Origin of the sequence: Methanosarcina sp. UBA289, from assembly GCA_002496565.1 — an archaeon.
GTDB lineage: Archaea > Halobacteriota > Methanosarcinia > Methanosarcinales > Methanosarcinaceae > Methanosarcina.
Genome location: DAKJ01000017.1, coordinates 251,881 through 309,551 on the forward strand (window position 1 = coordinate 251,881; position 57,671 = coordinate 309,551).

The window sequence follows — 57,671 nt, forward strand, 5'->3', positions numbered from 1 at the left end:
CATTTCAAAGCTGACATTAAGCATAAAAGCTTTCTTAGCCCCGCTTTTTTTACTACTTCCAGCTTCATGATAGCATTTTCTAATGTTAACCTTGATACTCAAGCTTATACCTCTAAACAGTCAAGCTTATACCTTTGATTTTCCTCTACTTGCAATTTTTCCAGTAAGAGCAATGGATATCAGGGACATAAGGGTAAGGACTAAAACCAGTACATTAGCAAGTTCGTTATTCCCTGCTTGAAAAGCACTGTAGATTGAAATCGACATCGTATTCGTTTTTCCCGGGATATTTCCTGAAAGCATGAGAGTGGCTCCAAATTCTCCGACAGCCCTTGCAAAACTTAGTACCAGGCCTGCCAGTATGCCCCTTTTTGCAAGGGGCAGAGTTATTAGGAAAGCAGTTTCAATCTCGCTTTTCCCAAGAATATAGGCTGCATATTCAAGTTCTTTATCCACGGCTTCAATGGCTGCTTGTGCAGTTCTCACCATAAGAGGTAAAGAAACCGTATAAGCCGCAATAACTCCAGCTTGCCAGGTAAACATGATTCCAGTGCCTGTAATGCTGTAAATCAATTGTCCAATAAATCCGTTTTTCCCTAATAGGATCACCAGAAAATAACCGATTACTGTAGGTGGAAGTATCAGAGGAAGTGTTATCAACAGCTCTGCAAGCTCTTTTCCCCGGAAATCACGCCTTGCAAATATATAAGCCAAGAATACTCCGCTACATAATACGAGAAAGGAAGAGATGGCGGCTATCCGGAATGTAATAGAGATAGGAAACCATATCTGGTCAAGCATTGGAGTCATATTTTATTCCGTTATTCGGATAATACCGTGAATCCGTATTTTTCCAGCGTTTCCTGTCCTTCTTTTCCTGCCACGAAATCGATGAATTCCTGTGCGTCTTCTTTATGTTCGGAAGAAGAAACAATGGCTATCGGGTAGTTTACAGGAGTATTAACAGACACATTTGTAACGATTTTGATGGTTTCTGGTGCAGTCATTGCGTCAGTCATGTATACAAAACCCGCATCTACTTCTCCTCTTTCCACGTATACGAGTACCTGTTTGACGTCTTCAGCAAGTACCACCTTATTTTCGAGCTGACTCCACAAACCTGCTTCAGTCATTGCGGTACGCGTATAATTTCCGACAGGGACTGTATCAGGATTTCCGATGCCGATTTTCTTAACTTTAGGATCAGTCAGATCTTTCACACCAGTGATATTAAGGTTACTGTTTGCAGGGATAATAAGTACAAGTGAATTCTTGACAAAATCCTTTCTTGAACTGTTGTCGATAAGGGTTTCATTAGCAAGGATGTCCATCTGACTCTCATCAGCTGAAGCAAAAACATCCGCAGGAGCTCCTCCTTCAATCTGCTTACGCAGGTTACCTGAACCTCCAAAATTGAAATTCACATCTACGCCAGGGTTTTCGGCTTCAAATTTGGGTTCCATATCTGTAAAAGCTTCGGTAAGGCTGGCAGCTGCAGATACTGTAATCGTTTCAGGGTCCTGTTCAGAAACTGGAGTTTCTTCTGTAACTGGGATACCTGTTTCTTTTGTAGCTTCATTTCCATTATCAGTACATCCTATTGCAAGGAATACACCTAGTAAAATTAACAGAACTATCAGTCCTTTTTTCATAACTTCACCTACACAAAACATTTTTATAATTACTTACGTAGTTGAACTTAGAATTGAGAATAATAAACCTTAGGCAATACAAGCCACTTCTTTATTTTTCCCATATTTACATTCTCTGGCAACAGCAATATTGTGTGATAACTCGTGTTATAAACGAGGCGTTATGTTTGATTATACATAACGCTTTTCTTCCTCTACTCTAATAGTATAAGAAGATTCCCGGTGTCAATATCAAGGAAAGTTTTACAGTCGGGGATATCACTCTTCAAAAAAATAATATTAACCATGATTTCAAGGAAATTAAATAGCAAAAATAAAACAGAACACAGTATTAAAGAAAATTTAGACCTTGTTTATATGGAAAAAGTCCTAAGATTCTGAATATATTTTTGTGAACTCAGCCCCGAGCGTAATCATAATTGAGGAATAGTAAAACAAAAGAAATAACCCTATAATGGACCCTATTGCTCCATATATGCTTGTAGGGTTACTGTATGCAATAAAAAATATAATCGCGTATTTTCCTATTGTTACAAGAACTGCTGTTACGATAGCCCCTACAAAAATCGATTTCATGTCAAAACTCTTATCGGGAAGGACTCTATACACAAATATGAAAAAAAGCACAAGAATAAGGAAGCTGGCTATTGAACCTGTATAATCAACAATCAAAGGTGAAAATAGTAGAAATTGTTGGAACAAGTTTGAAGCCGCATAAAGAAGGCCTTCAACAAGTATGCTCAGTACGAGCAGCCCTCCAAAAAATATAACTATAACAAAGGAGATGGCTGCATTCCTTGTAAAATTTTTAATTCTGTTGGATTCGGTGGGTTTGATATCCCATGCTTTCTCAAGGAAATTCTTCAATTGTCTGAAAACGTTACTCGCACTCCAGAGCAGCAGAATAAGACTTATTAATGCACTTATTGACAGGGAACTGAGATCCGGAATTTGCTCAAAAAGTAATATTATCATATTTTTCATTGCCTCATCTATGATCCCATCCAGGTGATTGAGTATGGTCTCCTGAAGACTTTTAGACACTATAAAAATACTACCTATTGATACCGAAAGTAACAGGAGAGCAGGAAGACTTAATACGAAATAATATGCCAGTGCAGCGCTGTAAGTCATTGCATCATCTTCCAGCCATTCCTTTATTGTTTCGGTAATAAGATCTCTTACGTACCCCCGGCTCATATTTCCCAATATATAATATATTGCACTTTTATTAAAGAGTTCTTATTAAATTTTTGTGTAACTTTATTTTCTGTCTCAGAATGCGAGGAAGAATAATTAAAATGGATATAAAGGACTTAGATATACTTGAAGACACATAAACCGGTTAAGAAGAATAAAGTGGTAAGAGGAGTAAACTAATTAAGAGGAGTAAAATAGCTAGAGGGGTAGGCAGTTGATTCGAGTAAAAAGAGTTTACGAACCGCCATCCGATCAGGATGGATTTAGGGTACTTGTGGATAAACTCTGGCCCAGAGGACTCAGGAAAAGTGAAGCAAGGCTTGATCTCTGGATAAAAGAAATAGCTCCTGAAGACAAACTTAGAAAATGGTTTTCCCATGATCCTGAAAAATGGGAAGAATTCAGGGAATGCTACCTTAAAGAACTGGAGCAAAAAGAAGAATATGTAAGAAAACTTCTCGAAAAAGCGAAAGAAAATGATCTTACTCTGCTTTATGCTGCAAAAAGTGAGACTTTTAATAACGCTATAGTTCTAAAGGAATACCTTGAATCCAGATTAAAAAGACAGTAGCTTTGAAAGCCTGAATTTAATCAGTCAGTAAGATGGGTAGCAAACTTTTTACAGGTGGATTCTGTACCGTTAGCTTTGTTTTTCAAGTAAATCCCGTAGTCCAGCTTCAATTCTTTTGAAAATATTATTTATTATTTCAAAAATATTTATTAATTCTTTCAAAAATATTGGTAATATTTGGACATGGAACTTTCTACTGAAAACTATAATAAGAAAGCTGCCGGCACCTTCAAAAAGAGGTTGCCGGCCTTTTTCCTTCACCTAGACCAAATTTCCTCTGCCAAGACCAAATTATGATGCAAGGGCCTTGAGTGCTTTGGGGATGTGGAGGCGAATGTTGTATCTGAGATTCTTCCGAATTTCACCTATCATCTTCATTTCAGTATTATCCAATATTTTTGCCCGATGGACAATCAGGAAATACCCGACTATGAAGATTACGTACTCCCAGGTTGCTCCAGTAAGCAGATGAGCATTCTTGGCTGCGAGCATGGATCCGACTATCAAGATAACTATCAGAGTCAATTTCTTGTACATCGAAGTGAACGGATGCATATTCTGCTTCCTCCATGCCCTCAAAGTCATAGAGACTTCGATTGTTGAATAGGATATCGCAGTCCCTATAGCTGCACCTATCATGCCATACTCAGGTATAAGCAGGAAGTTGATGACAGCATTAATGCCTGCACTTGCTACTGAGCATTTCATAAGGAAATCCGAGTCTCCGGAGGCTAACAGAGTGTGATAGTTAAATCCAAAGTACGAGTTTGCTATGAATCCCATGGCAAGGATACGCAAGGCCGTGGCACCACTTACGTATTGAGCCCCGTAAAGTTTCGTAATAAAGTATTCAGGGTAAACGAATATCAGTGCAAAGAGAGGGAATGTAAGTAGGAAGCACCATTTAGTCATTACCGAATAAATTGAGCCAAGTGGTGCAGTATTGTTTTGACCCCATAACCTGGAAGTTACAGGGACATATACATAGCCCATGGAAGCTATTACTAGGGATAGGAACCCTACAAGAGGGTATACTGCATTGTAAATCCCAACGACTTCAGCTGACTTGAAGTAACCTAGCATTATTGTGTCTATCCAGCTCATGAGGTTGAGCAGAGTTGCAGTTATCAAAAGCGGGAACGAGTATCTTATTAACTGTCTAGTTGTATCACTGAATTGAATTTTCCGTTTCTGCTTGGTCTCCCGCTTGATTGGCGGCCTTTTTATAAAGTACACAGTCATTATACCGAAGGTAAAGATCATTGAAAGCAGATCCGCAAACACAACACCGTTCAGAGAAGACCCAATTAATACGGCAACTATAGCAAAAACAAGCAGAGAAGCCGGCCTTATTATGTTGTAGAAGTACATATTAACACTTGTACGACCGAATCCTCTGTAGACTGCTACTGTCAGGTTCAGGAGTATTGTGAACGGAACTGCAAGGATCAGGATCTTTACTACGGGCAGGATTTTACCCTCTGCATCGAATCCATTCCCGGCCAGACTATAGAACAGAGAAGGAGAGACCAGAATTGAAAGCAAACCTGCAATCAAGCCCATAAGCATGGCTGAGATTATTAACTCAGGTAACTTCTGTTCCTCGTGCCTGCCCCTGAAGAAGGCAATATATCTTGGTACGCCTTCATTGAGTCCAAGGGTTGCAAATGCACCTGTAATTGAGATCACAGTAAGTGCAAGGGAGTATGTACCAAAGTCTGCTGGCGCAAGTTGTGATGTGAGTACTTTTTTAGTGAGGATGTCGAGAAGCATTCCTATGAAGGTTCCTGCAAGTATTACACCGGAACCTGCCACTATCCGGTTGACCGAGTCGTTAACTGACATGTTAATACCGTTTTATTGCAGTTAGTTCCCGACTTCCTGGGTCAATGGGCAGGAGCAATATTCGGTTGCCTTGCCAGTGACTGCTTGTGATAAATTCTCAGTCAACTGCAGACTAGAGCTTGATAGGCTTTTTTTTGCAGTTTGCAGGAAAGCTAAACCTGACTCTTGAGTCTTGCAGATATTACCAGATAGGGTACTGGTGTTGTATTTGATAGAAAATCTCATTTTAGGGTTTCGGGTTTCAAAGTTTGCTGTTTCAAATTCCTTAAAACAGCTGAGAATTTTAAATTTGTTTGTATTGCTGTCTTTTTGCTGAACTTCTTGTCTGGCTGCCCCTTTGTGAGCTTTCAAGACAAGGTCTATCTTGGGTTTCTTGATAAGCTGCATGATTTCTTACGACCTTTAGGATGGATCGGAGCTAAATCTTCGATTGGATTTTGGGGCCAATTTCCGGGTTGGATCAGGGTTGAGTCCTGGCTTGGTTCTGACTGGCTCGAGTGAGGATTTTGGGTTAATCCTCGATTGGGTTCCGAGTATTAGAGGCTTGGACTATGGGTTGAATTCGGAAAGACCCCTATTGGATCACAGGTTGGGTTTTGGGTTGAACCCGATAGAACTCCTGTTGGATCACAGGTTGGATTTTGGTTTTGATCCCGGGTAGGATCTCTTTGAATTTTAGGGTGAATCTGGGTTAGATTCAGATTGGGTTATGGAAGGCAGGTCTGGGTTTTACCTACCTTGCGTAGAATATTGATGCGTTTCGGATTCAACAGGGATTTTGGCTGCATTTTGAAGCTGGAAATATGTTTTTGCACTCTTAGATCTGCTTACGAAACTCGTAGAACCTTTTTCCATTTTAACTCCACAAGCTCGTAGTCGATTTAACTGTTTCAGTAGTGGCAAAGCAAATTCCTGGTTATGCAGTTTTTCTGAAACCTGAAGATGAATAAACTCTATAAACATCTTTTAAAGTTCCCCCCAGATTTCTATGGAGTACCACCTCGACTTGATATAAAAGCTTTTTGGAATCATTCCAGACTTATCATAATGAGGTAAGATAGCTTCCTGAAAAACTGATTTGAGATTTCCTCTGTCAGGGATTTGGTTTGATATCGGTATTCAGCTTTTAATTAACCTGATGTAGTTTTAGGGCAATCAAAAGCCCAGAATCCTGAAAATAACCTTAAAAAGGGTTTGAATAACCTGAAATTCCGATTTACCCATTCAGGATAATCCCAATTTCCTTCATTCGTTGAGGAATGTTCTGATGCAGAGGAGTTTTTGCTTACACAATCATGTGCATGCAGGGCAGAGAAGCCATTTCCGGAGGTAAGGATAAGTTGAAAAGAAACTTTCAAAATATCATTATCAAACATAATAATGATTTTTATACCTATCTCGAAATTTTTTCATATAGCCCATGGAGGGTATTGTAATATAATTCTCATATAAATATTTTGCTTATCAATAATAGAAGGATAAAAATTTCATCAATAAAAAGTAAATAAGAGTTTATAATATTCTTTAATTTACCCTTAAATGGAGTATAAAAAAGGAAAATGAGGGCTTAAAACCTTCATTTTGCTATTTGATTTAATTTAATTTAATTTAAATTAATTATTTACTTCTATTAATTCAGTTTCTGTTTTTTGATTCAATTAGACTTAAATAACTCTATAAAAGCTCATTCAAAAGCTCACTGAGAAACTCCCAATCATAATTTGAATGAAACTTTTAAATGGGGCTGAAGTAATTTTTAGAATAAGTATTTTAATAAATTAAAAATTAGCTTAAAAATTCAAAACATTCACTTAAAAATATAAAAGTAATTATAATAAGGATCGGTTAATAAGAAATCCCTGAACTGGGATGAAAAATAAACAAATTAATTTCAAATAAACAAATTAATTTCTATGTGCCTGAATATCAGAAAAAAGTATAAGGAAAAGAAAACCGGTTTTGATCTCTTGATTATGGTTTATTACTTGTCCATCCTCCCTATTAATACAAGAACCTATTATGAATCAGCGTTCGCTTTGTAAAGGCTGCCGTCATAAAAAGAACGAGATGATTGCAAGTATAATAAAGATTATAACGAGCCACTTTGCAATCTCCATTGAAAAACCGGCAACTCCCCGCGCGCCCAGTATATATGCGATCAATGCCAATATTAGAAAGGCTACAGCAAGTCCTATCAAATCCGGTATATTTCACTCCCCCAGTGAGTATTTAGCTAATAAATTAATTATTAGATTAAAGGTATTTATAATTTGACTGTCAAATTAAGTCGCTTTGTTATAAATAGAGATCTTTTTTTAATTGAAATCACTCCTTTTAAGATTACATATACGTATTCTAAATCCTTCCTGTTTATTACAATTAAACGGCATCGAGTTCTGTAATCAGACACAGAAATGAAATTAAGCAAAGGTAATTGAATAAATATCAGGATCTAATACTTCATGAAAACACACTATATACCTTACTGTTAAAATAAAACAATTGAGTATTATACAAATATATAAAATGAAGATAAAGAAATGTATAGAAAGATAAAACAAGAAAATAAATGCAGAAGTAGACAAGGTAAGATAAAGGAAAAGAAAGGAAGATTCAGGAAGTATAAAAAGAAAATTGAAAGAATTTACAGGACAGATAAGATTATGAAACAATCCTTCTGGCTTCGATATAATATCTCTTCTCATTTTCCTTTCCAAGGGAAAAGGATTTCCTTGGGAGAACTCCCTTCTTTTTAATAAGAGGAAAGAAGTTGCTCTTTTTTAATGGGGGGAGGAAGAAACCAATATTACCCTGTTTTTTTCCAAGTTTTTCCACGACTTTAGGATCATGTTCATATTCAATTGAATAACTGTCAATTATCTCATCAAGAGTCTCAACCTCAAGATCGTACATAGGATTATCAAAAACCAGCACACCAGATCTGTCTTTTGTAGTAAACCCTATTGAATGTCCTGTGAACGGAAAATCGGCATTTAAAGGACAGTCCTTAGTTTCTTCAATCCTTGCATTGAATTTTTTAAGTAGCTCTTCAGGCTCAATTCCACTGACAACTCTGTGAATCGGCTCAAAGGAAAGACCAGGATCGTGAACATTTACAAGCTCAACCATTGCGTACCTTGCAGGATGATCGGCCTGTACGGTCCCTTTTATCTGTTCCCAGAAACTCTTTGCAGCAGCAAGGCTGTGGTTTCCATCTCCAACAAGAAGGGGTCCAAGACTAAGGATTTTCTCCGAAATCTCTTTAATTACCTTTTCATTATTGATCCTGTAACCCGTAATATGGCCACCCTTTTCCATAAGATCAAAATCATAAACTTGATCTTCTTCACAAATGAAATCATCTAGATTTCTTGTAACTGAGAAACAGGGATCGTCGTATAATACTAAGATGTGAGAAAGTTCCAGTTCCGCGTTTTCCCTTATCCTCACTCTTGCTGGAAGCCTTTCTTTAATAGTGCCTTCTGTTGGCTTAATAATCGAGTCGGACCCGTTGAACTGATATTCTTCCAGATCAACTGCCACCACAAGCCCTATTCTTTCCTTACCTGAGACCAAACGTCTTACAAGAATAAAGCAGGGGCCATGGTCAATAAGAACTTTTTTGTAATCACTTAGAGATTTATGAATCTTACTTATTCTATTCTCATCTAAAGGAAGATATATTTCCGGACAAATTAGATTTAACGTAGAAGGAGCGTTTCCAACAAATTCTTCAACTCTTTTCCAGTATTCCAGATCCTGAGTGTGCTGATCACAGGCAATCACTGCCCACTTATCCCAATTATCTTTTGGAAGAAGAATGCGAGGAACATGTAAAACCATGGTAAGTTAAAATAAGAGAGAGAATATAAAGATTTCTAAACCCCTTTTCTGAATGTGCAGCTTAAAGAAAGTTGGAGAAAAAATAAGCTTATTTTACTATGTCATATCCGGCACTTTTCCATGCAGTCATGCTACCAAGCACATTATATACGCTATTATAGCCATGCTTTTTCAAAATTGAGGCTGCTATACTGGAGCGCTTGGAACTATCGCAATAAATGATTACCGGAGATTTTTTGGGGATGGTGCCCAGATTTTTCTCAAGCTCGCCAATATATATATGTTTAGCTCCTTGAATGTGCCCTTCATCCCATTCTTTCTTTTTCCTCACATCCAGAAGTGTTATTTCCTCTTTCTTTTCCAGTTTATTCTTCAGATCATGGACAGACATAAAATTAAATCCATCTACGGGTAAGGCTTTCATGTACCAGGCTGCAATTCCACCGTTTAAATAACCCGTGATATTGTCATAACCCAAGCGAACCAGATACCTTAAAACGGGTTCAAGCGACTCTTTTTCCTCCAACACGAGGAGTATTGGTTTATCATAGGGAAGCACCCAGCCGGCAAAGGAAGGTATTCCTCCGAGCCAGATACTGTAGGAGTTTCTTATATATGCTCCTCCAAAAGAGTGGGGCATGCGCGTATCCACGATTATTGCCCCTTTTTCCATTTCTGCTCTGAATTGCAAGGGTGAAAGCAACTTCGGAACTGGTAGACCATGCAGCAGAGTAGGGCCCTCCCGATTGTATTGCTCCATCTTCTCGAAGTAAGGAGGAAATTCGAGCTGCTCTTCAAGTTTGAACTTGATAAATTCTTCCTTGTCGGTTTTCTGCAGAACAGGATTCTGGATACGCTCAAGTCCAAGAGTACTGTAGTCCCGTTTGGCAATCGCTCCGCCGCAAACCGAGCCTGCGCCATGCGCAGGACATAATATAACTCCATCTCCCAGGGGAAGGATTTTGTTAAAAATGCTGTCATAGAGGTTTGATGCCATTCTTTGGGCTTCCTCCGAGCCATAAAGATCAGTTCTTCCCGTATCTCCTACGAATAGGGCATCTCCTGTAAAAACCATTACAGGCTCTTTTCCTGTATAAAGGTCTGTCAAGATATAGGACATACTCTCGTCTGTATGGCCCGGAGTATGCAAAGCAGCCAATCTCATTGAGCCAAAATCAAACTTCTGGCCTTCAATTAAATAGTTTCCATATTTGAACTCCACTCCATGACCGTGATAAATCTCTGCATCTGTAAGCTCCTTCAATTCCAGGGAACCTATTACATAATCCTCATTTCTGTGAGTTTCAAAAATATATTTTATGTTCATACCCTCTCTTCTGGCAAGATCGACATAGATCTGACAGTCTCTTCGAGGGTCAATAACTATGGCTTCATTTTCCGAGCCAATAAAATAAGAAAGATGAGCCAGACCTTCCGATTTAATGCGTTCGAATTTCAATCTAAACCCCTTCCTCAGTTATATTTATGAGAATTCTGTACTATTGCAGGTTTCTCTCTATCTAATTAGAGCCGCATACTTCATATTTCTTATGAAAAATTACATTTTCCAGAAAGCTATTTAGAGTAAAATTCTAATATTAAAATAAAACAGAAAAATAATAATAATAATATTAATAATAATAATAATAATAATAATAAAGGTGTAATTATATTAGTAATATGTATTAGATAATATTTCTAGAAAAATAATATTAAAAAATATAATGGATGATGGAAAAAATTAATGAGTATAACCAGAAACTTGGTGTAATTGAAAATGAATCCTGTCAGCTTCTCGTAATTTTTCCCATATCTACATGAGATTCAGTTTTTATTTCAACTTTTATTCGAACTCTCCTACAGTTATTGAGTATTCGAAACTGTTTGTGTTTTTCGGGAGAATCGTAAGTTCCCAGGTTCCGATTGTTCCGGGCACTCTATATTTTTCTATATATTTACTGCTGTCACTCTGATAATTTGAATCATCTTTTATTGCCCAGATAGGTAAAGCGTATCCCTGAGAATATACGGTACCACTCTCAGTGGCCTTCACAAGGGTCAGATTAACAGGGTTGGAATTGCATGTTAGGTTCATTTCAAAATATGGTTCTTCTTTTTGAGGAGAGATGCGAACCAATGCATTTTGGTCATAAGTTTCAGCCGAAACTTCAATCGTTATCGGATCGTCAGTTGTGGAATTAAAGGTTTTTACGTAAGGAACTGTAGGCTGTTTATCAACCATAAAGCTCAGGCCTATTTGAGGGACGGATCCGTCATTCTCATTACCATCAGCGTTCATTTCGATGAAAGCACCATAACTTCCGCTTGCATTCTCCGGAACTGGTACCCTTATGGTCATATTTGCGATTTCATCGGCTTTTATGATTGAAGGTGCAGAGATTTCTATAATGTCATTACTAAAAGCAGGTTCTTCAAATGAATAGTCATATATCTCATAGTTCATTATTTTCGGATCAATAGTGACATCTTTCCCTGCTACATTTTTAATTTGTATCGAGTATACATATTCTTTCCCAGGCTCAATGGTATCAGAAATATAACTTGTCTGAAGCTCAAGTTTTGGACGGACAGGCACTGAGACCCGAAGGTACATCGCATTGACATATAGAGAATCACTATATTCTTCAGTATATTCTTGGATGTATATAGGATCATCATATTCTTCAGGATAAGTATCATTTGTGAAGGCTATCTGTGCCTCATATTCCCCACTTTCCGTACCCTCGGGAATATTTACGTCGATGGCAAAATTCTGCTTTACACCAGGGCTTACCGTTACGTTTTCAGGGAAAATTGTAACCCAACTTTCGTTTACTTCATAATAATAGTCAGGTGTAGCTATAACTTTCGGGGCTATGTCTAGGGTTTCATTACCTTCGTTTATGAAACTGACATTGAAGGTTTTATTTTCTCCCGGCATGAGATATACCGAATAATAGGTTGGTTTTATATCGTGTACGGTGTAATTTCCGTAAATTTCTTCTAGCCCAGGAACAATATCACTTTCGTAAGTTCCATTCTCATAGGTTACTGTTCCATTAAGATCTTCTGGCTGAGCAAATGCAGCCGGTAACAATATAAGGCAAAGCAATAAACTTAGAAACTGGGATGCTACCTTCAACGCTGTACTTTTACTCATATTTCTGGCTCCTTTCTTCTGTAAGGAATATACACATCTAACTGACGCACTCAGGGACTCCAATCGCCTGCAAATTTGCAGTATAAGATTTTTGCTTAATAAACTATAATTTTTAAACAAATTACAGGGAATGGATATTTTTCATAATGTGCATATTTTGATTATGTGTCCCGCTATAAAATACTTATGGAAATTGTAAATATTTGGAGATTATAATCAAGCTCGTAAATCACCACTGAAAACTAGTCATTGAAAGAGAGGTGAACTATTAAGACAAAGATAACTTAAACATTATTAATTCAATCAAAAAATCATTATTGTTCTTATCTAAGAAGGAATTACTGCAAAAATCAAGCACTTCTGGACAATATAATAGCCGACAGGAAACATAATATGTAGATTTTAGGTGGCTTTTTGCTGCATAAATCCATATTATTTGACAAACTCTTGACGTACCTCTCAAACTTCTCAGAATCTAAAAGAAAAAATAGATTTAGTAGCTGTCCCAAGGAATAACTTTAAGTATTTTCAATAAGCACGTCAATATAAAAAGGAATTCCTCAATAGCAGATTAATTTATTGAATTGATATATCCATGTAAATTTCTTCAGATAAGTATCCTCTTGTACAATGTTATTTATTATTTAAATATAATTATAATATCGTACTTATATGTGATACTTATTCGTTGCACAAATTATAATTCTTTTTTCAGAAGGGCATATATTTTTTATAAGGGTTATATTTTTGGCCACTGTTAACTGCCTGTCCATACCCATGAATAGGCATGTGCCTGCTTTTTCAGGTAACCTTTCGGGAGGTTTCCTTTTTCTTTTCCAAAAGCACCCATAATTTTTTACATTCACTAGGTGTCAGCCCGATTTGATTAACAAGATATTCTTCCGTTTTCTGGTTCTTTACCGTGTCTTTTATCAAATGGCTTATTGTATCCCTATGGTGCCCTGTTATTCGTTCAATACTTCGTATCCCATTTTTTTCAAGAAAAAGCCGATATATCAATCTAATCTCATCTGCGGACAGATGCTTGCGATAAACAGCGGTACCTTTAGTATCCATAAAAAACTTTCCACAATGTTTACAATAGTATCGCTGGTGTCCAGTCTTATACTTTCCTCGCTTTATAATAGCTTTTCCTTCCACCCTGAGATAATATTTACATTCAGGATTTGGGCAAACAGTCTCATTTTGGCTTTCAACTGACATAATATAATCAATAAGTTGTAACTTCAATAATATATTTATTTTGCTCGGTTCCGTTTCAAACATTCTCTTTTAGACAGATTCTTAGTATAAAGAAAATCGTTATTCAAAACACATTATCAGATTAACTCATGCAATTATATAAATAAAATTCCCTCATATTCATTATATTTTATTATATATATTATATTCTCTCATATTTTATTATTTATGAAAGGAGAAAAGTGTTGAGTCCTTTCTTTTGACAATCAGATTTATCTAAGCTTTGATACCTCAAGATTATTCCAAACCATAAAGACATCCTTTGCTTTCATTAGCCCGGAAAAAGGAAAAACATGCTTTTAAAAACTCAGTGTCCACACATAGCACTGTTAAAATTTAATCACTACTTTTGTATAGCCGTCTGCACGTTGAGAAAACTCTCTGTAAGCGGCAGGTGCATCTTCAATAGAGATCCTGTGACTTACTATAAAGCTTGGCCTTGCTATGCCTGCAATTATCATATCCCTGAGCATTAAAATTGTCTTCTTCACTGGGGTCTGCCCTGTTCCAATGGTTAAGCCCTTTTCCCACAGCTGTCCAAGTATTTTTCTTTTTCATTGCATCTTTTGACAGGTTCTGTTCCAATGGTTAAGCCCTTTTCCCACAGCTGTCCAAGAGGCAGGATATATTCCCATTTTGGCATATCCAAAAGCTCCTCCAGCTATCTCAGGATTGACGGTCAGACAAGCACTTGTAAAGCCCCAAACACAGTTCATACAATGCCCACAGGCAACATTGAAGGTAACGACCACTCGATCTCCTTTTTTAAAAGAAGTCACGGCACTTCCAACTTCTTCTATAACTCCAACAGGCTCGTGCCCGAGTACTTTACCGGGTTTTGCAACAGTCCTTCCTTGATACATATGAATCGCTTCCGCAAATACCACTCGAAGTAAGCCTGATTATAGCGTCTCCTGGATGCTCTATCTTTGGATCAGCTACCTCTTCTACAGTCACTTTATTTGGTTCTTTACAAACTATAGCTTTCATGAAACACCCCACAACTTCATGAAGGTTCTCTGCCAAGTCTTGTGCCTACTGTGTCTGTAATCTACTTTAAAAGGCAGAGAAGTCTCTATAAGGATAAGTTTATAAGGATAAGTTCATAATCATTATTTTATATTAACAGTTTTTATAAAATTGCTTAAATCTATTTATTTGTTGCAGAACCTGATCTAAGGGTTTCAAATTATATTCAGTGTTTTTGGAGTAGAATGGAATTTTCAAGTTACCTTACAACTTAAAGCCGGATTCAAAATTAGAGAATCACTTAGAAACCGAGCAAGAGGCAAATGGAGAGAAATATACTACCGTCAAAGAAGTGAAGATAACTTCTGCTAAATAAACTAAAAAATACAGAAAAGTTTCTAAAATTTTCTACTTTTGGTTATATTCTATTTTTGATTTAATATCCTATCTTTTGATTCAGTTTTAGGATTTTTATGTTCTTTTTAACACTCAATAAAGGATTTTGAGCGTAAAAGGAAAAGCTTTTACTCATTAAAAAGTTCTGATAAGTTCTTTACTATCTTTACATACGGATATTGCAAAAATTCAGTTTCTTTTGTCGTTCCTGTAGTCACTGCCGCAAAATCAACATTTGCCGCTAAGGCTGTTTTAGCATCTATCAGGCTATCTCCAATATAGAGCACATTATCCCGTTTTTCGTTAAGGATGTCAATTGCAAGTAATAGCCCTTCTGGAGACGGCTTGGGTACTTCAACATCCTCTCCTCCTACAATAATATCTATTAAGTCCAGACCCCCATGCAGGTTTAAAGTCTCAACTATTCTAAAACGATTTTTTGTAGTTACAATACCTGTGTTGAGCCCACTCTTTCTTAATAACTGTAACGTGTTTAGTGTGTCGGCATACAGTATGGTATCTTTAGACATTACTTCGTTGGCCTTTTCCCGAAACAAGCTTAAAAAACGGTTTATAAAAATCTCGTTTTCATTATTTGTTAGCTGGACAAATGCTTTATTGAGTGGTAATCCGACGGTCCTCTTTATACTTTCATGGTCAAAGGAGGGAATATCCAGCTTGCTGAAGGCATAGTTAAAACTTGATATAATACCTTTTGTTGTGTCGGCCAATGTGTAGTCAAAGTCAAAAATAATAGTAGTATATTTCATCTTTCCCTCTTGAATTCTGCTGCTGTAGAATCCTGCAACAGTGACATAAAGCCCTGCTGTATTGACATAATATCTTTTCGTCCAAAAAGAAAGGTTTTTTATTTATTCGTTATATTGATAGGATTAATATTATTGGAACTGAGAATACAAAGTAAGAGTAAAATTCAAAAGAAATATACACATTATTAAGTAACCAAGACAAGCATAGTCTTATTAGCACTTAAACGACTGTAGGTATTCTGTATATTATATAAAGGAATTTACAGCATTTACAATAAAACATATTATTTAACAGGTAAATGTGAACGTTCTATTAATAACAATCTGCTGAGGGAAAGTTGATTGATAAACCAACCGTATAAAAACTGGATTAAATTAGGTGGAATTTTGCTGGCAGTCTTTATTATAGTAGCTTTGACATTAACAACAGCAAGCTTAGTGGGTATGAAAACCCCAGACTACCAGAAGGGCTATGAAGACGGCTACCGAGCCAGCTACCAGGCCGCCTTCGATAGCAAGTATTATGATGTCAAAGCAGGTTTAGGTGAGAACCGAAGTTACAACGAAGGTTACGTACATGGCTATGATGAGGGCTATCCTGATGGCCAATTAGATTTAGGAAGCCGCCAGCAACACAAAGCCATTCAGGAAAGCGAAACAAATGTCATCACCAGCCAGGTTATCGATGCCAGTCAGAATCATAAAACTAATCAGAATAATGAAACCAGTAAAGATAATGGGACTAACAAAAGTGAAACCAGCAATAGTGAAACCAGCCAGAATAGTAAAACCAAACAGGGTCGCCAAATAATCTTCAACGGTGAAGATTAAGGTGACTGGGTTATAAAATCCAAAAACAGATATCTTCAACTCTTTCCTGACTTTTGCGTCGATTGTGTCTTTAAAAGCAATGCGGCAGTAGCAAGACCGTTGGGATATTTTTCAGAGATTTACAAGAATTTATTAATAGGACATATTAATTATCTTTTTATGCCTATCGAAACAAGAGAAATCTCTGTCACTGGAAAAAAAGACTGCGGAATTGTTGATATCACCGAGATTACCTCCGAAGAAGTAAGAAAATCAAAAATAAGAACTGGAACGGTTACGATCTTTTGCATTGGTTCAACCGGAGCAATAACTACGATGGAGTTTGAGCCAAATCTTTTAAAAAATGTTTCTGAAACGCTTAATAAGTTAATCCCCCTGGACAAGGATTATCATCACCATAAGACCTGGGGAGATTATAACGGAGGCTCTCATTTAAGAGCTATGCTTATCGGCCCGAGCCTTACAGTACCTTTCGTTGAAAGAAACCTTACTCTTGGAACCTGGCAACAGATTGTGTACATTAATTTTGATAGGATTGAGAAAGTAAGAAAAATAAAACTGCAGATTATAGGTGAGTCTTGAACTGCTTTATTTCCCTAAAAGAGCGATTGCTTTAAGTATTGATTTTTTAAGGTCATTTACAAAAAGTTATTTCGTTAAAAGAACCATAACTATAAGACTGATTTTGATCTTAAATTTAATCTTAATTATCATCCCAGGCTGCGTAGAACATTGGAAGATATTGCAATTCCCATGCAATTGTCCAGCATCACAGAAGAAATAATCCCTATTACCTTCCCTGCCTGCAGGATAGGAGAACCGCTATCTCCCGGTTCTGGCATATCAAGGCATCGAAAACCTAGATAAAGCAATGAAACTCCGGAATTAATTACTCTGCACCGGATAATATGGATATTATTGACAAGAAATGCTTCCTCCAGTTCAGCTGCACTGCCAAGCTCGGTAATTTTAACTATACATTCAGGAGGAATCTCTATTAGGGCTAAATCATAGTCTTTCAAAATTTTCGTAACAGCGAGTTTCATTCCATCAACTGTTAAATGATCTCCTTCCCCTTTGAATAAATGAGAAACCGTAACCATGTAAGGCAATCCTTTGAGCGAAATGACAGCACCGATGGTACAGCGCTTTCCATCGTAGAAAAAAGAGCCGCCTGATTTTATCATAAGCTTCATTGACCTGCCGATTTCACCTGGGCCTGGTTTATGGTTATTTTCGGTTTTTACAGTAATTTATGCTTCGACTATATTTAGCGTTATATATTTTATATAGAATTAGCTCGTGTCTGACATAGAGAATCAGAATGTTTTTGAATTTGAAAATGTAAGCAGTACATTGGTAGGTTTCCGGATCTCCAATTATGTGAGTAGTATCAATGTTCTTCGATGTCATCTTCATTTCATTACCGCAAACAGGAGTGCAGGTGGGCATGTCCTTGATTTCGAGTTTGAGAATGAAACTGCTGCTCTCGATATAAAAACAGCCTTTTTTATGGAACTTCCCACGAGCGACAGCTTTTCAAAAGTAGAATTGAGAGAAGACTTAAATTCAGAAATGGAAACTGTAGAAAAAAGAGTTTGAGCTTTAACCTAAGCCGGATTCAAGCTCATGATAATTTAATAAACTGAGCTTGAGTTCGCGCATTATATATAAATCTCGATATAACTCAGATAAAATCAAGTATTATTCATCGAAAAAATAGAATACAATTATTTTTCTAAGAATTATTTTCAATGTAACTGTTTTAATGCGGCCAACAGTCCTGCCAACAAATTTGCCAATAATTAGATTTTTGATCAGTTAAAGATGAGCGTAATTCTTGATATAACTCGTTAATTCAGAACCAAATTCCAGATTAAATTAACTGAAGTTTCAAATACATTTCCCATATTATAATGTTCTCCACAATATGGAGAAACCGTCCCATCCCATATACTACCATACTATTCCACGGCCAAAAACATGACTTCTTCTTAGCCAATTTTTTAGCTTTAATTTGGCTCTGAATTTTAGTTAAATCAGGAGACGAGTCATCCAGTACAAAAGCATATCCCAAAACCAATTTTAGTCTCAAATCATTAAATTTTTAACATTATTTTCTTGAGTCATTTCTAAAACTTAACTGATTATTCGTAATATATGATTCAAAGAATTAATTTGGGGTTTTGGGATTAGCTTAATGCAAAAATACTGTTTCCAATAATTAGAAATGAAAAGTAAATTTATAACTTTTTCAAATCTATTTAATAACAACATTCTTATGAACCCACAACTTCCCAACACAACCATTACACTTGATAGTCAAACAACTAATATAATAACCAGTCTTTGAATACTTATGTACCGGATTTTTTAGTGCTGGAGTAATTTTTGTTCCTTCGAGATGGGTTCCATCTCCAAAGTCCCATCTGATATATGTCTCTTTACCCTTTGATAGATCCTTAAATTGTACAATTCGTGGGTCACTTGAAGAAGCGGCTACTGCCGTATAATCAATATGATTATTCCCGCAGGATAGCCGGGCCGTTGCTGGAGGAGTTCCTGCACCGAGAGGAGTTGGGGTTACAGTACATTTTGCAGAGGCTCCTGCAGACAACAAAGTCAATATCATTAATACGGTGAAAACAGATACTGTTATTTTCCATATAAACTTTCTATTATTTTTCATTCTTTCCTCCTGCTTTTTTTTAGTTTTATTCGGGAACACCCGTAATAAAAAATCACAGGGGAAATTAACATATAAGCATACTTATTTCCAGGAAATTTAATAAAAAATGAAGGCAAATTTAAAGCTTTATAAACCTTTACTTTCCAATCTAAAAGATTATAACACTATAAATCCATTTAATACTCTTCTCAATTCTTACAAGCTTAGAAATAAGGATTATTGGAAGGTTATGTCATACTAGGTCTTAAGACAGTTCTTTATTTTCAACAAGAATCGCCGAAACCTTCACAATTTAATAGAACTCCATCTATTTTGAGTTCAGGCGCATTTCCTTTTAAGGTATACCAGAGACAAAGCCATGATCCAGAGTCTTCTCTATCATTATCAGGGGCTAAGCTTTACGGGTCTGGAAATGGATCAGATTAAAAAAGTCTAATTGACTGGGGGATTTAAGAAAGATAGAAATTAAAAAATGGGAAACGTATTAAGAAGTTCTGATTTGCAAAGAAAGATTATGATGCTTCAACGTGTTTTGTAGAGGGTTCAAAGCCAGTCTAATCAAAAGCATTGGCTGAACTGCAGGTTGACTTTGGTAACACTCTGGTTCGGAATCCTCAAGGTAACCAAGGTATATATTTAGTAGGTAGGATACTTCAACCAAGCGTACTGACCGTAGTTACCTGGAAATTTACTTCCGAGGTTGTCCAGATTAAGAAACCAATGTTACTTTGCTATAACTTGGCCGGCTTTTTACTGCTTTTTTGAAAGAAAGCCTACTGTCTTCCAACTGCCTTCTTATCGCCAGGTCCACAATTTTAATGAGCTCATCCTGGGGCACCGAGGTTACGGCAGAAAGCACTTTTATTCTGGACAGTACGTTTTTTTCTTTTTTGAAAATTTCTATCTCCGGAATTCTGTGGGCTGAAGTCACACTTCCCTTTACAAAGTTTTCTTTATGAGCAAATGAGAGCTTGATATGCCCTGTAAATTCGGAATTCAGTTCTTTTACTCTATTCTTTATATTATTCAAGATCTGCTCCGAAACCGAAACTGCAGTCTCAAGAGAAATTTCCTGCGAAGTGATTTCAAACTCAGATGAATAAGCCGAAACTCCGGACATTTGAATTGAATTTTTCCTGCTCTCTGTTATTTCTTTCTTGCTGGTTTCGTTCAGCAGCTCGAGCAATTTATCAAAATTTTTTCCTCCCTGCCTCGCCGAAAAATGGAGCATTTTTGCTTTCGGGTTTAATTTGCGCAGGAGCAGGCAGATTTCCAGGAGTTCCTCACAATTTATAAGTTCTACTTTATTGATACCCAGAAGCTCAGCCTCTTCTATCTGGTTTTTCATGAAATTTTGCAGCTCGCCTTTCTCCTTACTCAGAATGCCGGCATCCACAAGATTCACTATTGGAGCAAAAGTTATTTTCGAGATTCCCATACTCTCGATATTCCTTTTTATCTGCCCCGGGAAAGCTATTCCTGTAGGCTCTATTATAACAGTGTCAGGATTGTAAGAGGCAATGAGATTTCTCAGAGTGTATTCCATGCTGATTCTCAGAGTACAGCAAACGCAGCCACTTGTAATTTCTCTGGTTTCAATCTTACCTTCCGAGATCGTATCCCCATCAATCCCTATTTCTCCGATCTCGTTAACGATAACTGCCGTTTTCTGCCCCTGTTTTCCCAGGTGTTCAACAAGTTTTCTTATCAGTGTGGTTTTCCCGCTTCCTAGGAATCCCCCTATTATTATACATTTCATGCATTCACACCGTCCATAAGTTAAGTAAGAATCTGAAACTCTCTCCGCGTAAAACAATACCTCCAGAGAGCTTGGAGCTTAGATGTACTGTCATTGGCCAGATTGTTTTTTGCATAACTTCATTCAGTACCGCTCTTTGGAACTTGTCAGGATTTGCGGCTTTTTTGGCTTTAAAATGGCAAAATACGCCTGAAAGCCGCTACTCTGACATTTGGCTCATTATTCTCTTCGCCTGGAGGTTTGGCCCTTTGACTATTGAACTTTCTTTGGGTTCGATCTGTTTTTTTCTTTTGGGTTTGAGCCGTTTTTCTTTTGGGTTTGAGCTGTTTTTCTTTTGGATTTGAACTGTTTTTTCTTTTCAGGAGACACATTAAAAATGGCAAATTTGTGTCTCTCTGAAATGTTTTTTCTTTTTTATTTTTAGGAGGTAGATATCAATGCATTTGAGAGGGAATTTGCATTGCTATCATTGTGATTGTCAGGATTTGCGGCTTTTTCGGCTTTAAAATGGCAAAATATGCCTGAAAGCCGCTACTCTGACGTTTGGCTCATTATTCTCTTCGCCTGGAGGTTTGGCTCTTTGACTACTCAACTTTCTTTGGGTTCGATCTGTTTTTTCTTTTTTATTTTTAGGAGGTAGATACCAATGCATTTGAGAGGGATTTGCATTGTTATCATCGTGATATCATTTTTTAGGGATAATTTCGTCTATTCTGAGTACGTTTCTTGCTGTTTCTGTGGCCGCTATTATTGCAAGTTTTTTTACTGCTGCCGAATCGTATACCTCTGGTCCTTTTTCGGTAACTTTTCCTGAAATGTCTATTCTTGCTTCAATTCCTTTTGAATATGCATTTCTCATCTGTACCAAAGCATCGATTGCATTCATTCCCATATTACGTGCCAGAATGGTTGGGATTTTTTCAAGGGCATCTGCATAAGCCTGCACTGCAAGCTGTTTTTTACCTGTCTGTGTTGCTGCAAACAGCCTGAGCATATGTGCGAGCTCAAACTCGATTGCGCCTCCCCCGTTTACAATTTCCTTATTTTTCAGGAAGAAAGCCGCATTATTCAGGGCGTCGTCGACTGCTTCTTCAACCTTGTCAAGTCCATATTTCACAGGTTCCCGGATCAGAATAGAAGCAATTGCCTTTTCTCTGACAGCAATAAACACAAAATTCTCCCCATTCTTCTTTTCAACCCTTATAATGTCTGCTTTACCAAGATCGTATGGGTGGATCTCATCATGCTGGGTCATCAGAGTCGTGCCTGTAGCTTCTGCAAGCTTTTCGAGGTCTTTCATCTTTAGTTTCTTGAAAGCCAGGATATTATTGTCTCGAAGCAGGGTTTCTATATACGGATCAATGTCCCCCTCAGAAAATAGCACATTTGCACCCGAATTTATGATTTTCCGGGCAATTTCCCCACACATTTCCTTTTTCCTCTCCTCAAACAGGATTGAAGTCTTCACTGAATCCATTTTGAGATTATGCTGGGGATTTAAGTATCCGCTCTTTATCTTGAGGTCATAATTTGTAATAAGGACTGCCGGATTTTCGAACGTTTTTGGCATATCCTCTCTTGCAGGGTTTTCATCCAGAATCAGGCCTTCAAGGGCAAAAACTTCGGTTCCGCCGGTTTTTTTGAGCACTTTTACGTTTCTGTTAAGATCAATCCTTCCTGACTGCATCTCGTTCAAATGCTCAACAACTTTCAGGACGATATCAGTTACTGCTTCTGCCTGTTTTTTTTCAATACCTTTTCCTGTTGCTGAGCACAGGATTGTTGTCCGCACATCTTCTTCCGTTGCCTGCTTAACACTATACTGGATCATCTCGTACGTTTTTTTCAGGGCAAGCTCATATCCTTCTATAATGGTTGTTGGGTGTACACCTTGTCTTATCAGTTCGATTGCGTTTTTTATAAGGTTGCTTGCTAAAATAACAGCAGTTTTTGTTCCGTCCCCGCAGGCTTTATCCATCGACTCGGCAAGCTTTTTAAGTGTGGTCACAATCGGGTGGAGCACATCCATTTCCTTCAAAATTACCTTGCCATCACTTGTGACAAAAATATCCCCTACAGGGTTTATTATTATTTTGTTCATGCCTCTTGGACCAAAAGACGAGCCCAGCAAATCATCGATTTCAGTCGCTGCTCGTTCAAGCTGGTCAATAAGCCCGTCTTCTTTTACAGGCTCGTCAATCAAGATTTTCTCTCGAACTGTTCGAGCAAGTTTTGCAATACCATCTTGGCTTTCAGGAGGAGTTGTTTCTAATTCGCTTGCCATCTTTTTTCCCTGCTGTAAATTCAACCTGTTTTCTCAAAGCAACTCAGATTCTATCTAAACACAATTAATCCGGGTTTCAAAATCACTATGATTGGGAACACTTTTCAGCATATTCTAAGTAATTCTCAGGGCTTTTCATTGTCAGATTCGTTTTTATAGGCGGCCCGGAAAATGAAAAGACTGTAAAGGCTGACCTTACAGGGCTTGATCCATATTCGTAATTTATAGGATGGGTCTCAATAATCGAATAGTGAAAAAGAGAATTCTCTGACGAGCAGCCATGCTCTGGCTTGCAGGCTTTAGGAGAATATGCCAGAATCGAAATCCTTTTCCTTTCTGCAGGTTTTTTCGGGCATTTCATCCAGTTTCACCTCTTCCAGAATTAATTAAGAAACTCTTTTTCCTTTCTTCGGGAGTCTGCATGCACTCTATAACTAAAAATACAGGATAGGCTGAAAGCCTATCCTTTTATGCACAAGTAGAAGCCCACTTTTCTGTAAAACCGATTTTATCCCATAATTTTCTTGTAGATCTCCGGGCCCTTCTGTGCCACGGTATAGGTTTGGGCAGTAATGGAATCGCAGGGAGCTCCTGGGGGTACTTCACAACCTGTTGCAATCGCATATTTGGACTGCATTCCGTTTTCTTTAAGGGTTTGAAGTACGCTCTCCTGAAGCGCAATTGTGTCGGCCTTCATTTTTTCCAGGCCCTCTGGGCTGTTATCAAGGAAGATAATTGGGCTGACTTCACCGGCAAACATAGTTTCCTTGCCGTAATTGTTGATCAGATATTTGTGGTCTTTGGAACCTTTATTGACCTCATCCGGATAGAAAGTGTAACTGTAGTACTTTGTATCCCATTTGTTGATAAGATCCCAGTGTGGGGCATCGGAACAATTGTGGATAACGGTCGGCTTGTTATACTTCTTATAGAGAGGTGCAATCCTGTTCTGCATGACCTGACCTTCGGACTTCATATATTCATCAGCGCTGAGGATGACATTATTTGTCCACAGGGTAACCATACAGAGATTATCAGGCTGAGCTTCCTCGAACATACCTTTCATGATCTCTTCAACATAGGTGGTAGTCTTGTCAAGAGCCTTAAGGACAACATCCGGGTTGGTTCTGAGATCGGATAGTACACGAGTTGCTCCCATGATCTGGGTAAGAGCCACCATTGGGCCTTCAATCAGGGCTGTCATGGGTGCTCCAAGAGCGTGTGCCTTCTCGGTTGCGAGTTTATTGCCCTGGATAAGGTTATATGCACGGGTGCCTTCCTTGATTTCCGGAACTTCCAGTTTTTCATAGTCTTCAAGGTGTCCTATAGCTGCAGGGGTATCCTCCTCAGGGTACCTGATAGTTGCTCCGAAATCTGCTGCGTCAACACAGAGATCGGTCAGTCCCACGAAGGTGTCCATATTGAAGTATTTGATACCTGCTTCCACACAAGCTGCATATTTTTCGGCCTTTGTAGAGTAGTCAACATAACTGCAGGGCACGAATTTTCTAGATACACCGCAAGCAAGGGTTGCAATCGGAAGCCTATCGACTTTCTTATCTTCAAGTGAGGCGGTGAACCTCTCTGCCTTTGTCATGGTTTCATTTAACTTGGGGATAACGGAGTCAAATTCTGCCATAACTTTCTCGGCGGTTACAAGGCCGATATCGATATTTTCTTTTACTCCTTTCTGAGCAAGGGACTCTTTATACTTCATTTTACTTTCTACAAGTGCGGATTCGCTCCAGGCATTCTCCGAAATCTCGCTGACAAGAGCGGTAAGGGTTTCGACTGCTGCACTTGCATCAAGAGCTGTGCCGTCTGCTCCGATGGATTCTGCATATTCTTTTGAAACAGGTGCACCGCCTACCATAACCACAAGAGAATCCCTTATACCTTCTTCCTGAAGCTGTTCGATAACAGTTTCCATTCCTCCCATTGTGGTGGTCATCAGGGTGCTCATGGAAATTGCTGTTGCTTTGTTTTCCTTTGCAGCCTCTGCAAATTTTCCAAGCGGCACATCACAGCCAAGGTCAATCATATTGAAGCCGGCTGCAGTCATCATTGTCTTAACGAGGTTCTTTCCTATATCGTGGACGTCTCCTTCTACAGTGCCTATAATTACGTTCTGGGGAGCGGCACTTCCATCTACCTTAATGTAAGGGGTGAGAATTTCCATTCCTGCATACATTGCATCGGCTGCAAGAAGAAGACTTGGCACGAATGCTTCTCCCTTTTCATACATATCACTTATAATCTTCATGCCTTTTGCAAGCCCGTCAACGATTGCCTCATACGCATCAAGTTCTTCTTCAAGGACTTTTTGTGCGAATTCTTCTGCAAGTTCTTCGTCGCCTTCAACTACAGCATCAGCTAAAGCGTTTAATATTTCATCTTTTGCCATTGAAAATCTCCTTTTTTCTTAAAATCCAATCTGGCAGAGAACTGCCTTTCTTTCAGGATCTCAATTTTGTTGTATTTAGATCCTTAACGGGCTCCACATCCCGTTAACGTAAATTCACACTCATAAGCTTTTTAAGCCACACAATAACCATTGATAAGTATGTTTTTCATACTATGTACAGCGTTTAAGGCATTTTCCGGATTTAGCTCCAGAAACTGTTATCCTTTTACTCAATGATTATCAGTTAGAGATTCTCTCTATTGTATATAGCTTAACTGATGTTGCTTTTCTATCCTCGAGCAATATTTTTCTCCTTTAAAAAATAAGCTTTTTCTGAAATATCATACTTGCCCGATTTTTCCAGCATATTAAATTCTCAATATACTAAAAATATTATATTTCCCAGATGTTTTTATCCTCAGCTTTTCTGCCGGAGGTGGCGACTTACAAGGAGATTGCAAAATTCCCCAGGTTCGAAAAAAAGAAGGCCTTAAATATTGAAGGGCTTTGAAAATTTTAAGGCTTGGCCCGTGTATTAAAGGATTAACTTGTAATTCAATATACAGAAATTAAGAATCCTGAAGAGCTAATCTTGCTACAAGTCAATAGCATTTATAAGATTCGGTGAAAATCAATAAAATGGCTCCTCACACCAGTCTCGTTCTCTCTTTTCACCTATTGAAAAGAAAAATAAAAGCATGAAGCAATCAGTAGGAGCAAAACCACTCACATTTCCGGCCCTAACATGGGTTATCGGTACCTATGACATGAACGGAAAACCAACTGCCATGACTATAGCCTGGGCAGGAACCTACTGTTCGAACCCTCCATGCATCAGCATATCCTTAAGAAAAGCGACTTATAGCTATCCTGTATTATGGAAAACAGAGCATTTACGGTCAGCATTCCGTCAGAAGAATATTTAAGGCAAGCCGATTACATAGGAATCGCAAGCGGAAGAGATGGATATAAGTTTGAGGCAGCCTGCCTTATACCGGTAAGAAGCGAGCTTGTGCCTGCCCCATAAGTGGGAGAGTTTCCGGTCTTAATAGGGTGCAAACTTCTGCATACCCTTGAGATAGGACTTCATACTCTCTTTGTAGGAGAAATTCTGGACATCAAGGCCGATTAATCTGTACTCGATGAAAAAGGAAATCCAGATATTAGAAAATCAGGCCTGCTATATACAATTCTGGAAATGGAGACTATTATGATATGAGATGTAAGCTTGGAATAGCTTTTTCGATAGGAAAGGAATGCTAAATGAAAAAGCAATAGAAGATATTAGGCAATTGTATATTCGGATAATGCATTAAAAGGCTAAAAAGGATTATTGATTTATTATTTTACTTTTATTCATCCTCAAAACCTTTATGTTCTCTAAAACGCTTTTTATTCCTTCCCGAACATTTTTTTTGCTATAACCTTCCATCCCTTCAGGTCTTTTCCCTCAAATTTCTCCTCCACGGCCTTAAGCAAGGAAGAAATATCCAGATGTTGCGGGCATTTTTCAGTGCATTGTCCGCATTGGATACACTGGGAAGCATATCCTGGTACATCGCCTCTTATTATCCCGCCTGGCTTTGCCACATACATAAGTTTTGCTTCTTTTTCATTTCCTGATAGGTAAAAGTTGTCATATACTTCAAAGCAGCCAGGAATGTCCACACCAGAAGGACAGGGTAAACAGTATCTACAGCCTGTGCAGCCTGTTTTCATAATCTCCCTATATTTTTGTTCTGCTTTTTTCACAATTTGCAGTTCGTTTTCTTTCAGGGAATTCGGATAGGCTTCATTCGCAATTCTCAGGTTCTCTTCAAGATGGGATTCCTCATTCATGCCTGAAAGCACAACCGTAACCTCAGGTCGGTTCCACACCCAGCGAAGAGCCCATTCTGCAGGTGTGCGTTTTATAGGAGCCTCATTCCAGATCTCCTGAACTTCAGGAGGCACCAGTTTTGTCAGCTTGCCTCCGCGCAGAGGTTCCATGATAATAATACCCAGACCCTTTGAAGCGGCATACTCAAGTCCTTCCGTTCCTGCCTGGTTCTTTTCATCCAGAAAATTGTACTGTATCTGGCAAAAAGTCCAGGGATATGCGTCCACGATTCGTTTGAAATCGTCAATTGATCCATGAAACGAAAAGCCGGAATTTACAATTCGACCGTCAGCCTTTGCCCTGTCAAGGAAACCAAGAACATCAAGCTTTTCCATTTTATCCCATAAAGCCCCCACGAGTCCGTGTACAAGGTAATAGTCGATATGATCCGTCCTGAGCCTTTCAAGCTGGGCATTCAGGATTTTATCCATATCCTCTCGGTTTTTTATTATCCAGGAGGGAAGTTTTGTAGCAAGCTTGATTCTTTCGCGGTATCCATCAGCAAGAGCTCTGCCAAGGAAAGGCTCGCTTTCTCCCATATGATACGGCCAGGCCGTATCAATATAGTTTACTCCGTGGTCAATTGCATAGCGTACTTGCTTAGTGGCTCTTTCCTCATCTATCGTACCGTCTTCTTTTACTGGAAGCCGCATGCACCCGAATCCCAGTATAGAAAGTTTATCTCCATTTTGTGGTACTTCTCTGTACAGCATTTCCATTACCCTTCTGCTTTTAAGTTGTTCCCTGATTTTTAATAGTTTTCCACCCCGAGTCCCAGCTTGGAAGAACGGTGCCTTTAAAATGACATCATTAACGTAATTATACATTATCATGACTTTATTGAAGAAATAAATCATCTAGGATTCATAAATGTAGAAAATGTCAATTCAAAAATGTTATTGATTCGATATATAAAAAAATCCAAGTTGATGTAAAAATTCGATTCTGTTCGAAAAATGTTATAAATTACTAACCCAAAAGAGTTAAAAGTCAAAAAAAATCCGGCATCTTGTTCTCCTAATATAATATTTAAAAATGATATTTAAAAATAATATTTTAAATATTATTTAATATACTATTTAATATATTATTTAATATATTATTTAATATATTATATTAAATAGTATTAAATAACATTTAAGATATTCATTAAGTATAAAATAATTTAAAGGTAGCTTTTTACTTAACATAAGAAGTAATAAGATAAAGCCTTATGAAATATTCTGTAAGACGAATAATTCGATGGATCTATTAAAATTTTTAACGCTTTTAAAGTTATAATATTCCTTTAAGGGCTTCTGAGGCTGTATAAACGCTTCCAACTCCAAAAATGTACTGAGTTATCCTTATTGCTTGCATTACTTCTTCTTTTGTTGCACCTGCCTGCATTGCCTGAGTTGCAAGGGATTTTACTCCGTTTACTGCACCGTTAGCTGCATCCAGGGACATTGCAAGCAGGAATTTGTACTTGAGAGGAATTCCGCCTTCCACAAAAGCAAGTTCACGTGTATTTTCAAGCAGGGTAAATAATTCAGGGTCCTGATCCACAATAACCTGTAAAGGATTTTCTGTCAATGTACCATCTCCGCTTTTCTTGAGGAAATCTTGAGTTTAGTCTTTTCCATTTATTATGTTCCTTTATTAATTCTTATATCTAGCAATCAATTTAAAAACCTTCCTCCAAACAAACTGAAGACGTAGAAAAAGAAAGAGAATCGGTGGTAGAATGTCCGGACTTATCGAAACTGAGCCGATTGACAGTATAATTGATGGAATCTAGAAGCTTGACGGAGTTGTACTTGACCCTGATTAATACAATGAAGCTGCCTGTGCTGCCTACACATAAACAGCCCAAAAATCTGCTTTAAGGAAAGTCACTCAGGCAGTAACTTATCGGTTTTTTGCATCTGTTATAGGATATATTTCTGAATTTCTTTTATTATATATCAGGTTATATATTCTATAACAGAATTTCAAATTTTATTATGCTCCATATTTCCCGGGTGTCGATTGAAATGATAAGCTACTACCTGAAGAACTGATTTGTTTCAATTATTTTTCTTTTTTCCCTTTTTTGGCTGATTTTTCCTTCTTTGATGACTTATCAGCTGGAGCCTTTGCCTGAGGTTTTCCACAACTAGCCCCTGCTTTTGGAGTGTCGCCTATTGTAGATTTTTTTGACATATAGATCCCTTCTGTTTTATTATTTTAATTAAGTAATGTGTATACTTACTTAAAGTTATAAATAAGTTTCCAGTCAAAATAATAATTATAGTCTTCAACGCAACTTATTACACGTATTAACACTTACCTTTTCTTATGGTGGGGAAAGAACACATTCCTATTGATCGAAATATAACAACTCTTGATGAGATTAACGTTTTAATCAGACATGAAAACAATTCAAGAGTGCTTAAAAGGCTCTATTTTGTCAAATTTAGGTTTTTAGGAGATTCTGTTGAAGAAGCTGCTACTAAAGTTGGAGTTACTAAGAAAACAGGATATTACTGGCAAGAGGATTGGAATAAAGGCGGCTATGCCGCCTTGATACCAAATTTTGGTGGAGGAAGAAAATCCAAGCTTACTGATAATCAAATAAAAGAGTTAAGAATCTTGTTAGAAAGAAAGGATTACTGGACTACAAGAGAAGTTTTGGAGCTAGTAAAGGAAAAATATGGTGTAGAGTATTCACAAAAGCAAATAGGAGTTATATTGCATAGTTTTAATATGTATCATTCAAAACCATATACTCTTGACTACAGAAGACCTGAAAACGCTGAGGAAATTTTAAAAAAAGTTAATAGAAGCAATTCCAGCATATATTGGTCCAGATGACCAATATATCATAGGTTTTCTGGATGAATCTTCACCACAAACAAAAGCAAATACGCAACGATTATGGTCATTTAAAAAGCCTTTAATTATTAAAAATACAGATTGTATAAAGGCAAACGCATTTGCCTTTTATTCTATCAACGGCAGAAATCTGATCGATTTTATGGAAAGTTCAAAAGCAGAAAATGTATGTGAATTCCTTGAGAAAATTGTGGAGCAGAATTTAGGGAAAAGAATAATTCTTGTTCTGGATAATTCAAGGTCACATCATGCTGATAAAACGGTATGGAAAGCAAGAGAATTAAATATCACACTTGTGTTTCTTCCTCCTTATTCACCAGATCTAAATCCTGTAGAATTTGTATGGAAAACGATAAAACGAGAAATATCTGTCAGATTTATTCAATCTAAAGAACATCTAAGAAACGTTATAAAAAATGAATTTATAAAAGTGGAAAAGTCATTATCGTTTGCAAAGAAATGGATAGAAACGTTCAATCCACAAATAAAAAGTGTAGTTTGTTGAGTAAGGAACTATAGTCACAAATAATTATATCCCGAACACTTTTAAAAAAATTAACTTGTCAATCGGAATTCAACTCATAGCAGGTTATTTAAAGGATAGTTCATCCCAAAAACAACCTTTATTCTCACATTAATAAAAGTTTTAAATTAATTTTTATCGTTGGAAACTTGAGTTTTTATTCAGAATTTGAGAACTAAGATCATATCTTAAAATTAAACTTGATCCTAATTGAGATAGGACTTATGCATTTGAACCGAAAAACGGTAACATTTAATGTTTACTGTACTTGATTTTATATTTTGAATGCATATAGTCCTATGAGATAGAGTGATAACTTAAGATTAGTGTGTATCTGAATTCCAGAAAACTTATGATCTAAAGTTGAAATTAACGGGATTTGTTCTCCAATTGGAGAAATGCTTTTGGATTTTAAGATATCCTCGATTAAAAATTGACTCTGAAAAAGAAAATGGTTTCAAGGGAACTCCAGCAATGGCAGAAAAATAACTGATCATACGTGGAAATTGGAAATTGCTAACTTATAGGGCCCTGTTCAATAACTTGGGAATACAGCCAGGTTTCAATACCTGCAAAAATGATTCAATTTGATTATATCAAGCTGTCTGCTAGGAAAAACAGTTGAAAAACTAAAACTTTATTGAATATAAACTTTGGGAGTATGGTATTATGGGAAAAGAGATATTCGGTACTTTGAGGAAGATACTGTATGTTTTATTATTGGCCTTTTCTGTGATATCTGCAACAGCTGGAACAGTAAGCGCAGCAGAAGTAATTGTATATGGGCTTATTAACTTTGGGGGAGAAAATCTTGACACTACTTCTGATCAACCAAGCGTTGGATTGAACGACAAGATATCATCAATTAAGGTCATGTCAGGTACATGGAGATTCTATGAATATCCAAATTATGGAGGTCGTTATTGGGATCTTGGACCAGGAGAATATTCCTCGGTGGGAAGTGCTGGTATACCCGACAATTTAATCTCGTCTTTTAAACAGATTTAAAAAAAACATTTTTGTAGTGTCCACTTTGAATCTATAATCCCTGCTTTTCTTGCAGGTGTATTTTTACATCCAACGCTTCTTCCATCTTTATACTTTAATTCCACATGCTTTCTACAGAAGTTGAAACGGGTACAGTAAAGCGTCATTTGATTTGCCATTATGCTACACTCAGATGCAAGTCTAACTATTGCTTTAAAGTAGCTGACTGTATCCTTAAAACATCAGCAATAGCTTCATTACTCATTCCTTTCATGGAAATATTTAGGATTAAATCAATGATGGTATATTCTTTTTTACGAAGGTTATAATAATAGGGTTTACGCACTTATGATGGAAAAAAACAAGTGCAATAAACGTCATAGTTATAATTTGGATATTTGGAAGTTATGAGTTTATTGCTATTGGTTTTGTACTTCAAGTGCGTAAGTCCTTGCATTAAGCCTCCAGATGTAAAACACTAAACCAGTCACAATGCCGAATGTGCTTGATTTTATACGTTAAGTGAATAAGTCCCATATTCACAAACTTTTATGGTAAATTTGGAAATGTCTTATGATAAGGCTCATTACCCATATACTGTTTCCATTCCTTTGGTGTAAGATTTCGGGTTAAACGATGGCTAGCTTGATTAATAAGATCTTCTGTATTACATATCCATAAATGCGCGGTATTGTCATCACTCGCCGTAGCGATATATTTTCCATCAGGACTGAATACGATATTATTCACTGGACCATTATGTTTCAGAACTAAAATCTCTTTACCTGTTGATGCATCCCATAAACGTGCGGTATTGTCAGCACTTGCAGTAGCAACATATTTTCCATCAGGATTGAATACGACATTATTCACCGAAGCGTCATGATTCAAAACTAAAATCTCTTTACCTGTAAATGCATCCCATAAACGTGCGGTTTTATCATCACTCGCCGTAGCAACGTATTTTCCATCAGGACTGAACATAACATTATTCACCGAAGAATTATGATTCAAAACTAAAATCTCTTTACCTGTAAATGTATCCCATAAACGTGCGGTTTTATCATCACTTGCCGTAGCAATGTATTTTCCATCAGTACTGAACGCAACATTATTTACCCAACCACTATGGTTTAGAACAAAAATTTGTTTACCTGTAGATACGTTCCATAAACGTGCTTTGTGGTCTTTGCTAGCTGTTGAAATGTATTTTCCATTAGGACTGAATACAACTTTGTATACCCAACTATCATGTTTCAGAATAGAGATATTTTTGCCTGTCGATGCATCCCATAAGCGTGCGGTATTGTCGATACTCGCTGTAGCAACATATTTTCCATCAGGACTGAATACAACATTATTCACCGGACCTTCATGTTTGAGAGAATCAAAAATCTCTTTACCTGTCGATGCATCCCATAAACATGAGGTATTGTCATTACTCGCCGTAGCAACATATTTTCCATCAGGACTGAATACAACATTATTCACCGGATCATCATGTATTAGAAGGAAAATTTGTTTACCTGTGGTTGCATCCCATAAACATGCAGTATTGTCAGCACTCACCGTAGCAACATATTTTCCATCAGGACTGAACACAACATTATTCACCGAAGCATTATGATTCAAAACAGTAGTGGATACATCCCATAAACGTGCAGTATTGTCAGCACTTGCAGTAGCAACATATTTTCCGCTAGGACTGAACACAACATTATTCACCGAAGCATCATGATTCAAAACTAAAATCTGTTTACTTGTGGTTGCATCCCATAAACATGCGGTATTGTCAAAACTCGCAGTAGCGATATATTTTCCATCAGGACTGAATATGATATTGTTCACTGGACCATTATGTTTCAGAGGGAAAATTTGTTTACCTGTGGTTGCATCCCATAAACATGCAGTATTGTCAAAACTCGCCGTAGCGATATATTTTCCATCAGGACTGAATACAATATCATTTATCGGACCAGCATGCCTCAGAAGGAAAATTTGTTTACCTGTAGCTGCATCCCATAAACATGCAGTATTGTCATCACTCGCCGTAGCGATATATTTTCCATCAGGACTGAATACGATATTATTCACTGGACCATTATGTTTCAGAACTAAGATTGGTTCACCTGTAAATGCATCCCATATGCGTGATGTATTGTCAAAACTCGCCGTAGCGATATATTTTCCATCAGGACTGAATACAACATCATTTACCGGACCAGCATGATTCAAAACTAAAATCTGTTTACCTGTGATTGCATCCCACAAACGTGCGGTTTTGTCATTACTCGCCGTAGCAACATATTTTCCATTAAGACTGAATACGATATTATTCACTGAACCATCATGATTAAGAGTAATATTTTTACCTGTAGATGCGTCCCATAAACTTGCAGTATTGTCATTACTCGCCGTAGCAACATATTTTCCATCAGGACTAAATATAACATCATTCACCCATTGATCATGATTTAAAACTAAAATCTCTTTACCTGTAAGTGCATCCCATAAACGTGAGGTATTGTCATTACTCGCCGTAGAAACGTATTTTCCATCAGGACTAAATACAATATCATTCACCCATTGATCATGATTCAAAAATACAACTTTATGAGGTATGAGTAACAATCCCTGACGTATTAACTGATCAGCGGTCGATGTTCTGCTAATATTAAATGATTCGATAGCAAGAAGAACACTTTTATCCAGAGTCCTAGGATCTTGAGAGAGAATACTGGATTGTAAATTTAATTTCGAAGCACTAGTTTCTTTCGTCTTTTCTTCAGCTTCTTTCGTCTTATCTTCAGCATGCTGTTTCTGACTCTTGGCTCTTGTTCTCTGTACCTCAGCAAGCTGTTTCTGCGTCTCGGCTTTTTTTCTCAGTTCTTCAGCTATCTGTTTCTGTTCTTCAGCTAGCTTTGTCTGTTCTCCAGCAAGATGGCTCTTTTCTTCAGCTAGCTTTGTCTGTTCTTCAGCAAGATGGCTCTGCTTCTCTACTTCTTTAGTCTTTTCTTCAGCAAGATTACTCTTTTCTTCAGCAATCAGTTTCTGAGAAAATGCAAGTCCGGCTAAAATTAAAATGACAATTGAAAAGACTCCAAGTGTCTTAATTTTGCGGCGTAGGATCCTTTCTTTTTCAGCCCTCTCTTTCTCTAGCCGTTCTTTCTCTAGCCGTTCTTTCTTTAGCTTTTCTTTCTCTGCCCATTCTTTCTCTAGCCTTTCTTTTTCTAGCCTTCCTTTCTCTGTCCTTTTTATCTCTGCCAGTTTATCATTAAAAACCTTGTTAGAAGATAGTATTGGCTCGATAAACCTGTCGTGAGTCAGTTCATACCAGCGTGCACCTGCCCGCCACTCGGCTCTGATAAGGTGCATGCTTTCAAGCACATCAATGGCTGCATTGGGAACATCACAGGTGCACGCTGGAGCCCGATAAACCATCCCCCGTGTCCCCATAGCCGTTATCAGCACTTCGCCACACAATCTGCGCAGGCCTTCTTCATCAATGCGTGCCTTCTCTGCTGATGCCCTTATAGCCTCTTCATAAAACCTGTAAAGTTCCTGTTCCACATTGCCATAGGTTTTCAGGTGCTGAAATGTGATTTGCTTCACCTCTGGAGGTAACTCACGCCAGAGGTTCTGGCATACTACCTGAAGTTGCACAGCCTCTATGAACTCTCCTGTTACCTCAGCGGTTTTGCCTGGTGTTGTTTCAACTCGAATCGTCAATAAATCATCGACAAGTTTTTCTGCTACCCCTTCTGCAAAAAAACGGCCAGTATATCTCAAAGGCTCTTTGATTGCCAGCAGGGCAGCATCACTGCGCAGACGCTCCATGTGAAAACGCGTCCGCAATCTGTCGGGGAGAAGATAAGCATAAGGGTCTAGCTGAGCTATGAAATCCTCCCGCATGACAAAAACCACCCTTAAAAGGGGGTCTGCTTCCAGAGCAGTACTTACTTGCTCAAAAAATCCATCTTTATCTTTCCAACGGTCTTGATATAAAGAGAATATTTCCTCAAACTGATCGAAGATGACGGCACGGGGTAAAGGCATGCCATCTTCATCTTGCATATGCTCCTGTTTATTCAAAAAGTCAACAAGTCTCATTTTAGCCAGGCTCTCAATATCATATTCACCTTCAGCCCAACTTGTGAGCGTATTAAAGACATATATGTTTGAAATCTCGTCAGTTTTTGTATATTCCAAAATTGTGCCTTTAACTCGCGCCACCGGAAAAACTTCAAACTGGTTTTCCTTAAGGAGAGGAATAAGCCCTGCATTGAGAAGTGAAGTCTTACCTGCACCCGACTGGGCATAGACGAGAACCAGATTATGTGCAATGACTAGGGACAGGAGATCTCGAGCTTCCCGGTTTCTTCCAAAAAAAATGAATTCATCTTCCTGTTCAAAAGGTCGAGGGCCCACGTAAACCTGGAATTCGGGTACCACTATTGAAAGCCTCCCATTGTGTTCTCAATTCTGCGGAAGACAGTTCTTTGATTTTTCTACACATCTCTTCCTTAGAGTCATAAGGTCTTCAACCACAGTCACAAGCTCCACCCGTGTCAAGTCATCCGAGTCTTCCATTGGGTAGTCGTACTCTTTTGCCCACTCATTTGCAATCTGGGAAATAATCAAATTCTTTTCAGAACAGGCCCCAGATCCAAGAAAAGGAGTACACTTCCCATTCTTGATTCTCTTAAGAAGGATATCCCAATCCTTAACTTCCAGCATGGTTGGCACTAATAACATCCTCCACAAAGTTCAAAATTCAAATCACTTCTCCAATTGGATACTAAGCAACGCTAATTTCAAATCCAGATCGTAAATTTTCCAGAAATTTAGAATTTGCACAGATATATGAGAATTTCTGTCCTGAAGTACTGTTTTTTAGCTGTATTTTAATGAGAATAACTGTAAATACGGGATTGGCGAAAGAGAGGAGCTTTAGGGGAGAATTGTTACTTTGTTCTATTGCTCGGCTTTCATTATCAGATTTCAGGGAAAAATTCTAAATATTTAAACCCCCGGAGCTTATTTGAACCTGGAATTTAAATGACACTCCACATCGTCTCAATCCTTATTTGTTGAGCTGTGACAATAACGACTGATCCTTCTTTACTAAAACCGGTGTTAGATGCTCTGGAATACCTTGTAGTTGAATTTGTACACACCCAAATCTATATGCCTCTTCAATGCTAAGCCCTCCTCCTAATGCCTGGTAAAAACCAATAGCAAAGGCAATAGCAGCTTTATCGCCGATTGCCTGGTTCATGCCAATGACATATTTGATGTGTTTAGCGATGGCTTTTGCCTGAATCTCTGCGTAACAAGCGTTCAAAATTACACAATTCACCTGACCGCTAAATTGTTCAAACAATGCGGCAAGCGCATCAGGATCGATCGGGTGAGTTTTCCCTGCTAGATCCTCAAAGCACAACGCACCTGTAGGTGTGCCATGACCAGAAAAATGGACGATATGTGGCTGTGTATCAAGCAAAGCTTGGGATATATCTGATGGGCGAACTGACAATTGTGGCAATAATGTAAAGCGGTCCCGAAATTTAGCCAATTTCAGTTTTTCTTGAATCTCTCGAAATTCTTCACCAAGCCGCAAGCGAGATTCATTAGTGGGATCGGCTGCTAAGAAGAGTATCGAAACCTTATTGGTTTTTTCTTTAATTAGAAAACGTCGCCTATTTTCAGCATCTATTTTTGTGATATCACGATTGAAAGCCTCCCATCGTGTTCTCAATTCTGCGGCAAATTCGCAGCAATTATGCCAGTATACCTGGATATGAAGATCCTCAAAATAGCGATCCAGATATTTCTGAGCTTTTTCTTCTTGGGTCTCAGAAACATTCCCTGGCACGAGCTGTACAGATATGTGCTTTCTACCCATCATACTTCTTCCTATGTATTCATCAAGAATCCGGCAAAGAACACGGAAATCCCAATCAGTTACCTTGTAGCCTAGAAGAAGAAGAGATGTGCCTCCAAATGCCTCCTGAATACGCGGAGGAAGCAGGTTTTCTACCTTTGAAACAGCAACAAGGAAGTCCAGATAATCGTCCTCTGTTAGAACTAAAGACTCTGGTATTTTATAGCAGCCATGGAGGTGATATACTAAGGGTTTTTCAGGAGTGGGGTCGAAGTCTGATGACGTTGGTTTGCGTTTTATGATGTATTCATTCCACCGACATATTTCCTGGATTGGTGTTTTGCCACGGCTTTTAAGAGCTCGCACCATGAGGTCATCGTAAGTTGTGGAAATATAAACTGGTAGTGGGAGATCGGCTAGCACTCCGTGAATTTCATCAGGAGTTTCAAAGTATGTTGGTGTAATTTCTTCTGACAGTTCAGCGATTTTATTACAAATCTCATCCCTTGGAAACATCTTGTCTCCTTCGGTTACAGCCACAAACTGAGCCACCCGTGTCAAGTCATCCGAGTCTTCCATTGGGTAGTCGTACTCTTCTGCCCACTCATTTGCAATCTGGGAAATAACAGAAATCTTTTCAGAACAGGCCCCAGATCCAAGAAAAGGAGTGCACTTCCCATTCTTGATTCTCTTAAGAAGGATGTCCCAATCCTTCTCTTCCAGCATGGTTGGCACTAATAACACTCTCCACAGAGTTAAGTTCTCTTCTCAATATTTCTCGTGTTTATTCTCCCCACTCACCTTTCTTTCCACTCACCTGCTGTCTTGAAAGCAGATTAAAAATCAGGGCACAGAATGGAAGTGTTTTCAACTTCTCTCTTTCTCAATTCTTCCAGGTCAAAGTCACATTAAAATTAGCACCCGTACCCGCTGCTATAAACATACCGGCTTTTAAATCCATTGAAATGCCAAAAGAAACTTTAACTTCTTCCGGTTGCTTACTGAGGTCTTTTAACCTATTCAATACAGTATTAGAGACAGGCTTTACAATACCAAGCGATTCTTCAAATGTCTGATTTGTGATATTTACTATTTCACGAGATGTAGATGAACGTGAAACACGAGTTATTTCCCCTTCAACTTCAGCCTCTTCTGCTTCTATTAATACAGTACTGCCGTCTTCCAGAGTAAATTTTACAAGGCGTTTCATAGAGAATCACAGGTTAGAATATTTATTAATAAAGGAGTATTTTTATGAAATAATTAAAGAATATTTAATAATATAGGAGAAATAATTATTGAATTGACAGGAAAAAGAAGTCAGAAATACAAATAAAAAGTATCTATACGAGTAAACTCTAAATTCCAGTCCTTCTGACCCACTAAGTAGAAAACTCACTGGCAATTCCAAAATAATTCATGTAATCAATATAAAAAGGATAAATCAGTTCAAGTTTCTCAGCATAGGTTTTTTCCTGCTAGAAATTCTATTTCTTATTCTTGAGCTTTCCCAATACCCCGAAGAAATCAAATTTATTTTCATAGGTTTTGCCTTCGTTTTTATTCTTTTCCGCTTCGAATCTTCTATCTATAATATATTCTCCAATCGGGTTGACAAAACCAAGCAGAATTCCAAGTCCTGTAAAAATATAAACCACGGTAAATATTTTCCCAAAATCAGTTTTAGGAGCAAAGTCTCCATAACCCACAGTTGCCAGAGTGATAACTGAAAAATAGAAAGAGTCAAGCCATCCCCAGCCTTCCATCCTATGGTAAAAAATAGTACCTCCTGCGAGAGTAATCACAGTTAAATAAAGGAGGGACCTGAACTTAGGATCTTTAAGCAGCGTTTTTAGCGTCTTTAGAAACATAAAGAATGTATAAAAAAAAGGAATTATTACCGTTCCCTCCAAGCATATTTTCCATCTTAGGTTAAAAAGAAATCCGTGCAATCTGTAAATTCTGACTTAAATGGGAGCTATATCATTAACTGATACCATTAACTGATACTGTGATTAGAAACGCGGGCTTTCAATCCGGTCCCATTTTTTGAAGCTCTGTCCGAGCAGGTAGAGGGCAAGAGGCACCAGCAGGAGGTTAATAAGTACGTAGTACGGGCCAAACATTGACAGGACAACATTCACAAGCAGTAGCGGCATAACTGAAATCGTATATAATGCAAAAATCCTGCCGTTATAGAGGTTTATGGAAGGCGAAATCCCTGTCAGGTAATATAGGGTCAAGGTTGATTAGAGGCTCATCGATAATTGCGAGTTCCGGCTCATGCAGGAAAGCCTGAGCAAACATCAATTTCTGCCTTGTGCCCCTTGAGAGGTCTTTGCATAGTGAATTTTTCTGGTCTCTGAAATCCAGGAATTCGAACCATTTTTCACAGGTTTTCTCATAGTTTTCCATTTTCTGGATTTTTGCAACGAAATAGAGGTATTCTTCAGCGGTCAAAAAACTCGGTGGTGTTTCCTGCTCAGGAACAACGCCTACCAGCTCCCTGACTCGAATCGGGTCTTCGAGCACATCCACGCCGTGTACTCGGAGGTAGCCAGAGGTTGGCTTTATTTGACCGGTGAGCATCTTGATCATAGTCGTTTTTCCTGACCCGTTAGGACCCAGAAGCCCAAAGAGCTCACCTTTTCCAATTGAAAGGGAAATATCATTTACTGCCTTTGTACTTCCATAAGATTTAGAAAGATTTCTTACTTCAATCATCTTTAAGGCTCCTGAAAATCCATTATTTGCGAGCAAATAATGGTACAACATCAATCATAGAGTAAATTATAGTAGAGTAAATTAGAGTGAATACATAGTAAACCTCAAATTAAATTACAGATTCAGTCAAGATTAAGTGATTTTTCCCGGAAAGTCCACAAGATTAAACAAGAATTAATATCAAACTCGTGAGTTCATTTGGAGAAATTTTTAGTTTTAACCCACAAGTATAAATTTTACTATATGTTGATATTATCTAAAAATATATAAAAGAGTTTCGAAGACTATCTTCGAATCGAAAGTCGGGCTAAAATAAGATTAATATTCCGCTCTCTTTTTGTTTCCAATCAGGGCACAAAAACGCTATGAAAGTCGTGTTGTAAGCCCAGAGTAAAATAGAGCTATAAGAATTTAAAATCAGATTTCTTAAATGATACTTAAAACTACATCAAAACTATCTAAAGTTACATTAAACAACGTTCTCCTTTCCCAGCTTCTTTTTCTTAAACCCTTACCTCTAATTTTGGAAAACTTTCAGAGGAAAATCCATCGGTTGTAGGGCTCAAAGCGTTAAGTTCACTTGCAGTCTCTTTTAGAGAAAGCATAAAATCCGTCCTTATTCTGAAAATGAGCTCTTCAGGCTCTACACAGCAAAAAAGAGTTGGTTCGCCCTCAATAATCCGGACATACCCTTTCTTCTCCATCCCTCTGAGCGTTCTGTAGATTTTGGGTCTCGGGACTCCGGAACCTTCTGCAATTTCACTGGCTCTTGCCTGTTTAAGACCGACAAGCACTGCATAGATTTTAGCTTCGTTTCCAGTAAACCCCAATTTCTGAAGATTTTCTACAATTTTAAGAGTCACTTCATCCTCCTCCTTTCGCCCACCCTCGAGTTAGAGTCTAGCTTGTTGACTGGCAGCCTTTTTTAAAAGTCTCACCATCGTTTCGAGACTTTGTACATATTCTTCTACATCCTTCTCGTCTACAAGCTTAAAGATTTCATCGGCGACCTGATTGAAATAGTTATAACATTCTAGTCCCTTCTCAGTTAGTGAAACAAGCACTTTCCTTCGGTCTTCAGGGTCAGTTTTTCGAAATACCATTCCTTTTTTCTCCAGATCATCAACCATTCGAGTTAGGCTGCTTTTATCCATGCCTGTATACTTCCCTATAGTCGAGGGCATGATTTCACCTTCCATGCCTATGATCTTGATTACCATGGGTTGATTCTTGCTCAGATTCTTAAATTTGCTAATAATTTTTTTCTGAAAAGTCTGTTCAAAAATCAAATTATCAAGAGCATCTCTTTCTGTCATAAGAAGAATTATCTTCTTCAGCGTCTCTTCGTCCATTTTATCCACTGACCTTTTTTATACCTGATTTGCCGACCAGAAGTATTTTTCAGGCAGATAATTTCCGAAATATAATGAATTTATAATAATATTGATTTTTCAATTATAAGAAATTAAATAATTGAATTTTCAATGGTTGATAAATCAACACTGTTGTGAACATATTTAAGCTTCGCGGTTTACATAATCTGAAAAAATTTGTAAATTGAAAAAGAACTCAGAAAAATGATTCACAGCCTTCTTGAAACATAGCTTTGAAACATAAAAATGGAAGCTACATTTCCAGGATTTGTTTTTAGAAAATAAGATACAATTGAAAGGTTTAAAATAGAATCAGGCTAAAGACTTAAAACCTGGCTGCAAATTGATTTTGTCCTGATTTGCCCAAATATCACTCTTCACCTGGAGGTCTGCTCCTGAAAGAAAAGCTTCTTGAGATCAAATCCGCATTTATGGTCTATTTTAAAGAGCGGGAAGCCGAGATCGACGGTTCTCTCCTTGCCGTGCTGTCCGGGGAAAACCTCCTCTTTCTAGGACCGCCTGGAACGGCAAAAACCCAGCTTGCGAAAAATATCTGCCAGTCAATCGAAGGCGGAAACTTTTTCAATTATCTCCTGACAAGCTTTTCCACCCCTGAAGAGCTCTTTGGTCCACTTTCCTTAAAAGCCCTGGAAGAAGACGAATTCCGCAGGAAAATCGATGGCTGCCTCCCGACTGCACATATCGCTTTGTTGGATGAGATTTTTAAAGCGAGCAGTGCGATCCTGAACAGCCTCCTGACCATTCTCAATGAGCACAAATACCATAATGGAAGAGAGCTTGTAGACGTGCCTCTGCTATCTGTTTTCGGGGCATCCAATGAGTTTCCTGACGAAAACGAGAGCCTTGAAGCACTCTATGACCGCTTTTTGTTCAGGTACAGACTCGCCTATATCCAGGACGAGGAAAATTTTCGGAACCTCCTTTTCAGAAGCCCTGAAGAATTCGAACCTGCAACAAGTCTCAGAGTCTCCGAAATATACGGACTTCGAGCACGCGCAAAAGATCTGCCTGTTGACCCTGATGTTGAGATCATTGTAACTGAGCTTCGAAAGAGCCTTCAGTTACATGAGATTGAAATCTCTGACCGGCGCTGGAAAAAAGTCATTCAGGTCTTGAAGGTTGCAGCCTGCAGCAGTGGATGCCCGGCCGTGGACAGGACAATGGTGCTCCTGCTTCAGCACATGCTCTGGAATCTGCCTGAAGAGCGGGAAACCATACGGAAAACCGTTTTTGAGTTCGCAATTTCAGGCGGCATCAGTACAGAAAAACTGCGCCAGGAAGTCGAAGACCTGCAGGCCGCAGTAAGCATTGCCCTGAAAAACGAACTTCCTGTAAAGATCCTCTGTGACAGCTGCGGAGAAGAATTTCGGCTTAGGCAGGAAATTGAAACTCACCATATATCCCACCCGAATCACAGCTATACTCTTAAAACGGAAGGGCCGTCAAGGATCTATCCTTATGACAACCTTGTAAAAGAAATTGATTCGCTTCAGGAAGCGGCTGGAAAAACGAGCACACTTTCCCAGACCCAGAAAGAAGTTTTTGAAAAAGAACTTAAAAACCTTGCCGATCGAGTGGAACGTGTAAAATACCGACTTGAAGCAGAGCGGGAACTTCTCAAAAACCTGATGGATGCAAATATATGGCTCTCGACGCTTGACAGAAACGAAGCTCTTCTCCTGCACGACACCCGAAATCTCGAGCTATCCGAGCTCGATGAACTCATCTCAAAAAGCCGGTCAATGCTCGGAATTCAAATCAGGCAGGCAAGACCTGAACCTCAGCCTGAAATCCAGCCTGCAAAAGAAGCAGGAAAAAAAGAAATGGAACAAATTTCCGTATCCGATTCTGGCAGCAGTGTCAACAGTTTTATGAAAGGTATTGGCTCTCGATTCAAGCTCAGATGAAGAAACCCGACATAGTAGCTTCAAACCAGGCAATATTTGATCAGGAAGCTTTAAACCAGATGTTTTAAACTATAAAAATCCCAAAACAGGAAGTTTTAAACTATAAAATTCTAAAACACGAACTTTTGAACCATAAAATTCCAAAAAAGGTAATTTTTAACCAGATAACTCAAATGAGGTTTTGACATGGAAGGCTCTGAGGATTTTCCAAATAACTCGGATGCAGCTTCATCTAGAACTTACTCCTTTTTAGGGAATAAAGCCTCAGGAAATAAAGGCTTGCGGGATTTGCTTTTGCTCCATAATCAGACTGCGGCCGTGCTGGGACGAGACCTCAGGAGCACAATAGCCTTTCCTCGAACTATTCCCCGCCCAATACGAGAAAAAATCGCCGAAGTCCTAACCCTTGAAATCCTTTTTGGGCAGCCTTATGAGATAAAAGACCCTGAAAGGTTCATAGAGACTTTCGGAGCTTTTTATCCGATCCTTCTTACCCTGAGAAATTCAAAACCCTGGCCTAAACTCCGAAAAATTGCAAAAAAAAGTAGAGGAGCCGGAATTGCAGGCTTGAAAATTCTCCTGCCTCTTATTTATGATATTCTGGAACGTTTCTTAGAGACCTCTTCCAGTGTTTCAAGTGTAGAATATCTTAAGGAAATTGATGCTGGAATAGATGAAATACTCAGTCAATTTGAAGAAATCCTGAAAGAAACTCTCCTGATGTGGGGAAATACGGGATCGGCTGAGTTTTCAGGCAGGAATGTCCAGACAATGAGAAGTTACGGAGAACTTGCCTTGGCCGACGCTGTCCTGGCTTTTATGCAGAAAGGTGGGTATCAGGATTTTCTGGAAAGAATAATGGAAGGACTATACCGTAGAATGAACGAATTCGTTTCAGAAATGGAAGAAAACATGGAGCTTTTCGATACGCTTGCCCTGCTTTTTCCCCAGCGTAACTGGAGCTATTCCGTAAAAGAGCTTAAAAAAGAGCCTTACTATGTGCAGCTTAAAATGCTTAAAAATTATTCGACCTTTTTTGAAAAAAGCCCTGACCTGAGAAAAATTGTAGATTTTATTGGTAGGCGGGAATTTGACCCGCCTTCGGACCGCATACGCCTTTCACCTTTTGGAAAAAACCGGATTCAGACCGTGCGCTTTTCCGATTCTATCAATAATTTGCTGCCCATGGAAGCCGCAAAACTCCTGAACCCATCCCTGAAGAAGAAGTTCTATGCGGATATGCTTGAAGGAAAGCTCCTAAGCTATCAGCTCCTCGGAAAACATTATACAGGCCCTCCCCGAATAAAACCCAGAGGCCCGATGATCGTGCTTGTGGACACCTCCGGCTCAATGCATGGAGCTCCCCAGACCCTGGCCAAGTCCGCAGTGCTGGCCATGGCAAAACGCATGCTTTCCCAGCAGAGGGACATGAAAGTTATCCTTTTTGCCTCAACAAGCCAGCACCTGGAAATCGAGCTCAGCAGCAGGAAAAAAATGTCCGAAAAATTCCTGAATTTCCTTCTCTATACCTTCGGTGGAGGAACGGACTTCAATACTGCCCTTGCCTCAGGCCTCAAGTCCCTGAAGGAAAAAGACTTCCAGGGAGCAGACCTGCTCTTTATAACCGATGGCAAATCCGAAGTCTCGGACGAACTGGTCCTGGCCCGCTGGGAAGAGGCAAAAAAGAAGTATAACGCAAAAGTCTATTCGCTAATCGTAGGTAACAGCGGAGCAGGCGGGCTGTCTGAAATCTCAGATTATACTTATTTTGTGGAAATGGAACTGGATCCTGAGGGCAGCGGCGGGTTTGTAAGGCTAATTGAATCATCTACAGAACAGAAATCTATAGATTCGAACGAAGCCGAAAATTAAGGAAGCAGGAAATTAAAAAAGAGTTGATTCCCTTTCTTTTCTGTTTATTCCTTTTTTCCGTTTCGTTTACTCATATCTCAGTGCATCTACTGGTTTTAACTTTGAAGCCCTGAAAGCAGGTACTACTCCAGAGATTACTCCTATTAGAACTGCAAGGGCAAGTCCCTCAAGCATTAGAGTAAATCTTACTCCACCACCATCTGCCATATCACTTCCCATCATTGCCTGGAGTCCAGATGAAACAAAGGATCCCAGAATAACTCCAAGGATACCGCCAACAAGGCCTACCATTGCGGAATTAAAAAGGAAAATCATAAGTATATCCCTGTTTTTTGCCCCAATGGCTTTCATAGTTCCAATTTCCTTTGTCTTTTCAAGCACAGAGGTAAACATGGTATTGGCAATCCCGACGGCTCCTACAATAAGGGACACGGCTGCAATGGCTCCGAGGAAAAGCGTCATCGAGCTCGTCATTTCAGTAACAGACTCGGCCATAGACTTTGAGGCTGTCACGGAAAAGTCCTTGTCATCTTCCTGAACAATATGCCTTGAGACCATGAGCTTTTTTTCGATATCTTCCGTAAGTTCGTCCACAAGATCTTCACTCTTGGCTTTTACAGTGATGCTATCATAAACATCTTTTTCGGCATCATCAAGCAGATTTACTGCTCCATCAATAGGCATATAGATTTTTGAGTCATCTCCCATGCCTTCTTCTTCCAGGACTCCGACAACTCGCACTGATTTGTTGTTTATCGTGATTACCTGATTAACCCCTATGTCCTGGTCGTAAGTCTCACTGGCAACACTGCTTCCTATGACTGCAACATATCTATCTGCCGGTTCAAGCAATCTTCCGGATTGCGTTTTCAGGGAAGTCATATACTTCCAGACCTGAGGATCCACACCTGTAATCGAAAGAGTTACATTTTGGGCTGCATAAATCACTGATTCTCTACCTGAGATCTCGCCAGAAATGTATTGTATTCCATCCAGACCCTGGAGAGCCTTGATATCGTCATCTGTTAATTCAGTATCTGTTGATGATCCCCCCATACCAGGAGGGCCAGGGATGTTAGATGACGCTTTGGTATACCCTGGACTTATGATTATTTTCGTCAGATCCATCTCGGCTAACTTGCTCTGCACATTTGCCTCCATAGCATTCCCTAAAGAGACAATGCCAATCACAGATCCGACTCCTATAACTATCCCGATAATGGTCAGCCAGCTTCGGAGCTTGCTGTGCAAAAGCATGTTCAGACCCATCTTCAGGTAGGTAGAGTTTCTCATCCTGCACCCTTCCATTCATTTTCGCTCAAGCCTTTTTTGAAAAGGCTTGTGTAACCGTTTCGCCGGTTTACCACGCCGCTGCCTAGGTTTTCGCTCAAGCCTTTTTTGAAAAGGCTTGCGGGCAAGCAATTTTCTGAAAAGGCCTGTGTTTCTCATTCTGCATCCTTCATTCTCTATGCCAGTTTTCAGGTTTACTGGTTTTCAGACTTTTCGCTGCCGGATGGTTTCTCTTTTTTTTTCTGTATCTTTTCCTGGATTTTCCTGCGGTAGACAAATGATCCTCCAACGAGTACTATTATCACAACGTAAAGCAAACATGAGCCGATGCCGGCACCTTTACTCTGACCTCCTGGGCCTCCCTGACTTGTCTCAGTCATGTTTCCTGCAGTCATTTCGAGTTTTACTTCCTTATCAACCGTTATTCTTTCTCCTTTCGCATCCGTATATTCAATCTGGACTTTTAGAGGATCGGAATCCATGGAAGTTAAATTGTTATCATCGAGTTTGACATTGGATGAAGAACCTGCACTCTTGCCATCTTCCTGTGTGCTTGCAATATTGAAAGATGCAATTGTGTAGTCCCCTTTCTCAAGGTTTCCTACAATAGTTGAGGAACTTCCTGAGACCTTGTATCCGTCCTGATCCGGAACCGAGACTTTCACGGAATAGGCCATGTTGTTGCCCACGTTTGCAACTGAAAGGGAAATTTCTCCCTGGTCACTTTCTGAGAAGGAAACATCAAAGTCAGTTTCCCCACCTACGAACATTCCTGCTGTGGTATTGATACTCTGTTCCTTGGATTCATAATCTTCATAGCTGAGATTCACGTCCAGAGTGTATAGCCCAGGGTCTGCATTTACATCTGCCATTACAGAGTAAGATACGTTTACCGAGCCTCCGGCTTCGAGGTACTTAATGTACTTGGTATTGTCCGAGTATACCGGGAGAATTACTCCTTTTGGATCTTTCCAGGAAACTACCATGTTTTTGATAGGGGAAGTTCCTGTATTCGTTACAATAAGTTCTAGAGGCTCTTCCTTTGCAATGTCAATATTCGCCTTGCTTACGGTTACGACCTGAGCATATTCTTTACCCCTTACCTCTAGCTGGATGGTTTTTGTAGTGGTAATTGTTTTTGATGAGTCTCTACTTTCTTTAGCAGCAGTAGTAATATCGATATCGTATTTGCCTGCAGAAGCATTGGCATCGGTCATAAGCTTAAATTTAAGGACTGCTGCATCGTCATCGTCTTGCCTGGCATTCAGGTAGGATACCTTTTTTGTTAGCTCTTCTCCGGAAACCTTATTGAAAGGATATTCCGAATTAACTGTGACAGTAATGTCTTTCAGGTCAGCGTTTCCTACATTCTGCACACTGAGCGTGAGTTCAACAGGCTCGCCAGGGCGAGCATAATCAGGATTTTGATTAGTCAGGTTTACGTCCACAGATGCAGATTGTATATCCCCATTAGAAGCAAGTGCCGTTCCGGCTCCAAGGCATATGAATACCGAAAACAGAAGTAAAAAGGTTAGCAAAGAGAACTTTCTCATTTTAATTCCTCAATTCAGATTTGGTTCGATTTCCGTACCGGGTTCATTTTTCGTTCGCTTTTCGATTTATTCAATCTCACCGTCTCGGATGTAAACAACCCTTGTTGTATATTTTACAAGTTCAAGGTCATGGGTAACAATTATAATTGTCTTAACCTTCTCGTTTGTTAAGCCCGTCAAGAAAATCCATAATATAGTCTCCGGTCTTTTTCCTTTTCCATTGTAATTAACCAAATTGAGCAACTGTCTGATATGAGGTTGAACACCTGTATAACACGAGTGCCTGATATGTGGCTGAATACTGTCTTATTTGGAACATTTGATCTTACAGCCACTCAATAGGATTGAAGGCAGCTGACCCTCTCATTGGTGTTTAATAATATAAGCATACTTAGCTAAAAATCGGGAAGCCTAGAGAATTAATTTACCAATGAAGCTTTTTTATAGGAGATTAACTTAATTTAATCTTTAATTATCCTATAAAAGGCAAACGAATACCCAATAAAGTGTTATTTTCGAGGGGGTTTCTCAAAAGGAGCTTCAGACCTAACATCAGAGCTGTTTCTCTCGTCCCTGACAAATGGTCCAAATAGCTGCTCCAAAGACAAAGAAAAACGCTCCTGCAATTAGAATCTCAAAATACCTGCCAGTTCTCGTCAAATCTCAATTGCCGGATAAAGAGGTTATATACACGAGTCATGGATCAATTCTAAAAAGAGCACTGTTACTTTTTTTTGAAAAAAGAAGACCGAGTTTCTAGTGATCCTGGCATTCAGCAACCATACCACAACCTTTTTCTTTGTTAGCAGAAAGCCATTGATTCCTATGAAAAATGAAATTAAGAAAGGGTTTGATTCCCTTTCTTTTCAATTTATTCCTTTTTCCGTTTATTCGTACCTTAATGCATCCACAGGCTTTAATTTTGAGGCCCTGTACGCTGGTACTACTCCAGAAATTACTCCTATCAGAACTGCAAGTGCAAGTCCCTCAAGCATTAGAGTAAATCTTACTCCGCCACCTCCTGTCATATCGCTTCCCATCATTGCCTGGAGCCCAGATGAAACAAAGGATCCCAGAATAACTCCAAGGATACCGCCAACAAGGCCTACCATTGCGGAATTAAAAAGGAAAATCATAAGTATATCCCTGTTTTTTGCCCCAATGGCTTTCATAGTTCCGATTTCCTTTGTCTTTTCAAGCACAGAGGTAAACATGGTATTGGCAATCCCGACAGCTCCTACAAGCAGGGACACGGCTGCAATGGCTCCGAGGAAAAGCGTCATCGAACTCATCATTTCAGTAACAGATTCTGCCATAGATTTTGAAGCTATTACGGAAAAGTCCTTGTCATCTTCCTGAACAATATGCCTTGAGACCATGAGCTTTTTTTCAATATCTTCCGTAAGTTCGTCAATCAGATCTTCACTCTTGGCTTTTACAGTGATGCTATCATAAACATCCTCTTTGGCATCCTCAATAAGCTCTACTGCTCCATCAATAGGCATATAGATTTTTGAGTCATCTCCCATGCCTTCTTCTTCCAGGACTCCAACAACTCGTACTGATTTGTTGTTTATTGTGATTACCTGATTAACCCCTATGTCTTGGTCATAAGTCTCACTGGCAACACTGCTTCCTATGACTGCAACATATCTATCTGCCGGTTCAAGCAATCTTCCGGATTGCGTTTTCAGGGAAGTCATATACTTCCAGACCTGAGGATCAACACCTGTAATCGAGAGGGTAGCAGTTTCTCCTGCATATTTCACCTCTTCACGGCCTGAAATTGATCCGGCTATATACTGTATACTATCCATACCTTGAAGTGCATCAATGTCGTCATCCGTCAATTCGGAATCTGTCGAGGAACCACCACCCATCCCAGGAGGAGGCCCACCATGCAAGTTTGATGACGCTTTGGTATACCCCGGACTTATGACTATATTTGTTAGATCCATCTCGGCTAACTTGCTCTGCACATTTGCTTCCATAGCGTCCCCTAAGGAGACGATGCCAATCACAGATCCGACTCCTATAACTATCCCGATAATGGTCAGCCAGCTTCGGAGCTTGCTGTGCACAAGCATATTCAGACCCATTTTCAGGTAGGTTGAGTTTCTCATCCTACTTCCTCCGTTTGTTAGTGATCCTATCTTTTGTGGTCTGTTTTTATTATATGGCCTTATTCAGACCTTCGGGTTTTCAGGATTTTTATTCCCGGAATGCTTCTCTTTTCTTGCATGCAGTTTTTCCTGAATTTTCTTGCGAGAGACGAATATTCCTCCTGCAACCGCTATTAAAACAACATAGACAAAATATGATCCAAACCCACTACTCTTGTTACCTGGCCCCCCTCGTCCCTGTTCAGTCATATTTCCTGCAGTCATTTCGAGTTTTACTTCCTTATCAACCGTGATTCTTTCTCCTTTTGCATCCGTATATTCAATCTGGACTTTTAGAGGTTCGGAATCCATGGAAGTTACATTGTTATCATCGAGTTTGACATTGGATGAGGAATATGTATTCTTGCCATCTTCCTGTGTGCTTGCAATATTGAAAGATGCAATTGTGTAGTCTCCTTTCTCAAGGTTTCCTACAATAGTTGAAGAACTTCCTGATACTCTGTACCCTTCCTGATCCGGAACCGAGACTTTCACGGAATAGGCCATGTTGTTGCCTACATTTGCAACTGAAAGGGAAATTTCTCCCTGGTCACTTTCAGAAAAGGAAACATCAAAATCGGTTTCTCCACCAACAAAAAGACCTGCTGTGGTCTGGATACTTTTTTCATTAGATTCATAGTCTTCAAATGTGAGATTTACATCCAGAGTATAGAGGCCAGGGTTTGCGTTTACATCTGCCATTACAGAGTAGGAAACGGTCACAGAATTATCAGGTTCCAAATATTTGATGTACTTGGTATTGTCCGAGTATACAGGGAGGATTACTCCTTTTGGATCTTTCCAGGAAACTACCATGTTTTTCAGGGGCGAATTTCCGGTATTTGTGATTATGAATTCCAGAGGCTCTTCCTTTGCAATGTCAATATTTGCCTGATTTATAGTAACAATCTGAGCGTACTCTTTACCCCTTACCTCTAGCTGGATGGTTTTTGTAGTGGTGACTGTGTTTGAAGAAGGGCCACTTTCTTTGGCAGTAGTGGTAATATCGATATCGTACGTGCCTTCCGACGCATTAGCATCCGTCATGAGCTTGAATTTAAGGACTGCTGCATCGTCATCGTCTTGCCTGGCATTCAGATAGGAAACTTTTTTTGTTAGCTCTTCTCCGGAAACCTTATTGAAAGGATATTCAGAATTCACTGTAACAGTAATATCTTTCAGATCAGCGTTTCCTACATTCTGCACGCTGAGCGTGAGTTCAACAGGTTCTCCAGGGCGAGCAGCATCAGGATTTTGATTAGTCAGGTTTACGTCCACAGATGCAGACTTAATATCCCCATTAGAAGCAAGTGCTGTTCCGGCTCCAAGGCATATAAATACTGAAAGCAGCAGTAAAAAGGTTAATAAAAAGAACTTCTTCATTTTAATTCCTCAATTCAGATTTGGTTCGTTTTCCGTACCTGGTTCATCTTTCGTACGTGCTTCGATTTTTTCAATCTCACCGTCTCGGATGTACACAACCCTTGTTGCATATTTTATAAGTTCAAGATCATGGGTAACAATTATAATTGTCTTACCTTCTCGTTTGTTAAGCCCGTCAAGAAAATCCAGAATATAGTCTCCGGTCTTGCTGTCTAGGTTTCCTGTAGGTTCATCTGCAAGGATTATAGGTGGGTTTACAGCCAGAGAGCGGGCTATTGCAACTCTCTGCCTCTGCCCGCCTGAAAGCTGAGAAGGAAGGTTCTTTTTCTTTTCAGAGAGCCCGACAATCTCAAGCAAATATGAGGCTTTTTGTCGGGCTATTTGCCGATCCTCTTCCTGAAACTCCAAGGGCAACAACACGTTTTCTTCAGTATTGAGGGTTGGAAGAAGGTTAAAGCTCTGGAATATGAAGCCAATCATCTGTCCTCTGATAATGGCGAGTTCAGATTCATCAAGTTTAGAGATGTCTTTTGAATTCAGATAAACCGTGCCTTTTGATGGTATGTCCAGACAACCCAACAGGTTCATCATGGTACTTTTCCCGCTTCCGCTTGGGCCAAGGATTACAAGGAATTCACCCTCATAAATCTCAAGATTTATTCCCTTAAGTGCTGCAAACTCAACTTCCCCCATCTGGTAAAGTTTCCAGACATTGGTCAGCTTGATAAGCGGAACCTCCTTATTTCTGGAGATTTTTTCTGCATTAGAATTGTTAACAGAATTATCTCCAGAATTAAAGGAGGGATTACTTTTTAAATTTTCCCCTGAATTATTTTCCTCGGTACTGTTCTCTGATTCACTATAGAAAATCGCCTCTTTTTCCAGCGAATACATAAATTTTGAGGGATTTAACTTAGTTTTAAAAGAATTTATTATCTCAGTAAATGTCATACACATCCTCTAAAAAGTTAATTATTTCTGAGCTGAACCATTTTAAGTAACCTGAGTTCAATGACGTGGGGCGTTTTACGAACTGTTAGATATTTTATCGGCAACTTCTGATCCTGCACTTGTTTTTGAAGAATCTTTATTCTCTTTGAAGATCCTGTAAACCCTGAGAAGCAGGAACCCTGAAAGCAGAAATGCCAGAAAGTCTGCAATAGGATAAGCTGCCCAAACTCCGTTCAGTCCATATAAGCGGGGAAGGACGAGAACAAGAGGGATTAGGAAGAGGAGCTGCCGGCTAATGGAAAGAATAAAGGCGGGTTTGGCTTTTCCTAAGGCCTGGAACAGGACTGATGTGATCACATTCAGACCGACCAAAGGCATTCCCAAAAGCATGATCGTTATAGCATCTTTCCCAATTTCCAGATACTCCAGATCTTCACTGAATAACCCTAGAAGTTGTTCTTTGAAGAGTATGATGATAATTAGACCAAGAAGTCCAGTAATAGTTGTCGCTACAAGCGATAGTTTTACGGCTTCGGCTATCCTTTCATATTTTTTTGCTCCGTAATTATACCCGACAATCGGTTGCAGGCCAAATCCCATACCTAGGAGAGACATGAAAATGAAGGAGTTAATCTTCATTATTACACCATAAACAGCAATTGAGCTATCTCCTCCATAAGTTGCAAGTGCATTGAAAACAAAAATCATCATGACACTGGTCGAGCACTGCATTACAAAAGACCCAATACCGATAGCCCCAATTTCCTTCATAATTTTGAGATTTAGTTTCAAGGTTTCTGGCCTGAAGTGTACAGCCCCTTTTCCTTTTAGATAATATAGCAAAAGCCAGACTGAAGCTACAGCTTGTGAAATTATAGTTGCAATTGCAGCACCCTTCACACCCATTCCGAAACCAAACATGAAAAACGGATCAAGGAAAATATTGAGGCCGCCTCCTACGAGCATAGCATTCATTGCAAGGCGAGCGTTACCTTCAGATCGGACAATGTTCTGAACAGCCACTCCAAAGACAAAGACAGTCCCTCCTAATATTATAATATTAAGATAATCTACAGCATAGGGCAGGACTCCAGGAGTTGCTCCGAAAACCTTCAAAATCGATTCAAGGTAATAAAGGCAAGGAATGGCAGTAAGTATGCTTAATATTAAACTCAGTGAAAAAACATTTCCGAGTACTCTTTCGGCTTTTCCATAATTTTTTGCTCCAAGGGATCGCGAAATTATAGAAGAGCCTCCTGTCCCTAGAACGATTCCGAAAGCCGTAATTATCATCTGGATTGGGAATGCTATCGAAAGTCCGCCTATGGCCTGGACACTATCTGCCCCATAGGCCAATCCCACGAAAAAGGTATCTACAACATTATAGAGAGCTTGTACCAGCATTCCGATAACAATAGGAGCTGAAAGCTTAAACAGGAGCTTCCTTATGTTATCTTTACCAAGAAATGCACTTTTTTCATCCATATTTTCATCTCTACCGTTTTTACTTCGCATTTTCTGGCCTATAAGACAGAGGCTCGAATTCAAAGTCAAAAAATTTAGTTGAAGCTTTATGAATAAGTAGCCTAAAAATCTCTTTTTCTTCCAAAGTGAAGTCCGAGAAGAGAATATCTGTAAAAGACATCAACTTCTTAAAAATGAGATTTCTCATTTCCTTTCCTTTTTCAGTCAGGTGAACTTTGTAAGCTCGAAGGTCACTTTCGTCTCTTTCCCTGTAAACATAACCTTCTTTTTCAAGACTCTGGATCGCTCTGGTACTTGTTGCTTTGCTTACTTTCAGAATCTTTGCAAGGGTTTCCTGGGAGACACTATCTTTGTGGTATAATATTAGTAAAAACTCAAATTGCCCGCTTCCGAGCCTATAAGCTTCGAGTTCCTTTGCCATGTACGCCAGATGGCTACGGTAAATATGGGCAATCGGGCCTAATATTTCTCTTGGGTCTATTTCTCTTAGGTCTGTTTCTTTTAGATTTGTTTCTTTTAGGTTTGTTTCTCTTGAATTTTCCATAATTTTATCCTTCACATTTATGAGCGGAAGAACTCATTTTGAAATGAAAAACTATTTCAAATTGTTACAGGCGGAACTAATCTGATCCCTGATAGGTTTATGAGATATATAATAGTTACGAATGAAACTAAATTGGGATACAAGATAGCTGTTACAATATAAGACAATAAAACAAAAACATAGAATAACTATTTTAATATTTTATAATACTTACTATAAACACTGGATTCTGAAGAAATTCTGAAGGGATTTTTAAAAAGACCACTTTCAATAATATTCCGTAGATTAAAATAATCGCATTTTGAATGAGAATTAAAAATATGAAAAATGACATTTATAGGTGTAAAATCTGGAATTAATCTAATTTTCATAGATTCTGGATACGTTTTTCAGTTACATGTGATACTAAAAAGAAATCCATGAGCTTATTTGTGGACTCTAACAAAAAGGTAACTCAGGCTGGAAGTGGCAAACATCTGTTTGTAAGATGTCGTACGAATATAGAAGGCGCAAAAATATGAGTTCGGTAGGCAGTAGAATTTCGCAAACTTACAGCTTTGTTTGAATTTTTGTCCAAATGCTCCTTTCTGTCTGTAAACATGAAACGTTATGAAATTATGTTAATCCCTTTAACACTTAATGAGTTGACTTTAAAATGTGAGGAATTACCTCACAGGAAGATAAAATTATTGTGAAGCACAGTTTGCTTTTCCCAGAATAGGATATGATTCTAAAGAATTACAAATTAAGAATTCAGACTTGAAATAATTTTATTCAAGAATAATATCTCTTTACAAGTTTTTATAGCAAAAGGATCTCATTAAGGTGAGAATGATGGGAAACAAAGAACTTATTCAGAATCAGCAGCAGATAGAAGAGATTCTATCAAAGGCAAAATTTATTAGGCTTGCTCTTTCGGAATCAGATACACCGTACATTATCCCAATGGCCTTCGGATATAAAGATAACAAGATCTATCTTCACTGTTCCCGAGAAGGAAAGAAAATTGACGTTATTAACAGGAACCCCAGAGTCGCTTTCGAAGCCGATGTCGAGGCTGAAATCATCATCACTGAGAATATATGTAAATATGATGTCCGTTACAGAAGCGTTGTAGGGAACGGCCAGGCACTATTTGTTGAAGATTATAATGAAAAAGTAGAGGGGCTTACTGTCCTTTCCGAGCATTACGGAAAAAAAGGGCCTTTTGAGTTTGAAGAATGGAAAGTTAACAGGCTGTGCATAATTAAGATTGAGATTGAAATAATGACAGGGAAACAGCATGGATTTTGAATGGAATAGCAAAAATCTCTGTGAAAAGCATGCTGTCCTTCAAGTTCTATTTTTATTTATTCTGATCTATGTCTCTGTTATTCTAGCTTGAAATTCTGCACCAATGCATATGAAGCGCCATACATTAAAGGAATTTTCAGACCAGATAATACGCAAAAACACTTAAAACCAGCCTAATTGATGAAAAGACAATAGAAATCATTGAAAAAGCTAGAATGTATACGTTTAAATCCAGGATATTCGCAAAAAGGCCGGAAAAATTAGCATTGAGGATAAGGGCAACCAAATTTACCAGCAAAATAAAAGTGAATATCGTTGTCAAACCTCTGCCGGCCCCTTTAAGATCTTCTTTGCTCAGGGCCATATGGGAAGAGATTGCAATTGCCAGGGCAAAATAAATCCAGAAATTGAGAGAAATCAGGTTTTCTACCGAAAATATGCTTTGAAAGAGACCTGCAGTAAGGGCAAAGATCTTTGTCATTATATACTTGTCCGGCTGGGAGGGTTCAAGGGTGAGGTAGTCGGCAACTCTGGCAAAAGAATCCGGCAGGAGAAGGTTCATCCCGATGACAAGCGCCGCAGTCCCGCTGAAGATCGGGCCCATGCCTATGAAAAAGTTTCCTATGTTTTGGTAGAGGCTTTTTGAGTTCCAGCTGTGGTTGACGTATCCAAGGGTTCCGTCCTTTGCTTTGCTGGAAAACAGCTTGAATTTAGTTATTTTATGCCTGAATATATAACACATCAACAGGTGGCCGAATTCGTGAATAGGAGTGCCTATCCAGGACGTGACCAGAATTCCTTTCCTGCCAAAGGCTCCCTGGGTGTAGAAATTAGCCCGGTTTTCAAGAAGGCCGAGTATCAGACCGACAAGGATCAGATAGCCTGTGACATAGAAGGTCTCAAGCAGGCTTGCCCTAAAAACCGTAAGAAATGCATTTTCCATTTTTTAATTCCTTTTATTTCAGGAAAAGTTTTAGCTTCAAGTTGACCTGAAATTAAATTCGATAGGTGGATTACAGGCTAGGTTATGGATTAGCTTCTAAGTATTAAGTGGATGAAGAAAATATAAACTTCGCGCCTGTCCAATATAAAACTCAAAAAAGTCTAAAAAAGGTAGAAAGAGTAAAAATATTCCTTATCAAAGAAAGTTAGAAGGAGTAAAAATACATTTTATCCAAGAACAGTCAATGTTTATATACAATAATTATACTTTTCAGCAAATTTCAAGATTTTCTTGACCTGCAAGATCAAACCAGACAGGGGTTTTGTCTTTAGGGTCGCAGTTATAGTTTATTGTGATTTCTTCGCCTTTCTGAATATCTCTAATACAGACATATTTTAAAAGTCC

55 protein-coding genes and 1 pseudogene (2 of these 56 only partly in view) are annotated in these 57,671 nt (G+C 38.7%); 12 read left to right on the forward strand and 44 right to left on the reverse strand.

Going from position 1 to position 57,671, the window contains the following annotated elements; genetic code table 11:
- From BP549_RS07275 to BP549_RS07290, 4 genes are all read right to left on the reverse strand, one after another.
- On the reverse strand, positions 1–102 hold the beginning of the coding sequence (locus tag BP549_RS07275) for an ABC transporter ATP-binding protein (RefSeq protein WP_292379443.1). 1,014 nt of this gene lie to the left of the window's left edge; only the first 102 of its 1,116 coding nucleotides appear in the window; the start codon lies at positions 100–102; its stop codon lies off the left edge, out of view.
- A gap of 24 nt (positions 103–126) precedes the next feature.
- Positions 127–810, reverse strand: a complete 684-nt coding sequence (modB, locus tag BP549_RS07280) for a molybdate ABC transporter permease subunit (RefSeq protein WP_292373518.1) — start codon at positions 808–810, stop codon at positions 127–129.
- A gap of 11 nt (positions 811–821) precedes the next feature.
- Complete coding sequence (gene modA / locus BP549_RS07285; protein WP_292379445.1) at positions 822–1,652, reverse strand: molybdate ABC transporter substrate-binding protein; 831 nt, start codon at positions 1,650–1,652, stop codon at positions 822–824.
- A gap of 369 nt (positions 1,653–2,021) precedes the next feature.
- Positions 2,022–2,852, reverse strand: a complete 831-nt coding sequence (locus tag BP549_RS07290) for a YihY/virulence factor BrkB family protein (RefSeq protein WP_292379623.1) — start codon at positions 2,850–2,852, stop codon at positions 2,022–2,024.
- A gap of 214 nt (positions 2,853–3,066) precedes the next feature.
- On the opposite strand from BP549_RS07290, the gene BP549_RS07295 reads away from it, so the two are divergent.
- Positions 3,067–3,423 (forward strand): DUF488 domain-containing protein, encoded by a 357-nt coding sequence (locus BP549_RS07295; RefSeq protein ID WP_292379448.1) that lies wholly within the window; start codon positions 3,067–3,069, stop codon positions 3,421–3,423.
- Between the two features lie 69 nt (positions 3,424–3,492).
- Here BP549_RS07295 and BP549_RS07300 read toward each other — a convergent pair whose 3' ends face one another.
- The 3 genes from BP549_RS07300 to BP549_RS07310 are packed head-to-tail and all read right to left on the reverse strand — an operon-like array spanning position 3,493 to position 5,655.
- Positions 3,493–3,684 (reverse strand): hypothetical protein, encoded by a 192-nt coding sequence (locus BP549_RS07300; RefSeq protein WP_292379449.1) that lies wholly within the window; start codon positions 3,682–3,684, stop codon positions 3,493–3,495.
- Between the two features lie 30 nt (positions 3,685–3,714).
- Positions 3,715–5,268: a flippase gene (locus BP549_RS07305; RefSeq protein ID WP_292379451.1), complete on the reverse strand. Its 1,554-nt coding sequence runs from the start codon at positions 5,266–5,268 to the stop codon at positions 3,715–3,717.
- A gap of 21 nt (positions 5,269–5,289) precedes the next feature.
- Positions 5,290–5,655 (reverse strand): hypothetical protein, encoded by a 366-nt coding sequence (locus BP549_RS07310; RefSeq protein WP_292379452.1) that lies wholly within the window; start codon positions 5,653–5,655, stop codon positions 5,290–5,292.
- Between the two features lie 43 nt (positions 5,656–5,698).
- On the opposite strand from BP549_RS07310, the gene BP549_RS07315 reads away from it, so the two are divergent.
- Complete coding sequence (locus tag BP549_RS07315) at positions 5,699–5,929, forward strand: hypothetical protein (RefSeq protein ID WP_292379453.1); 231 nt, start codon at positions 5,699–5,701, stop codon at positions 5,927–5,929.
- Between the two features lie 1,390 nt (positions 5,930–7,319).
- Here the strand turns inward: BP549_RS07315 and BP549_RS07320 are convergent.
- The 9 genes from BP549_RS07320 to BP549_RS07360 all read right to left on the reverse strand — a co-directional run bounded on the left by BP549_RS07320 (position 7,320) and on the right by BP549_RS07360 (position 15,669).
- Positions 7,320–7,466, reverse strand: coding sequence for a DUF1328 family protein (locus tag BP549_RS07320; protein ID WP_349682355.1), 147 nt, complete (start codon positions 7,464–7,466; stop codon positions 7,320–7,322).
- A 463-nt stretch (positions 7,467–7,929) separates the two neighbouring features.
- The gene (locus BP549_RS07325; protein ID WP_292379455.1) at positions 7,930–9,111 is read right to left on the reverse strand and encodes a DUF1015 domain-containing protein; all 1,182 of its coding nucleotides are present in this window, start codon (positions 9,109–9,111) and stop codon (positions 7,930–7,932) included.
- Positions 9,112–9,199: 88 nt separating this feature from the next.
- A complete protein-coding gene (locus BP549_RS07330) occupies positions 9,200–10,570 on the reverse strand; it encodes an MBL fold metallo-hydrolase (RefSeq protein ID WP_292379458.1) in 1,371 nt (456 codons plus the stop codon).
- Positions 10,571–10,954: 384 nt separating this feature from the next.
- On the reverse strand, positions 10,955–12,271 hold the full coding sequence (locus tag BP549_RS07335; RefSeq protein WP_292379461.1) for a hypothetical protein: 1,317 nt from the start codon (positions 12,269–12,271) through the stop codon (positions 10,955–10,957).
- 801 nt (positions 12,272–13,072) lie between these two features.
- Complete coding sequence (locus BP549_RS07340; RefSeq protein ID WP_292379463.1) at positions 13,073–13,495, reverse strand: IS1/IS1595 family N-terminal zinc-binding domain-containing protein; 423 nt, start codon at positions 13,493–13,495, stop codon at positions 13,073–13,075.
- Positions 13,496–13,936: 441 nt separating this feature from the next.
- Positions 13,937–14,092 (reverse strand): hypothetical protein, encoded by a 156-nt coding sequence (locus tag BP549_RS07345; RefSeq protein WP_292379464.1) that lies wholly within the window; start codon positions 14,090–14,092, stop codon positions 13,937–13,939.
- Positions 14,089–14,397 carry an alcohol dehydrogenase catalytic domain-containing protein gene (locus BP549_RS07350; protein WP_292379465.1) on the reverse strand — a complete coding sequence of 103 codons (309 nt, stop codon included), beginning with the start codon at positions 14,395–14,397 and terminating at the stop codon, positions 14,089–14,091. The genes BP549_RS07345 and BP549_RS07350 overlap by 4 nt, the downstream gene beginning before the upstream one ends.
- Positions 14,363–14,524, reverse strand: a complete 162-nt coding sequence (locus tag BP549_RS07355) for a hypothetical protein (RefSeq protein ID WP_292379466.1) — start codon at positions 14,522–14,524, stop codon at positions 14,363–14,365. The genes BP549_RS07350 and BP549_RS07355 overlap by 35 nt, the downstream gene beginning before the upstream one ends.
- A gap of 503 nt (positions 14,525–15,027) precedes the next feature.
- Positions 15,028–15,669: an HAD family hydrolase gene (locus BP549_RS07360; RefSeq protein ID WP_292379467.1), complete on the reverse strand. Its 642-nt coding sequence runs from the start codon at positions 15,667–15,669 to the stop codon at positions 15,028–15,030.
- Positions 15,670–16,011: 342 nt separating this feature from the next.
- Between BP549_RS07360 and BP549_RS07365 the strand changes: the two genes are divergently transcribed.
- On the forward strand, positions 16,012–16,500 hold the full coding sequence (locus BP549_RS07365; RefSeq protein WP_292372235.1) for a hypothetical protein: 489 nt from the start codon (positions 16,012–16,014) through the stop codon (positions 16,498–16,500).
- A 159-nt stretch (positions 16,501–16,659) separates the two neighbouring features.
- A complete protein-coding gene (locus BP549_RS07370) occupies positions 16,660–17,082 on the forward strand; it encodes a secondary thiamine-phosphate synthase enzyme YjbQ (protein WP_292379469.1) in 423 nt (140 codons plus the stop codon).
- Between the two features lie 128 nt (positions 17,083–17,210).
- Here the strand turns inward: BP549_RS07370 and BP549_RS07375 are convergent, their stop codons facing one another.
- A complete protein-coding gene (locus tag BP549_RS07375) occupies positions 17,211–17,696 on the reverse strand; it encodes a serine protease (RefSeq protein WP_292379470.1) in 486 nt (161 codons plus the stop codon).
- 106 nt (positions 17,697–17,802) lie between these two features.
- Here BP549_RS07375 and BP549_RS07380 point away from each other — a divergent pair, with 106 nt between their 5' ends.
- The gene (locus BP549_RS07380) at positions 17,803–18,102 is read left to right on the forward strand and encodes an acetolactate decarboxylase (protein ID WP_292379472.1); all 300 of its coding nucleotides are present in this window, start codon (positions 17,803–17,805) and stop codon (positions 18,100–18,102) included.
- Between the two features lie 658 nt (positions 18,103–18,760).
- Here BP549_RS07380 and BP549_RS07385 read toward each other — a convergent pair.
- The 5 genes from BP549_RS07385 to BP549_RS07405 all read right to left on the reverse strand — a co-directional run bounded on the left by BP549_RS07385 (position 18,761) and on the right by BP549_RS07405 (position 25,636).
- Positions 18,761–19,189: a PKD domain-containing protein gene (locus tag BP549_RS07385; RefSeq protein WP_292379474.1), complete on the reverse strand. Its 429-nt coding sequence runs from the start codon at positions 19,187–19,189 to the stop codon at positions 18,761–18,763.
- A 709-nt stretch (positions 19,190–19,898) separates the two neighbouring features.
- Complete coding sequence (locus tag BP549_RS07390) at positions 19,899–20,948, reverse strand: GTP-binding protein (protein ID WP_292379476.1); 1,050 nt, start codon at positions 20,946–20,948, stop codon at positions 19,899–19,901.
- A gap of 685 nt (positions 20,949–21,633) precedes the next feature.
- Positions 21,634–23,232, reverse strand: a complete 1,599-nt coding sequence (locus BP549_RS07395) for a TCP-1/cpn60 chaperonin family protein (RefSeq protein ID WP_292379478.1) — start codon at positions 23,230–23,232, stop codon at positions 21,634–21,636.
- An 85-nt stretch (positions 23,233–23,317) separates the two neighbouring features.
- Positions 23,318–23,593: a hypothetical protein gene (locus BP549_RS07400; RefSeq protein ID WP_292379481.1), complete on the reverse strand. Its 276-nt coding sequence runs from the start codon at positions 23,591–23,593 to the stop codon at positions 23,318–23,320.
- A gap of 147 nt (positions 23,594–23,740) precedes the next feature.
- Complete coding sequence (locus BP549_RS07405; RefSeq protein WP_292373475.1) at positions 23,741–25,636, reverse strand: uroporphyrinogen decarboxylase family protein; 1,896 nt, start codon at positions 25,634–25,636, stop codon at positions 23,741–23,743.
- Positions 25,637–26,424: 788 nt separating this feature from the next.
- Here BP549_RS07405 and BP549_RS15785 point away from each other — a divergent pair.
- Both BP549_RS15785 and BP549_RS07410 read left to right on the forward strand, forming a co-directional pair.
- On the forward strand, positions 26,425–26,562 hold the full coding sequence (locus tag BP549_RS15785) for a hypothetical protein (protein WP_349682360.1): 138 nt from the start codon (positions 26,425–26,427) through the stop codon (positions 26,560–26,562).
- Complete coding sequence (locus BP549_RS07410) at positions 26,514–26,663, forward strand: hypothetical protein (RefSeq protein WP_292373477.1); 150 nt, start codon at positions 26,514–26,516, stop codon at positions 26,661–26,663. Before BP549_RS15785 ends, BP549_RS07410 begins: the two co-directional genes overlap by 49 nt.
- 365 nt (positions 26,664–27,028) lie before the next feature.
- Here the strand turns inward: BP549_RS07410 and BP549_RS07415 are convergent, their stop codons facing one another.
- The 3 genes from BP549_RS07415 to BP549_RS07425 all read right to left on the reverse strand — a co-directional run bounded on the left by BP549_RS07415 (position 27,029) and on the right by BP549_RS07425 (position 29,699).
- Complete coding sequence (locus BP549_RS07415) at positions 27,029–28,228, reverse strand: aldo/keto reductase (RefSeq protein WP_292379483.1); 1,200 nt, start codon at positions 28,226–28,228, stop codon at positions 27,029–27,031.
- Positions 28,229–28,790: 562 nt separating this feature from the next.
- The gene (locus tag BP549_RS07420) at positions 28,791–29,090 is read right to left on the reverse strand and encodes a carboxymuconolactone decarboxylase family protein (protein WP_292373481.1); all 300 of its coding nucleotides are present in this window, start codon (positions 29,088–29,090) and stop codon (positions 28,791–28,793) included.
- 477 nt (positions 29,091–29,567) lie between these two features.
- On the reverse strand, positions 29,568–29,699 hold the full coding sequence (locus BP549_RS07425; RefSeq protein WP_292373483.1) for a hypothetical protein: 132 nt from the start codon (positions 29,697–29,699) through the stop codon (positions 29,568–29,570).
- 135 nt (positions 29,700–29,834) lie between these two features.
- Between BP549_RS07425 and BP549_RS07430 the strand changes: the two genes are divergently transcribed.
- Both BP549_RS07430 and BP549_RS07435 read left to right on the forward strand, forming a co-directional pair.
- A protein-coding gene (locus BP549_RS07430; protein WP_292379486.1) for an IS630 family transposase occupies positions 29,835–30,876 on the forward strand; the annotation gives its coding sequence in 2 pieces (ribosomal slippage) (positions 29,835–30,305 and positions 30,307–30,876; 1,041 coding nt in all).
- Between the two features lie 687 nt (positions 30,877–31,563).
- Positions 31,564–31,902 (forward strand): beta/gamma crystallin family protein, encoded by a 339-nt coding sequence (locus BP549_RS07435; RefSeq protein WP_292379489.1) that lies wholly within the window; start codon positions 31,564–31,566, stop codon positions 31,900–31,902.
- Here BP549_RS07435 and BP549_RS07440 read toward each other — a convergent pair.
- The 10 genes and pseudogenes from BP549_RS07440 to BP549_RS07485 form a co-directional block, all read right to left on the reverse strand.
- A pseudogene (locus BP549_RS07440) lies at positions 31,899–32,051 on the reverse strand (IS1 family transposase); the annotation flags it as partial. The gene BP549_RS07435 and the pseudogene BP549_RS07440 sit on opposite strands and share 4 nt — an antisense overlap.
- A 379-nt stretch (positions 32,052–32,430) precedes the next feature.
- On the reverse strand, positions 32,431–36,333 hold the full coding sequence (locus BP549_RS07445) for a WD40 repeat domain-containing protein (RefSeq protein WP_292379491.1): 3,903 nt from the start codon (positions 36,331–36,333) through the stop codon (positions 32,431–32,433).
- A gap of 24 nt (positions 36,334–36,357) precedes the next feature.
- Complete coding sequence (locus BP549_RS07450) at positions 36,358–36,627, reverse strand: hypothetical protein (RefSeq protein ID WP_292379493.1); 270 nt, start codon at positions 36,625–36,627, stop codon at positions 36,358–36,360.
- 337 nt (positions 36,628–36,964) lie between these two features.
- Entirely contained in the window at positions 36,965–38,491 is a 1,527-nt protein-coding gene (locus tag BP549_RS07455) for an SIR2 family protein (protein ID WP_292379624.1), read from the reverse strand.
- 157 nt (positions 38,492–38,648) lie between these two features.
- Positions 38,649–38,975, reverse strand: a complete 327-nt coding sequence (locus BP549_RS07460; RefSeq protein WP_292379494.1) for a CU044_2847 family protein — start codon at positions 38,973–38,975, stop codon at positions 38,649–38,651.
- 277 nt (positions 38,976–39,252) lie between these two features.
- On the reverse strand, positions 39,253–39,636 hold the full coding sequence (locus BP549_RS07465) for a potassium channel family protein (protein ID WP_292373489.1): 384 nt from the start codon (positions 39,634–39,636) through the stop codon (positions 39,253–39,255).
- A gap of 144 nt (positions 39,637–39,780) precedes the next feature.
- Entirely contained in the window at positions 39,781–39,924 is a 144-nt protein-coding gene (locus tag BP549_RS07470) for a hypothetical protein (protein WP_292379497.1), read from the reverse strand.
- A gap of 34 nt (positions 39,925–39,958) precedes the next feature.
- A complete protein-coding gene (locus BP549_RS07475) occupies positions 39,959–40,489 on the reverse strand; it encodes an ABC transporter ATP-binding protein (protein ID WP_292379499.1) in 531 nt (176 codons plus the stop codon).
- Between the two features lie 503 nt (positions 40,490–40,992).
- Complete coding sequence (locus BP549_RS07480) at positions 40,993–41,352, reverse strand: TrmB family transcriptional regulator (RefSeq protein ID WP_292379500.1); 360 nt, start codon at positions 41,350–41,352, stop codon at positions 40,993–40,995.
- A gap of 30 nt (positions 41,353–41,382) precedes the next feature.
- Positions 41,383–41,841, reverse strand: a complete 459-nt coding sequence (locus BP549_RS07485; RefSeq protein WP_292379503.1) for a MarR family winged helix-turn-helix transcriptional regulator — start codon at positions 41,839–41,841, stop codon at positions 41,383–41,385.
- A 380-nt stretch (positions 41,842–42,221) separates the two neighbouring features.
- Here BP549_RS07485 and BP549_RS07490 point away from each other — a divergent pair, with 380 nt between their 5' ends.
- Both BP549_RS07490 and BP549_RS07495 read left to right on the forward strand, forming a co-directional pair.
- Positions 42,222–43,790, forward strand: a complete 1,569-nt coding sequence (locus tag BP549_RS07490; RefSeq protein WP_413788524.1) for an AAA family ATPase — start codon at positions 42,222–42,224, stop codon at positions 43,788–43,790.
- A 186-nt stretch (positions 43,791–43,976) separates the two neighbouring features.
- Complete coding sequence (locus BP549_RS07495; protein WP_292379505.1) at positions 43,977–45,662, forward strand: vWA domain-containing protein; 1,686 nt, start codon at positions 43,977–43,979, stop codon at positions 45,660–45,662.
- A 66-nt stretch (positions 45,663–45,728) separates the two neighbouring features.
- On the opposite strand, the gene BP549_RS07500 is transcribed toward BP549_RS07495, so the two are convergent.
- The 7 genes from BP549_RS07500 to BP549_RS07530 form a co-directional block, all read right to left on the reverse strand.
- Complete coding sequence (locus tag BP549_RS07500; RefSeq protein ID WP_292379507.1) at positions 45,729–46,955, reverse strand: ABC transporter permease; 1,227 nt, start codon at positions 46,953–46,955, stop codon at positions 45,729–45,731.
- Positions 46,956–47,146: 191 nt separating this feature from the next.
- Positions 47,147–48,505 carry a COG1361 S-layer family protein gene (locus tag BP549_RS07505; protein WP_292379508.1) on the reverse strand — a complete coding sequence of 453 codons (1,359 nt, stop codon included), beginning with the start codon at positions 48,503–48,505 and terminating at the stop codon, positions 47,147–47,149.
- Positions 48,506–49,392: 887 nt separating this feature from the next.
- Positions 49,393–50,628 carry an ABC transporter permease gene (locus tag BP549_RS07510; RefSeq protein WP_292379510.1) on the reverse strand — a complete coding sequence of 412 codons (1,236 nt, stop codon included), beginning with the start codon at positions 50,626–50,628 and terminating at the stop codon, positions 49,393–49,395.
- A 63-nt stretch (positions 50,629–50,691) separates the two neighbouring features.
- Positions 50,692–52,050, reverse strand: a complete 1,359-nt coding sequence (locus tag BP549_RS07515) for a COG1361 S-layer family protein (protein WP_292379512.1) — start codon at positions 52,048–52,050, stop codon at positions 50,692–50,694.
- Positions 52,051–52,059: 9 nt separating this feature from the next.
- Positions 52,060–53,001, reverse strand: a complete 942-nt coding sequence (locus BP549_RS07520) for an ABC transporter ATP-binding protein (protein ID WP_292379514.1) — start codon at positions 52,999–53,001, stop codon at positions 52,060–52,062.
- Between the two features lie 75 nt (positions 53,002–53,076).
- A complete protein-coding gene (locus BP549_RS07525) occupies positions 53,077–54,486 on the reverse strand; it encodes an MATE family efflux transporter (protein WP_292379516.1) in 1,410 nt (469 codons plus the stop codon).
- 19 nt (positions 54,487–54,505) lie between these two features.
- Complete coding sequence (locus BP549_RS07530) at positions 54,506–55,030, reverse strand: MarR family winged helix-turn-helix transcriptional regulator (protein ID WP_292379518.1); 525 nt, start codon at positions 55,028–55,030, stop codon at positions 54,506–54,508.
- Positions 55,031–55,861: 831 nt separating this feature from the next.
- Here BP549_RS07530 and BP549_RS07535 point away from each other — a divergent pair.
- On the forward strand, positions 55,862–56,323 hold the full coding sequence (locus BP549_RS07535; RefSeq protein WP_292379519.1) for a pyridoxamine 5'-phosphate oxidase family protein: 462 nt from the start codon (positions 55,862–55,864) through the stop codon (positions 56,321–56,323).
- Between the two features lie 136 nt (positions 56,324–56,459).
- Here BP549_RS07535 and BP549_RS07540 read toward each other — a convergent pair whose 3' ends face one another.
- Together BP549_RS07540 and BP549_RS07545 are read right to left on the reverse strand one after the other, a co-directional pair.
- Positions 56,460–57,266, reverse strand: a complete 807-nt coding sequence (locus tag BP549_RS07540) for a hypothetical protein (protein ID WP_292379522.1) — start codon at positions 57,264–57,266, stop codon at positions 56,460–56,462.
- A gap of 270 nt (positions 57,267–57,536) precedes the next feature.
- Positions 57,537–57,671 carry the end of an SET domain-containing protein gene (locus BP549_RS07545; RefSeq protein ID WP_292374876.1) on the reverse strand. It continues 267 nt past the right edge of the window, so 135 of the gene's 402 nt are visible here — the last part of the coding sequence; the start codon falls outside the window, past its right edge; its stop codon occupies positions 57,537–57,539.

Bases quoted from the DNA above. Each gene is read 5' to 3' on its own strand.
- modB (WP_292373518.1), bottom strand. From the start codon at position 810: ATGACTCCAATGCTTGACCAGATATGGTTTCCTATCTCTATTACATTC.
- modA (WP_292379445.1), bottom strand. From the start codon at position 1,652: ATGAAAAAAGGACTGATAGTTCTGTTAATTTTACTAGGTGTATTCCTT.
- BP549_RS07290 (WP_292379623.1), bottom strand. From the start codon at position 2,852: ATGAGCCGGGGGTACGTAAGAGATCTTATTACCGAAACAATAAAGGAA.
- BP549_RS07305 (WP_292379451.1), bottom strand. From the start codon at position 5,268: ATGTCAGTTAACGACTCGGTCAACCGGATAGTGGCAGGTTCCGGTGTA.
- BP549_RS07310 (WP_292379452.1), bottom strand. From the start codon at position 5,655: ATGCAGCTTATCAAGAAACCCAAGATAGACCTTGTCTTGAAAGCTCAC.
- BP549_RS07325 (WP_292379455.1), bottom strand. From the start codon at position 9,111: ATGGTTTTACATGTTCCTCGCATTCTTCTTCCAAAAGATAATTGGGAT.
- BP549_RS07335 (WP_292379461.1), bottom strand. From the start codon at position 12,271: ATGAGTAAAAGTACAGCGTTGAAGGTAGCATCCCAGTTTCTAAGTTTA.
- BP549_RS07340 (WP_292379463.1), bottom strand. From the start codon at position 13,495: ATGTCAGTTGAAAGCCAAAATGAGACTGTTTGCCCAAATCCTGAATGT.
- BP549_RS07345 (WP_292379464.1), bottom strand. From the start codon at position 14,092: ATGAAAAAGAAAAATACTTGGACAGCTGTGGGAAAAGGGCTTAACCAT.
- BP549_RS07350 (WP_292379465.1), bottom strand. From the start codon at position 14,397: ATGTATCAAGGAAGGACTGTTGCAAAACCCGGTAAAGTACTCGGGCAC.
- BP549_RS07355 (WP_292379466.1), bottom strand. From the start codon at position 14,524: ATGAAAGCTATAGTTTGTAAAGAACCAAATAAAGTGACTGTAGAAGAG.
- BP549_RS07360 (WP_292379467.1), bottom strand. From the start codon at position 15,669: ATGAAATATACTACTATTATTTTTGACTTTGACTACACATTGGCCGAC.
- BP549_RS07370 (WP_292379469.1), top strand. From the start codon at position 16,660: ATGCCTATCGAAACAAGAGAAATCTCTGTCACTGGAAAAAAAGACTGC.
- BP549_RS07375 (WP_292379470.1), bottom strand. From the start codon at position 17,696: ATGAAGCTTATGATAAAATCAGGCGGCTCTTTTTTCTACGATGGAAAG.
- BP549_RS07385 (WP_292379474.1), bottom strand. From the start codon at position 19,189: ATGAAAAATAATAGAAAGTTTATATGGAAAATAACAGTATCTGTTTTC.
- BP549_RS07390 (WP_292379476.1), bottom strand. From the start codon at position 20,948: ATGAAATGTATAATAATAGGGGGATTCCTAGGAAGCGGGAAAACCACA.
- BP549_RS07395 (WP_292379478.1), bottom strand. From the start codon at position 23,232: ATGGCAAGCGAATTAGAAACAACTCCTCCTGAAAGCCAAGATGGTATT.
- BP549_RS07400 (WP_292379481.1), bottom strand. From the start codon at position 23,593: ATGAAATGCCCGAAAAAACCTGCAGAAAGGAAAAGGATTTCGATTCTG.
- BP549_RS07405 (WP_292373475.1), bottom strand. From the start codon at position 25,636: ATGGCAAAAGATGAAATATTAAACGCTTTAGCTGATGCTGTAGTTGAA.
- BP549_RS15785 (WP_349682360.1), top strand. From the start codon at position 26,425: ATGACTATAGCCTGGGCAGGAACCTACTGTTCGAACCCTCCATGCATC.
- BP549_RS07410 (WP_292373477.1), top strand. From the start codon at position 26,514: ATGGAAAACAGAGCATTTACGGTCAGCATTCCGTCAGAAGAATATTTA.
- BP549_RS07415 (WP_292379483.1), bottom strand. From the start codon at position 28,228: ATGCTGTACAGAGAAGTACCACAAAATGGAGATAAACTTTCTATACTG.
- BP549_RS07425 (WP_292373483.1), bottom strand. From the start codon at position 29,699: ATGTCAAAAAAATCTACAATAGGCGACACTCCAAAAGCAGGGGCTAGT.
- BP549_RS07435 (WP_292379489.1), top strand. From the start codon at position 31,564: ATGGGAAAAGAGATATTCGGTACTTTGAGGAAGATACTGTATGTTTTA.
- BP549_RS07455 (WP_292379624.1), bottom strand. From the start codon at position 38,491: ATGCTGGAAGAGAAGGATTGGGACATCCTTCTTAAGAGAATCAAGAAT.
- BP549_RS07460 (WP_292379494.1), bottom strand. From the start codon at position 38,975: ATGAAACGCCTTGTAAAATTTACTCTGGAAGACGGCAGTACTGTATTA.
- BP549_RS07465 (WP_292373489.1), bottom strand. From the start codon at position 39,636: ATGTTTCTAAAGACGCTAAAAACGCTGCTTAAAGATCCTAAGTTCAGG.
- BP549_RS07470 (WP_292379497.1), bottom strand. From the start codon at position 39,924: ATGCCGCTACTGCTTGTGAATGTTGTCCTGTCAATGTTTGGCCCGTAC.
- BP549_RS07475 (WP_292379499.1), bottom strand. From the start codon at position 40,489: ATGATTGAAGTAAGAAATCTTTCTAAATCTTATGGAAGTACAAAGGCA.
- BP549_RS07485 (WP_292379503.1), bottom strand. From the start codon at position 41,841: ATGGACGAAGAGACGCTGAAGAAGATAATTCTTCTTATGACAGAAAGA.
- BP549_RS07495 (WP_292379505.1), top strand. From the start codon at position 43,977: ATGGAAGGCTCTGAGGATTTTCCAAATAACTCGGATGCAGCTTCATCT.
- BP549_RS07500 (WP_292379507.1), bottom strand. From the start codon at position 46,955: ATGAGAAACTCTACCTACCTGAAGATGGGTCTGAACATGCTTTTGCAC.
- BP549_RS07505 (WP_292379508.1), bottom strand. From the start codon at position 48,505: ATGAGAAAGTTCTCTTTGCTAACCTTTTTACTTCTGTTTTCGGTATTC.
- BP549_RS07510 (WP_292379510.1), bottom strand. From the start codon at position 50,628: ATGAGAAACTCAACCTACCTGAAAATGGGTCTGAATATGCTTGTGCAC.
- BP549_RS07515 (WP_292379512.1), bottom strand. From the start codon at position 52,050: ATGAAGAAGTTCTTTTTATTAACCTTTTTACTGCTGCTTTCAGTATTT.
- BP549_RS07520 (WP_292379514.1), bottom strand. From the start codon at position 53,001: ATGACATTTACTGAGATAATAAATTCTTTTAAAACTAAGTTAAATCCC.
- BP549_RS07525 (WP_292379516.1), bottom strand. From the start codon at position 54,486: ATGGATGAAAAAAGTGCATTTCTTGGTAAAGATAACATAAGGAAGCTC.
- BP549_RS07530 (WP_292379518.1), bottom strand. From the start codon at position 55,030: ATGGAAAATTCAAGAGAAACAAACCTAAAAGAAACAAATCTAAAAGAA.
- BP549_RS07535 (WP_292379519.1), top strand. From the start codon at position 55,862: ATGATGGGAAACAAAGAACTTATTCAGAATCAGCAGCAGATAGAAGAG.
- BP549_RS07540 (WP_292379522.1), bottom strand. From the start codon at position 57,266: ATGGAAAATGCATTTCTTACGGTTTTTAGGGCAAGCCTGCTTGAGACC.